The sequence below is a fragment of the Methanococcoides sp. genome (assembly GCF_030594565.1).
GTDB lineage: Archaea > Halobacteriota > Methanosarcinia > Methanosarcinales > Methanosarcinaceae > Methanococcoides > Methanococcoides seepicolus.
Genome location: NZ_JAUVEY010000002.1, coordinates 1 through 48,568 on the forward strand (window position 1 = coordinate 1; position 48,568 = coordinate 48,568).

At 44.6% G+C, this 48,568-nt stretch carries 49 protein-coding genes and 1 tRNA gene; 30 read left to right on the forward strand and 20 right to left on the reverse strand.

Features of this window, described 5'->3' with window-relative positions; genetic code table 11:
- Positions 1–1,301: DEAD/DEAH box helicase (locus QAS77_RS00270; RefSeq protein ID WP_305063731.1), on the reverse strand; the 1,301-nt coding region annotated here is incomplete at its 3' end.
- Positions 1,302–1,895: 594 nt separating this feature from the next.
- On the opposite strand from QAS77_RS00270, the gene QAS77_RS00275 reads away from it, so the two are divergent.
- The 3 genes from QAS77_RS00275 to QAS77_RS00285 all read left to right on the forward strand — a co-directional run bounded on the left by QAS77_RS00275 (position 1,896) and on the right by QAS77_RS00285 (position 6,013).
- Entirely contained in the window at positions 1,896–2,870 is a 975-nt protein-coding gene (locus tag QAS77_RS00275; RefSeq protein WP_305063732.1) for a radical SAM protein, read from the forward strand.
- Positions 2,871–3,053: 183 nt separating this feature from the next.
- Positions 3,054–4,970 (forward strand): sodium:solute symporter family protein, encoded by a 1,917-nt coding sequence (locus QAS77_RS00280; RefSeq protein WP_305063733.1) that lies wholly within the window; start codon positions 3,054–3,056, stop codon positions 4,968–4,970.
- Between the two features lie 104 nt (positions 4,971–5,074).
- Positions 5,075–6,013, forward strand: coding sequence for a DUF5803 family protein (locus QAS77_RS00285; RefSeq protein ID WP_305063734.1), 939 nt, complete (start codon positions 5,075–5,077; stop codon positions 6,011–6,013).
- A gap of 3 nt (positions 6,014–6,016) precedes the next feature.
- Here the strand turns inward: QAS77_RS00285 and QAS77_RS00290 are convergent, their stop codons facing one another.
- From QAS77_RS00290 to QAS77_RS00300, 3 genes are all read right to left on the reverse strand, one after another.
- Positions 6,017–6,763 (reverse strand): MBL fold metallo-hydrolase, encoded by a 747-nt coding sequence (locus QAS77_RS00290; protein WP_250867076.1) that lies wholly within the window; start codon positions 6,761–6,763, stop codon positions 6,017–6,019.
- Positions 6,764–6,769: 6 nt separating this feature from the next.
- Positions 6,770–8,062: an ATP-binding protein gene (locus QAS77_RS00295; RefSeq protein WP_305063735.1), complete on the reverse strand. Its 1,293-nt coding sequence runs from the start codon at positions 8,060–8,062 to the stop codon at positions 6,770–6,772.
- A gap of 129 nt (positions 8,063–8,191) precedes the next feature.
- Positions 8,192–8,839, reverse strand: coding sequence for a DUF5817 domain-containing protein (locus tag QAS77_RS00300; protein ID WP_305063736.1), 648 nt, complete (start codon positions 8,837–8,839; stop codon positions 8,192–8,194).
- A 3-nt stretch (positions 8,840–8,842) separates the two neighbouring features.
- On the opposite strand from QAS77_RS00300, the gene rimI reads away from it, so the two are divergent.
- Positions 8,843–9,262: a ribosomal protein S18-alanine N-acetyltransferase gene (gene rimI / locus QAS77_RS00305; RefSeq protein WP_250867079.1), complete on the forward strand. Its 420-nt coding sequence runs from the start codon at positions 8,843–8,845 to the stop codon at positions 9,260–9,262.
- On the opposite strand, the gene QAS77_RS00310 is transcribed toward rimI, so the two are convergent.
- Positions 9,263–9,922 carry an undecaprenyl diphosphate synthase family protein gene (locus QAS77_RS00310; RefSeq protein WP_270096723.1) on the reverse strand — a complete coding sequence of 220 codons (660 nt, stop codon included), beginning with the start codon at positions 9,920–9,922 and terminating at the stop codon, positions 9,263–9,265. It lies immediately after the preceding gene.
- Between the two features lie 41 nt (positions 9,923–9,963).
- Positions 9,964–11,151 (reverse strand): redox-regulated ATPase YchF, encoded by a 1,188-nt coding sequence (locus QAS77_RS00315; protein WP_250867081.1) that lies wholly within the window; start codon positions 11,149–11,151, stop codon positions 9,964–9,966.
- 142 nt (positions 11,152–11,293) lie between these two features.
- Between QAS77_RS00315 and QAS77_RS00320 the strand changes: the two genes are divergently transcribed.
- The 8 genes from QAS77_RS00320 to QAS77_RS00355 all read left to right on the forward strand — a co-directional run bounded on the left by QAS77_RS00320 (position 11,294) and on the right by QAS77_RS00355 (position 18,010).
- Positions 11,294–11,365: transfer RNA gene (locus tag QAS77_RS00320), tRNA-Arg, on the forward strand.
- Between the two features lie 421 nt (positions 11,366–11,786).
- The gene (gene thsA, locus QAS77_RS00325; protein ID WP_305063762.1) at positions 11,787–13,403 is read left to right on the forward strand and encodes a thermosome subunit alpha; all 1,617 of its coding nucleotides are present in this window, start codon (positions 11,787–11,789) and stop codon (positions 13,401–13,403) included.
- Between the two features lie 139 nt (positions 13,404–13,542).
- Complete coding sequence (locus QAS77_RS00330; RefSeq protein ID WP_305063737.1) at positions 13,543–14,100, forward strand: biotin transporter BioY; 558 nt, start codon at positions 13,543–13,545, stop codon at positions 14,098–14,100.
- Positions 14,101–14,117: 17 nt separating this feature from the next.
- A complete protein-coding gene (locus QAS77_RS00335; RefSeq protein ID WP_250867084.1) occupies positions 14,118–14,927 on the forward strand; it encodes an ATP-binding cassette domain-containing protein in 810 nt (269 codons plus the stop codon).
- Positions 14,912–15,730, forward strand: a complete 819-nt coding sequence (locus QAS77_RS00340; protein WP_305063738.1) for an ATP-binding cassette domain-containing protein — start codon at positions 14,912–14,914, stop codon at positions 15,728–15,730. Before QAS77_RS00335 ends, QAS77_RS00340 begins: the two co-directional genes overlap by 16 nt.
- A 4-nt stretch (positions 15,731–15,734) precedes the next feature.
- Positions 15,735–16,502: an energy-coupling factor transporter transmembrane component T family protein gene (locus tag QAS77_RS00345; RefSeq protein ID WP_250867086.1), complete on the forward strand. Its 768-nt coding sequence runs from the start codon at positions 15,735–15,737 to the stop codon at positions 16,500–16,502.
- An 18-nt stretch (positions 16,503–16,520) separates the two neighbouring features.
- Entirely contained in the window at positions 16,521–16,877 is a 357-nt protein-coding gene (locus QAS77_RS00350; protein WP_250867087.1) for an ArsR/SmtB family transcription factor, read from the forward strand.
- A complete protein-coding gene (locus QAS77_RS00355) occupies positions 16,874–18,010 on the forward strand; it encodes an SO_0444 family Cu/Zn efflux transporter (RefSeq protein WP_305063739.1) in 1,137 nt (378 codons plus the stop codon). Before QAS77_RS00350 ends, QAS77_RS00355 begins: the two co-directional genes overlap by 4 nt.
- Before the next feature lie 6 nt (positions 18,011–18,016).
- Here QAS77_RS00355 and QAS77_RS00360 read toward each other — a convergent pair whose 3' ends face one another.
- Complete coding sequence (locus QAS77_RS00360; protein ID WP_250867089.1) at positions 18,017–18,238, reverse strand: hypothetical protein; 222 nt, start codon at positions 18,236–18,238, stop codon at positions 18,017–18,019.
- Positions 18,239–18,582: 344 nt separating this feature from the next.
- Between QAS77_RS00360 and QAS77_RS00365 the strand changes: the two genes are divergently transcribed.
- Positions 18,583–20,514, forward strand: coding sequence for a hydantoinase/oxoprolinase family protein (locus tag QAS77_RS00365; RefSeq protein WP_305063740.1), 1,932 nt, complete (start codon positions 18,583–18,585; stop codon positions 20,512–20,514).
- Between the two features lie 383 nt (positions 20,515–20,897).
- On the opposite strand, the gene QAS77_RS00370 is transcribed toward QAS77_RS00365, so the two are convergent.
- Positions 20,898–21,086, reverse strand: a complete 189-nt coding sequence (locus tag QAS77_RS00370) for a hypothetical protein (RefSeq protein WP_250866899.1) — start codon at positions 21,084–21,086, stop codon at positions 20,898–20,900.
- Between the two features lie 186 nt (positions 21,087–21,272).
- On the opposite strand from QAS77_RS00370, the gene QAS77_RS00375 reads away from it, so the two are divergent.
- Positions 21,273–22,412: a class II fructose-bisphosphate aldolase gene (locus tag QAS77_RS00375; protein ID WP_250866898.1), complete on the forward strand. Its 1,140-nt coding sequence runs from the start codon at positions 21,273–21,275 to the stop codon at positions 22,410–22,412.
- Positions 22,413–22,486: 74 nt separating this feature from the next.
- On the opposite strand, the gene QAS77_RS00380 is transcribed toward QAS77_RS00375, so the two are convergent.
- Positions 22,487–22,963 carry a Yip1 family protein gene (locus QAS77_RS00380; protein ID WP_305063741.1) on the reverse strand — a complete coding sequence of 159 codons (477 nt, stop codon included), beginning with the start codon at positions 22,961–22,963 and terminating at the stop codon, positions 22,487–22,489.
- 211 nt (positions 22,964–23,174) lie between these two features.
- The gene (locus QAS77_RS00385) at positions 23,175–23,498 is read right to left on the reverse strand and encodes a DUF167 domain-containing protein (RefSeq protein WP_250866896.1); all 324 of its coding nucleotides are present in this window, start codon (positions 23,496–23,498) and stop codon (positions 23,175–23,177) included.
- Between the two features lie 362 nt (positions 23,499–23,860).
- Between QAS77_RS00385 and QAS77_RS00390 the strand changes: the two genes are divergently transcribed.
- The 5 genes from QAS77_RS00390 to QAS77_RS00410 all read left to right on the forward strand — a co-directional run bounded on the left by QAS77_RS00390 (position 23,861) and on the right by QAS77_RS00410 (position 28,875).
- Positions 23,861–24,109 carry a hypothetical protein gene (locus tag QAS77_RS00390; RefSeq protein WP_305063742.1) on the forward strand — a complete coding sequence of 83 codons (249 nt, stop codon included), beginning with the start codon at positions 23,861–23,863 and terminating at the stop codon, positions 24,107–24,109.
- 309 nt (positions 24,110–24,418) lie between these two features.
- Entirely contained in the window at positions 24,419–25,669 is a 1,251-nt protein-coding gene (locus QAS77_RS00395; protein WP_305063743.1) for a Glu/Leu/Phe/Val family dehydrogenase, read from the forward strand.
- Between the two features lie 183 nt (positions 25,670–25,852).
- Positions 25,853–26,581, forward strand: a complete 729-nt coding sequence (locus QAS77_RS00400) for an NAD(P)-binding domain-containing protein (protein ID WP_305063744.1) — start codon at positions 25,853–25,855, stop codon at positions 26,579–26,581.
- 302 nt (positions 26,582–26,883) lie between these two features.
- Positions 26,884–28,212: a type I glutamate--ammonia ligase gene (gene glnA / locus QAS77_RS00405; protein WP_305063745.1), complete on the forward strand. Its 1,329-nt coding sequence runs from the start codon at positions 26,884–26,886 to the stop codon at positions 28,210–28,212.
- A 99-nt stretch (positions 28,213–28,311) separates the two neighbouring features.
- The gene (locus QAS77_RS00410) at positions 28,312–28,875 is read left to right on the forward strand and encodes a hypothetical protein (protein WP_305063746.1); all 564 of its coding nucleotides are present in this window, start codon (positions 28,312–28,314) and stop codon (positions 28,873–28,875) included.
- Here the strand turns inward: QAS77_RS00410 and QAS77_RS00415 are convergent, their stop codons facing one another.
- The 4 genes from QAS77_RS00415 to QAS77_RS00430 all read right to left on the reverse strand — a co-directional run bounded on the left by QAS77_RS00415 (position 28,876) and on the right by QAS77_RS00430 (position 32,901).
- Positions 28,876–29,154: a DUF1894 domain-containing protein gene (locus QAS77_RS00415; RefSeq protein WP_250866889.1), complete on the reverse strand. Its 279-nt coding sequence runs from the start codon at positions 29,152–29,154 to the stop codon at positions 28,876–28,878.
- Positions 29,155–29,157: 3 nt separating this feature from the next.
- The gene (purM, locus tag QAS77_RS00420; protein ID WP_250866888.1) at positions 29,158–30,159 is read right to left on the reverse strand and encodes a phosphoribosylformylglycinamidine cyclo-ligase; all 1,002 of its coding nucleotides are present in this window, start codon (positions 30,157–30,159) and stop codon (positions 29,158–29,160) included.
- Between the two features lie 14 nt (positions 30,160–30,173).
- Entirely contained in the window at positions 30,174–31,571 is a 1,398-nt protein-coding gene (locus QAS77_RS00425; protein ID WP_305063747.1) for an aspartate kinase, read from the reverse strand.
- Positions 31,572–31,698: 127 nt separating this feature from the next.
- Positions 31,699–32,901, reverse strand: coding sequence for a hypothetical protein (locus QAS77_RS00430; RefSeq protein WP_305063748.1), 1,203 nt, complete (start codon positions 32,899–32,901; stop codon positions 31,699–31,701).
- Between the two features lie 120 nt (positions 32,902–33,021).
- Here QAS77_RS00430 and QAS77_RS00435 point away from each other — a divergent pair, with 120 nt between their 5' ends.
- The 3 genes from QAS77_RS00435 to QAS77_RS00445 all read left to right on the forward strand — a co-directional run bounded on the left by QAS77_RS00435 (position 33,022) and on the right by QAS77_RS00445 (position 35,734).
- Positions 33,022–34,227 carry a cofactor-independent phosphoglycerate mutase gene (locus QAS77_RS00435; RefSeq protein WP_305063749.1) on the forward strand — a complete coding sequence of 402 codons (1,206 nt, stop codon included), beginning with the start codon at positions 33,022–33,024 and terminating at the stop codon, positions 34,225–34,227.
- Positions 34,228–34,335: 108 nt separating this feature from the next.
- Entirely contained in the window at positions 34,336–34,797 is a 462-nt protein-coding gene (locus tag QAS77_RS00440) for an Hsp20/alpha crystallin family protein (RefSeq protein WP_305063750.1), read from the forward strand.
- A gap of 175 nt (positions 34,798–34,972) precedes the next feature.
- A complete protein-coding gene (locus tag QAS77_RS00445) occupies positions 34,973–35,734 on the forward strand; it encodes a coenzyme F420-0:L-glutamate ligase (protein WP_442920349.1) in 762 nt (253 codons plus the stop codon).
- Here QAS77_RS00445 and QAS77_RS00450 read toward each other — a convergent pair.
- Positions 35,725–36,180, reverse strand: a complete 456-nt coding sequence (locus QAS77_RS00450; protein ID WP_250866883.1) for a deoxycytidylate deaminase — start codon at positions 36,178–36,180, stop codon at positions 35,725–35,727. The genes QAS77_RS00445 and QAS77_RS00450 overlap by 10 nt on opposite strands.
- Before the next feature lie 106 nt (positions 36,181–36,286).
- Here QAS77_RS00450 and QAS77_RS00455 point away from each other — a divergent pair, with 106 nt between their 5' ends.
- From QAS77_RS00455 to QAS77_RS00480, 6 genes are all read left to right on the forward strand, one after another.
- A complete protein-coding gene (locus QAS77_RS00455; protein ID WP_305063751.1) occupies positions 36,287–37,189 on the forward strand; it encodes a protein translocase subunit SecF in 903 nt (300 codons plus the stop codon).
- Positions 37,186–38,880, forward strand: a complete 1,695-nt coding sequence (locus QAS77_RS00460) for a preprotein translocase subunit SecD (RefSeq protein WP_305063752.1) — start codon at positions 37,186–37,188, stop codon at positions 38,878–38,880. Before QAS77_RS00455 ends, QAS77_RS00460 begins: the two co-directional genes overlap by 4 nt.
- Positions 38,881–38,901: 21 nt before the next feature.
- Positions 38,902–39,927 carry an AAA family ATPase gene (locus QAS77_RS00465; RefSeq protein WP_305063753.1) on the forward strand — a complete coding sequence of 342 codons (1,026 nt, stop codon included), beginning with the start codon at positions 38,902–38,904 and terminating at the stop codon, positions 39,925–39,927.
- Between the two features lie 14 nt (positions 39,928–39,941).
- Positions 39,942–41,588 carry a tRNA uridine(34) 5-carboxymethylaminomethyl modification radical SAM/GNAT enzyme Elp3 gene (locus tag QAS77_RS00470; protein ID WP_305063754.1) on the forward strand — a complete coding sequence of 549 codons (1,647 nt, stop codon included), beginning with the start codon at positions 39,942–39,944 and terminating at the stop codon, positions 41,586–41,588.
- A 152-nt stretch (positions 41,589–41,740) separates the two neighbouring features.
- Positions 41,741–42,088: a helix-turn-helix domain-containing protein gene (locus QAS77_RS00475; protein WP_305063755.1), complete on the forward strand. Its 348-nt coding sequence runs from the start codon at positions 41,741–41,743 to the stop codon at positions 42,086–42,088.
- 161 nt (positions 42,089–42,249) lie between these two features.
- Positions 42,250–42,999, forward strand: a complete 750-nt coding sequence (locus tag QAS77_RS00480; RefSeq protein ID WP_305063756.1) for a MinD/ParA family ATP-binding protein — start codon at positions 42,250–42,252, stop codon at positions 42,997–42,999.
- A gap of 45 nt (positions 43,000–43,044) precedes the next feature.
- Here the strand turns inward: QAS77_RS00480 and QAS77_RS00485 are convergent, their stop codons facing one another.
- Positions 43,045–43,845, reverse strand: coding sequence for a hypothetical protein (locus QAS77_RS00485; protein ID WP_305063757.1), 801 nt, complete (start codon positions 43,843–43,845; stop codon positions 43,045–43,047).
- Between the two features lie 127 nt (positions 43,846–43,972).
- On the opposite strand from QAS77_RS00485, the gene QAS77_RS00490 reads away from it, so the two are divergent.
- On the forward strand, positions 43,973–45,163 hold the full coding sequence (locus tag QAS77_RS00490) for a bifunctional 5,6,7,8-tetrahydromethanopterin hydro-lyase/3-hexulose-6-phosphate synthase (RefSeq protein ID WP_250866875.1): 1,191 nt from the start codon (positions 43,973–43,975) through the stop codon (positions 45,161–45,163).
- 42 nt (positions 45,164–45,205) lie between these two features.
- Positions 45,206–45,871 (forward strand): triose-phosphate isomerase, encoded by a 666-nt coding sequence (gene tpiA / locus QAS77_RS00495; protein ID WP_305063758.1) that lies wholly within the window; start codon positions 45,206–45,208, stop codon positions 45,869–45,871.
- Positions 45,872–45,930: 59 nt separating this feature from the next.
- Here the strand turns inward: tpiA and QAS77_RS00500 are convergent, their stop codons facing one another.
- The 4 genes from QAS77_RS00500 to QAS77_RS00515 form a co-directional block, all read right to left on the reverse strand.
- Positions 45,931–46,248, reverse strand: coding sequence for a hypothetical protein (locus QAS77_RS00500; RefSeq protein ID WP_305063759.1), 318 nt, complete (start codon positions 46,246–46,248; stop codon positions 45,931–45,933).
- 70 nt (positions 46,249–46,318) lie between these two features.
- Positions 46,319–47,632, reverse strand: a complete 1,314-nt coding sequence (locus QAS77_RS00505) for a prephenate dehydrogenase (RefSeq protein WP_305063760.1) — start codon at positions 47,630–47,632, stop codon at positions 46,319–46,321.
- A complete protein-coding gene (locus QAS77_RS00510) occupies positions 47,629–48,438 on the reverse strand; it encodes a shikimate dehydrogenase (RefSeq protein ID WP_305063761.1) in 810 nt (269 codons plus the stop codon). Before QAS77_RS00510 ends, QAS77_RS00505 begins: the two co-directional genes overlap by 4 nt.
- Positions 48,435–48,568 (reverse strand): type I 3-dehydroquinate dehydratase (locus QAS77_RS00515; protein WP_305063764.1); only part of this gene is annotated, 134 nt, incomplete at its 5' end. The genes QAS77_RS00510 and QAS77_RS00515, both read right to left, overlap by 4 nt.

The window sequence follows — 48,568 nt, forward strand, 5'->3', positions numbered from 1 at the left end:
CCGCCACTGCTACGACCTCCGCTGCTGCCGCCGCTGCTGCTACGTCGGTCACCGCCGCCACTGCCACTGCTACGGCCTCCACCGCCATAGCCGCCACTGCTACGACCGCCACCTCTTCCGCGGTCTTCTCTTCTGCCTCGGGTCTCGCGATGGTCCCTTGAGCCCTTGTCATCATCTTTTATGAGTACCCTTTCGAATTTCGGTAAGTCTTCCCGCTCGATCTTGAAATTGCGGTGCATTTTAGAGAGCCTTGTAAAGCCGCCCTTATCCACATCTGCGACCACATTGATGACCTTTCCTTCTCTTCCAGCCCTTGCTGTTCTTCCTATCCTGTGAACATATTCACTGGGGTCATCAGGAATGTCGAAATTGTAAACATGGGACACATGAGGGATATCCAGTCCTCTGGCAGCGACATCTGTACACACAAGTGCATGTGCATTGCTGGAATGGAACTTGCTCAGTGTGCTCTTTCTCTTTGCCTGTGTATGTCCGCCATGGATGGCTATTGCATCAATGTCATTCTTTCTCAGGTTCTTCTGTACGAAATCAACATTGCTTCTCGTATTACAGAAAACCATCACAAGTCCTGATTTTTCAGTCTTCAGGAGATGTACAAGAAGTGAGAACTTCATCTTCTTAGGAACGTCAATATATACCTGTTTCAGTTTATCTGAATCCACGTATGCCTTCGCAAATACCTTTGAAGGGTTATTCATGTATTTGCTTGATAAATACTGGATGTCTTTGGAAACAGTTGCTGAGAACATCATTGTCTGTCTGTCAGAAGGACATTCGTCGATGATCATTTCAACATCATCAATGAATCCCATGTCAAGCATTCTGTCCGCTTCATCAAGGACAAGAATCTCAACATCTCCGAGGTCGATAGTTCCTCTTTCAATATGGTCTAATAATCTTCCTGGGGTTGCAACAACAACATCCGCTCTTTCCAGTTGACGGATCTGTGGATTGATAGCTACACCGCCGTATATTGGTGCTACTCTCAATTGTTTATGTCTGGAAAATTCCTTCAATGAGTTCTGAACCTGCTCAGCCAACTCTCTTGTTGGTGTAAGGACCAGTGCTCTGATTCCATTTCCTTTTTCTATCTTCTGGATGATTCCACATCCAAAAGCGAGCGTCTTACCTGATCCGGTAGCAGCTCCACCTATTATGTCTTTTCCTTCAAGGATTAGAGGGATGGCCATTTCCTGAATTTCAGTAGGGGCTTCAAATTTCTTGTCCTCTATCGATCTTAAGATCGCATCCTCGATACCTAATTTTTTGAATGATTCCATGATGATTACCTGTTAATTAACGCTTAAAAAAAGACTGAATGCCTTTATTTTACTATTTCCCATCACAAACCATTTCAAAAAATTATTGGGATGTTGATAATAATGGGCTATATTCTGACGTTTTTAAGTAGACTTCTCATACATCTTTCTACTTATAAACATTGTCCTAAAATTCGAATATTCTGATCATTAATACGAAGATTTTCCCGGAATGCTAAAAATGAACGTATTGCCCTTCTCATCTTCAAACTCTATCAAGTCATTGAGCTATGTATCTCAACAAAAACCCTATCAAGACCAGTGTTTCTTCTAATGTTATATTGCTTGTATATCGGTCCTGTTCTTCATTGAGTTCACTAAAAACATTAGTCTGGACCATATAAGGAAAGCCGATGGACGTATTGAGGGATGCTCTATGTTCCTGGCTCATGTTTGCAAGTGAAATACTTTTTATTATGCTGCTTGACCCAATATGCGATCTCTCCTTAATACTTTCTCCATCTAATTTTCTTTACAAAATTGTTGATCTGTATGTGCTAAGTTTTATCAACTCCTTTGCAAGATATAGAGCACCAAAATTGAGCACTGATCATCATGTCCAAGTTTTCACCAATTATAGCTGCACGCGCCGTCTGGCAGATGAGGGTTCGCAAACGACCCTTTGTTCTTTCGCATGCGATCAATTCCAGATGTAACATGAGTTGTAAATTCTGCGAGTATTGGAAGGACCCCGGGCAAGAGATGAGCCTTGATTCTATATTCAAAATGCTTGAAGATGCCCGGTCGTTTGGTATCGGTGTCTATAATGCATGGACTGTAGAACCTCTTCTTCGTGATGACCTTCCTCAGATACTCAGGTTTGCCAAAGAGCTTGGCATGATAACTTCTCTTATTACTAACGGCAAACTTCTCGAGAAAAGGATTGACGATCTTAAAGACCTTGATTATCTCTCGGTATCCGTGGATGGCACCAAAAGTTACAAAGAGATCAGAGGGGTCGATCTTGATGTTCTCCTTAACACTATAATGAATGTGAAGGATAAACTTAAGAATCCGCTTCTTATGAACTGTGTAATAAGCGGGAAGAATCTCGATGATATTGAAGAGCTTGTACAACTTGCACAGGACATTGGGGTAAAGATATCCTTTGAGCCGATGTATGAGTTCAAAGGGATCGATGATGATGTCTGGTCATCGATGGGTATTCGTGACATGGATAAATATCGGCGCACTATCGATCGTGTCATCGAGATGAAAAGACAGGGTTATCCAATAATCAATTCCATAAGTTATCTTTCAATGATAAAGGACCTCAAAAAAGGATTCAATTGTCATGTCAATAATTTCATTCTTGATGTGACCCTCGATGGTTCCATTGAGAATTGTCGGGTCCACAGGGAACCTCTGGGAAATATCAATGAAGGAATTGCAAATGTTTGGAAACGTTCACGTTCACAGCAGCACGAAGTGACCAAAAATTGTGAGGGATGTTTCTTCTTCGGTTATGTTGAGAACAGTATGATGTATGACATGAACCTTGAGGTAATGCGTCACTATGAATGGATGTAAATGTCCTTTCAGTGACCGTATCTGCCAAATTTGACAAAGTAATCTCTTCTTCTTCTTTTAGAAAGGACTTATATATTAAATAAGGTATGTTCCTTGTATCCTGTATGGGGTATTAAAAATATATTAATGGTTCAAGGTACTGCATTCATGCGGGCTGAAATTTAATTATCAGAGGTTTCAATTATGGATGGATATCAATTGTTTATGGCAATGCTTGCAGTTTACATATGTGGACTCATAGGCATTGGTTGGTACTTTACAAAAAGGCAGAAAACAGTAACTGATTTCTGGCTGGCAGGACGTAAGATCGGCACAATAGGAATAGGATTTTCCTCTGCCGCATCATGGCTGACCGCTGGTGGAATATTAGCAGTTATTGGTTTCTTCATGCTACTTGGAATGGGCTCCATTTGGGGTTTTGTAGCTCCTAACATTCTGGCATTGCTTATAATCGCCATTTTTGTCAAGAAGTTCAAGAATCTACCTGCTATCACACAGGCAGAACTTCTTGAACAGAGGTACAGTTCTGCAATACGTGCTCCTGTGGGTATTATTATCACTATCGTAATGATCCTTTTCGCAGTTGCCGATATCAAAGGATTCGCTCTTGTGTTGCAGATATTCTATGGTCTGGACCCGATATATGCGGCACTCATCGTTGCTCTTGCAGTTTCAGCTTATGTGACCCTCGGTGGTCTCAGTGCGGTAGTATGGACCGATGTTGTGCAGTTCGTTTTCCTTTCCATCTTCGCTCTTGCAATGGCGTTCCTGGCGATCGGGACAGCAACTTCCGGTTCAGCGGATATCTCTTCCGCATCAGACCTGATCTCAACTGTGCCCACAGACTGGTGGAATCCGTTCATCATAGGCATTCCGATGGTGCTGATCTTCGTTTTCGCTATCATCCCCGGATGGATAACAGAACAGGACCCATGGCAGAAAGTATGGGCAGCTAAAGATTCGACATCTGCAAGGAATGGCCTTGTACTTGGTTCTTTTCTTGTCACAGTAGTATTCACTGCATGTGCGTTCATTGCCATTGGGCTGAACTCGCTGTATCCTGAGATATCTGCGATGGGTTTCCCGATGGGAATGGCACAGGCCGAACCTGCACTTCTGACATTCATTGTCGAAACATTCTCTCCTGCTGTGATCGGGCTTAGTGCAATTGGTCTTGCAGCAGCATCAATGTCCTGTGCGGATACTTTTGCAACCTCGGGTGCATCATGTGTTTCACGGGATATCTACCAGAGATTTATCAAACCGGATGCTACAATGAAGCAGATGCTCACCATTAACAGACTGAGCGTTCTTTTCATCGTTGCAGCAGCAACAGTTTCCTCGTTCTTCATAAACAGTATCATCGATGCAATTCACATTGCAACTTTCATCGCAAGTGCATCCTACTTCTTCCCTCTCATGGGTGGACTTTACTGGAAGCGTGCGACAAAAGAAGGTGCATTAGCAGGGCTTGTTATCGGTGCTGTGGCACAGATATCATTTACTGTGTATGACCTTTTAATGACCGCACCTATGGCACCCCCATATCTTGAGACAGTACATCCAATTCTCATGAGTCATGGTGTGATCGTAGGAATGGGATTGAGTGGAATTGCTTTCTTCGGCGTATCCCTTCTGACAAAGCCATCGAATGTCATCAATCTTGCTCCGTTCTTTAAGGATGCAGCAGAAGAATTGGCAAGCCACGATGCACAGAAGGTCGATGATCAATCCTCGGAATATAAGAATTTCCTCAAGACCCTCGATGAACAGATCACCGGGGAACGTGCACACCTGCATTTGAGGCTTGAAGCTTCAGCCACAGTGAACTGGAGCAAGTTCGTAGGACAGCTAAAACAGGCTTATCCTGTATGGGTAACTCCTACCGGACTTGATTCTGTCTACAGGCTCATCCAAGCTGACATGCTTGCCTGTGTTTCTATCACACGTGGTGAGAATGAAAAGGAGATCTGGTTCGCATCAGAACCACCAGTCGATTCTGTTGAAATGCAGAAGAAAGAGGTCTTTATTGCATTCAAAGAAGTATCAAAAGCTCTCGAAGATGTTGGTATTCTCCTGAGCATACCGAACGAAGACTAAGCATATTTAGGTCACACTCCCTTTCTGGGAGTGCCTCTTTTTTTCAACAACCTTTTTTAGTAATGGTGTCCATTATTTTTTGAACAACTTTTGCGATGTGTATCATGAAAAGATTAGCAATAACATTGGTATTGGTCTTTATTCTTGCAATAATGTCATCAGGTTGCATCAATGAGCTTGCTCCTGTGACTGATAATAGTAATGCAACGGTAGAAGCTTCTGATTATGAACTGGAGGTCTTTCATAGTCCTTCCGATAAAAGTGAAGATCTGAATACGACCACTTTTTACCTTTCAAGGAATGGAAGTACGAACGTTGTTTATATGGTGGCAGAAACCTCGGTGATAGAAATCGTTCCAATGGAGGATGTTTTCAATACTGGAGGCGATATTCTTTCCAACGTTGTGATCCTTGCGGACAGGTCCGAAAATGTTTCTGCTTCAGCCGAGACCTTTGAGATGTTTGCATCATCTTCTCCGAAGGACCTTCCTGTTTTCAACTATACTCTTGAGGATGAGGTAATTCGGGGACAGAAACACTTTGTCATGGAATTCGATGAGAACATTACCGGGATCGTTGCTTTTGCTCTCAATAATCCAAAAGGGCAGGATTTCATGTATGTTCCCACTCATGATTCAACGGTAAGATTTGTGCTACCCGAAGGTTACACTACCGGCAATCCCTTCGTTGGAAAGGTAATTCCCGGCACAGATGATCGATACATCGATGAACAAGGTCGTGAAGTTCTGGTCTGGTATGACCTTCATGCAAAGTCCGGTACTTTTACAAATATGGCAAGGGAATATCTTAAGGTCGAGATCTCTGAAGAAGACCTTCCCTACAGGACCGTGATGATAAAGTTCTATTCGGAATCTGCGCCAAGGTTGCTTTTGATAGGTACGAGCATCCTATTCGGTGGGGTGTTGCTGGTACTTGGAAATTACCTCTCCGCAAGAAGGAAACTCCGTAAAGAAAGGAAATCCATTGAAGATGCTTTCATTGAGAAGAAGGCAGGGGATGGGAAGGGCGGAAATAAAAAGTAATGATCAAAGGATAAGTTCCATTCCGTCATATCCCAGTGGATATGTTTTAACGGCTTCATCGTGAGGTTTGAAGTAATGGCTTAAATGGGTCATTACAACCTTTTTTGCGTTGATCCTTTCAGCCATTCCCATGGCTTCCTTTGCATCCATGTGTTTCTTTACATGGAATCCTACATCATGGGGTATAATGGCATCCACTATGAAAATATCAGGGTTCTGTATAATCTCAATGCTTTTTTCAGGGATGTTCTCATCAGTATCCCCGCTGATGACCACTTTTTTGTCACCTTCACATATCATCACGCCCACCGCTTTCTTTGCAGGGGGGTGGTTCACCTCGAAAAGTGTGAACTCCATTCCTATCAGTTCAAAGGACGTATTCAGCGGTATGTCATGCCGTTTTGGTCTGAGGAATGAGACATAATCAAGAATATAGTCCAGCGTTTCTGTTACTCCATATACATCCACATTGTACTGGACACGATGGAATTCTCCGAATCCGGTATAATGGTCATAGTGGCCATGTGTCCATATGACGCCATCGACATGCTTGAGCCCTTTTCGCAACATCTGCTCCCGCATGTCCGGACTGGTGTCGATCAGGACTTTACCTTCATCTGATTCCACGAGTATGGAAAACCGCAGACGGTTGCTCTTGGTTCCCTTTATTGCATCGATACATGCGGGACAATCACAACCTATGACCGGTGTTCCGGGAGCATCTCCTGTGCCCAGAAGTGTTATCTTCATGAAATATCAGACGCCTCCTTCATTTACCACGTATTCATCGGACTTGATGTTGGCACGTTTGTTGAACTTGAGGACAGCATTGAACAGATCATCCTGTGAGATGACCGTTCTCTCTCCCACAAGAGCATTGAGTACACTTTCCCTAATGACCATTCTCAGGTCAGAACCGGAGTACCCTTCTGTGAGTGGTGCTATCTCAGCATTGTCGAAGTCCCCTTCTATGTCCTTGGTCACGATATCCAGGATAGCTTTTCTCATATTTTCGTTTGGTAATGGGAAGTTCATTATCTCATCGAATCTTCTCCATGCCGCAGAATCCAGCATTCTGGGGTGGTTGGTCGCTGCCATCAGGAGGACTCCGTCATTGGTCAGACTGATGCTATCTATGGCCTTAAGAAGGGTGTTGACAGCTCTCTTCAATGCCGCATGTTCATCGGATGCCCTTGTCTTTGCAACGAAATCGAACTCGTCGATGAAAAGTATGCATGGGCTCAATCGCTTTGCAAGTGCAAACACTCTATCGATGTTCTTTGCGGTCTCGCCAAGGTATTGATCGGTTATCATGGACAGCCTCACCTCGACAAAAGGTATTGAAAGGCGTTCGGACATTGCTTTTGCCACGGATGTCTTTCCAGTGCCTGGTGGACCTACCATCAGGATCTTTCCGATGTCATACAATCCTATCTTTTTAAGATGCTCGCGGTATTGTATGGCCTTGACTATCTTTTCGATCTCTTCCTTCTGATCTTCTGTAAGGACCATATATCTCATCGGCTGGGCAATATCCTCCGGGGCGATTATTTGCACCAGCTTAAGCATATCTTCGCCGCCTTCTTCCTCAGATATTTCGCTTATAAGGGACTCTATCCATTCCCTGTCGACTTCTTTTGGTCCGGTTGAAGCTAGTGCCTTTTTATAATTGGCAGTCTCGGAGCTCTTTTTCTCTTCGTAGTAATATGCCAGAACCGGGTTCGCATCTATTCTTTCGCCTGCTGACTCCTGTTTATGGAACCAGTCTGCTCCCACATCAAAGGAAGTGAACTTCATTTTTGATGTGAGCTCATCGATGTCGATAAAAGGCAATGACAGAACCTGTCCTTTAAGCTCTTTGATGGCAAAAAGCCCCTCAATGTCCTTGCGGGTTACAGTGATAGGCTTTGGCACTCCTTTGTGCGTGCGGCTCCAGTAGTTCTTCCTTATGCTCTTCGGAAGATCATTCACATCCATTTCCGGATATTTGTTGTAGATCTCTGCTGTAAGTAGCAGTTCTATAATGTCAAGTGTGGTCGTATCGGACATATTCTAACCTTGTAATTGTGAAAGGACTTTTGCATTCGCCCTGTGGGCAGTCCATTGAACTATACTATTATGTGGTTATTTTAGATATATCTTATGTGTTCTGAATGAAAAAGATGTATAAAATTCAATTCATTGGACAATTTTAACATGCCCTTTTTTTGGGAAGTATATCTGTGCTGAACTTCTCATCTTTTCAAGGGTATCCTTGAATTTTGCTTCATCAACGTCCATTTCTAAAGCAATGGAGGAAAACTCGGACACTTTCATTCCTTCTGGTCTGCTTTCAAGGATGGACATCATGTCCTTTTCCGCATTATTCTTTTTTCTGCGAACATTATCGATTGGAGTCTTGATCTTGGATAATGTGTTCGGTTTGAATGTTTTATCCATATTTTTGGATCTTGATTCATCATCTCTGGGTGGCGATAATGAACTAAGTTCCTTTCCAAATGTGGGACATTTGAGGTCGTTCATCGTTGTGCTTTGCTTTTCCCCGATAAGCTGTGCCTGTATCTTTGTGCGCACAGCTCTTGCTTCTTCAATGTCTTCACCCGTATGGAACACCCGTAGTTTCCTTATCTGTAGGGTAGTTCCGCAAAGTTGACATTTTGTGGTCTTTGCACTTTTATCTTCTATGAGCTGTGCAGACCTGCGACATTTAGGGCAGGCTATCACAGAATAAACTGGCATCACTGACTGGTTGTCCTGTCTTCTATAAGTATAGAACCCTTTAGGATATTTCCAGATATTTATAATCCATGACGCCCATACTGGCATTATATGATAAGAACCGCCACAAGGTCGGATCTGCCGGCAGTCGTAGATATAGAGAACCTGTCCTTTGCTGAGCCCTGGGACATGCGTACATTCAGGTCTTATGTTCATCATCCCGGTTTTATTGTGTTCGAGGAAGACGGTTCGATCTGCGGGTATGCGATCCTTGTCGTAATAGCGGATGATGCTCATCTGGCAAGTATTGCGATACATACGGAGTACAGGCGGATAAATATCGGTTCTTGTCTTTTAGATAGCTGCATGCTGCTTGCAAAGGTGAACTCTTTTCCTCTTGTACGGCTGGAAGTGAGGGAGAAGAACAAAACTGCACAGGATTTCTATCTTGCCAATGGGTTCGAGGCGGTAGCGACCATTCCTGACTATTATCCTGACGATAATGCGATTGTTATGGAAAGGAGAACTTGATCATTTGCCAAAGCGGCGCTGTCTTTTTTGGTAATCCCTTATGATCCTAAGTATGTCCATTCTTCTGAGGCCGTGCCAGTTCACATCGGTAAAATAGAGTTCAGAATAAGCGGATTGCCATAGAAGAAAATTCGAAAGGTGCTTTCCGCCTGCACGAATTATAATGTCGGGCTCTTCGCGTACTGTCAAATGGGATTCGATGGTATTTTCATCGATGTCCGCAGGTCTCAATCTCTCATCTTTCACATCATGAAGGATGGAAGTGATCGCCTTTGTTATCTCGTTCTTTCCGCCAAATCCGACAGAGAAATGTACCCGGTGGGTGTCACCCACTTTATTTTCGATAAGCTCTCCTTTTTCATTGTATATGTCGAATCCAACATTTTCAGGCAAAGGGGCCATTATCTCTTTCAATTCATCCAAAAGCAGCGATACTATCTTTGTTTTTGCTTCTTCTTTAACATCAAGGACATCCACGTAAATACTTATTATTTTGATCTCAAGGGCAAAACACCATTTCAGGAATGCACCCAGTTTCTCTTTTCCGCTATCATCAAGCAGATCGGATTCTGAAAGTATCATTGTGATATGTTCTGGTATTTGCCCTTGCATCCCGTTGATCTGGTTCAACAAGTATCGTTCGTAGAGTGCCCTTATCATGTAACGCCAGCTTTATCCTTATTATTGAATGGAACTTGTACTTATTTTGCAGTTGAGACTATCTTTACAACATCGCCGTTTTTCAGCTCATGCTTTTCTCCGAGTCTCATCTTTGTTTTTCCGTCAACAGCATAGAGGAACCGGTCTCCGATATCAGTGTGGACACGGTATGCCAGGTCGTGTGGGGTAGAACCTTTCTTCATGAGGAAAGCGTCAGGGAGCATTCTGTCGTTCTTGTCTGCCCATTTTCCTTCATCTTCCACCGGATATACCACTATCAGTTCAAGAAGGTCAAAAACGGCTCTGTTGATGCACTCCTGTATGCCGGCTCCACCGGTTCCTAGGGTGGTGATCATCTCTTTCAGGCTTTGAAGTCCTTTTTTCTGTGCTTCGTTGACCTTGTCGGAGATTATCTCGAAATCCATGTCTCCTGGGTTATAACTTATTATGCCGTTCTTTGCAGCTGATCTCAATGCAAGTTCTGCTGCAGCACTTGTGGGTACTACCATGATGTCAAGTTCTTCGAGAGCTTTTATGTTCTCCTCAGGCGCGACATCTATCTTGTTGGCTGCTATCATCGTAGGTTTGGTGATGGCACGTATGGTCTCACAAAGCTTTGCCATATCTTCATCTGTCCACTGGGTGCATTCTTCAGGCATTTTGCAAGCAAGCAGGGCCTGGCGTGCTTGGGATTCATTGACACCTGCACCCAGGAGCTGGTCTGAAACGGCCTGTTCCATCTTCATGCCTTCGGCCCTTATCTTTCGTGAAAGCTTGTCCCAGTTCTTTTTCAGGATACCTGTCATCCACATTGCTATCTCGCGGTTCAGGAAGTTAACATCCTCCAGTGGATCGTGCTCTCCTATGTCCACAGGGTTTCCTTCGATATCTGTGCCTCCGGATGCGTCTATTACGTGTATTATGGCCTGTGCCTGTCTAAGCTCGTCAAGGAACGTATTACCAAGGCCGCGTCCCATGTGTGCATCGGGTACAAGTCCTGCGACGTCTATGATCTCAATAGGTACGTACCTTATACCGTCCTGACAGTTGCCACAGCGTTTGTCCCGTTCTGTGCATGGGCAGACTGCCCTTACATAAGTTACTCCTTTGTTCGCATTGATTGTGGTGAACGGATAATTCGCTATCTCGACATCTGCAAGGGTAGCAGCTTTGAAAAAAGTTGATTTACCTGCATTTGGTTTTCCTGCAAGGCCTATGGTCATTGACATGCTTTACCAATCATCCTTGAAGCATTTAACGTTTGTTAATGGGGGCCAGGCAATGGAAATGCTTTATGAAGTTGCTTCTATGAAGTTGCTTCTATGAGTAATGTTTATATTGCAGGAAGTTATTAGGAAGTCTGTCTAACTTGTCTCGGTAGGGTAGAGGATATCCTTGGGGCTTGCGGAGCCTTAGACCCGAGTTCGATTCTCGGTCGGGACGTACCAGATCTATTTGGAAGTCAAAGACTTTCACTCTGCTTGGAGTATTTTAATTAACTTCAAGCGGGGTCTTGTTTTATATCAATTTAATCATGAAGCTTGTAAATTACAAGTTCATAAACGTGCTGATCTTCATAACTGCAGTTTGTTTACGCAGGATCTGTTTTTTGTCATTGTTATTATTGCCTGTCCGGTAAAGCACATGCAATGGTGGCTTGTGATTATCGACATCACAGTGTAATGTGGGTTTGGGTCGCTTCACTTATTTTCAGTTTATCACATACTTTCCTACATTCTAATACTGGTTATACTTATATAGAAGTTCATTCATTTAGAACGAACAGATTGAGCACATAATGTGTAATATCTCAAATATTCAAATAATTGATTTTCTTTATCAATGCTATTAAGGAGGTCTAAATATCACACCAAATCTGAGAATTCAGGGCAGGGATGCACAAAGTAACAATATCCTTGCAGGAAAGGCAGTTGCAAGTGCAGTCCGCACAACACTTGGTCCTAAGGGAATGGACAAGATGCTTGTGGACTCCATGGGTGACATTGTTATCACAAACGATGGTGCTACCATCTTGAAGGAAATGGATATCCAGCACCCTGCAGCTAAGATGATCGTGGAAGTATCCAAGACACAGGATGCTGAGGTCGGGGACGGAACAACTACTGTTGCAGTTCTTTCTGGAGAATTGCTTTCAAAGGCAGAAGAACTTATCATGAAGGGAGTCCACCCAACCATCATATCCGAAGGTTACAGACATGCTGCAGAGAAATGCCGTGAGATCCTGGAAACTATCACTATTGCTATTTCTCCAGACGATGAAGCGGCTCTGATAAAGATCGCTGGAACAGCTATCACCGGAAAGGGCGCTGAGTCATACAAAGAGACGCTCTCAGCTCTTACGGTCAAAGCAGTTCGTTCAATAGTCGAAGAGGAAGAGGATGGCTTTAAGGTCAATGTCCTTGAGAACATCAAGATCGAGAAGCGCGCAGGCGGAAGCATTGATGATTCCGAGCTTGTAGATGGTCTTGTAATTGACAAGGAACGCTCACACCCAAATATGCCTGAGAAGGTAGAGAACGCAAAGATCCTTCTGTTAAGCTGCCCTGTCGAGTTCAGAAAGACCGAGATGGACTCTGAGATCAAGATCACATCCCCGGGCCAGATGCAGTTGTTCCTGGACCAGGAAGAGAAAATGATGAAGGAGATGGCTGAGAAGGTCATCGCAAGCGGCGCAAATGTGGTATTCTGCCAGAAAGGTATCGATGATATGGCACAGTACTACATCGAGAAAGCAGGTATCTATGCTGTCAGAAGGGTAAAGAAGAGCGATCTTAAGAGACTCAGCAAGGTAACCGGTGGAACAATTATCCAGGACCTTGATCAGATCACTACTGCAGATGTAGGCACAGCAGGTCTGGTGGAGGAGAAAGAAGTAAAGGGCGGCAAGATGACCTATGTTACAGGTTGCCAGAACTCCAAGGCTGTTACAGTACTTCTCCACGGCGGTACCGAACACGTTGTCGATTCACTTGATCGTGCATTGAACGATGCTTTGCATGTTGTCGGTGTTGTCATCGAAGATGGCAAGATCGTGGTCGGTGGCGGTTCATCTGAGATCGAACTTTCACTCAGACTCAGTGAGTATGCATCCACTCTCAAGGGAAGGGAGCAGCTTGCTGTCAGCAAGTTTGCAGAAGCTCTTGAAGTGATTCCTGAGGCACTCGCAGAGAATGCAGGTCTTGACCCAATTGACATGATGGTGGAACTACGTTCCCAGCATGAGAAGGGTAACAAGAACGCAGGTCTTAATGTTTACACTGGCGAGGTAGTCGACATGTGGGAAAACGATGTGATCGAGCCACTCCGAATAAAGACCCAGGCTATAAACGCTGCAATGGAAGCAACTGTCATGATCCTCAGGATCGATGATGTCGTAGCTTCAACTGGCAGCGCGAACCAGGGTATGGGTCCTGGCGGTCTGCCTGACATGCCTGACCTTGATATGGACGCTGCATACTGAGTCCATTTCAAAACCTTACTACGTGCCGGTCTTGCCGGCACATTCTATCTTTTTTCACTGCTTTTTACTAAATATCTGTTTTACTGAAAGTTTGGGATAATCGTAAGCTATTTATCAAATGTTAACCACTCAACGAACCATGGTTAACAGCAATAAACATAAAGGGCCTGATATGGTAAGTTCAAATACGGATATCAGAAAAATGGTATATGCCTCGTTATTTGCAGCACTGACCTCTATCGGTGCCTACATCACTGTCCCTCTTGGTCCTATCCCGTTCACTCTTCAGATGGTATTCGTCCTGATGGCAGGCGCAATGCTTGGCAGTAAATGGGGTGGGCTAAGTATGGTAGTTTATGTTCTTCTCGGTATTGCCGGCTTGCCCGTATTCTCCAACGGCGGTTCCGGTCTCGGTGTCATCCTTGGTCCTACTGGGGGATACCTCATAGGTTTCATCGCAGCGGCATTCATCATTGGTTATCTCTTTGAGATGAACGGCTGCAATAATTTATTGAAGAACGGTATCTTTGTAACTATCGGTTCCGTTGTCATCTTCTGTTTCGGCCTGGCTCATCTGATGATAGTTGCAGATATGTCATTCATGCAGGCGGTAACTGTGGGTTTCCTCCCATTCATTCTGCCCGGCATTGTAAAGATCGCAGTTGCAACGGGCATTGCGACAAAATACAAAATATGATCTGAAAAGGTACTCTAATGATAGAGCTAAAGGGTGTAAGTTACATCTATCCGAATGGTAATAAAGTGCTTGATGACATCTATATTCGGATAGAAAATGGGTCATTCACAACCATTCTTGGCGATAATGGTAGTGGTAAATCCACTCTCATACGTCACATGAACGGGCTTTTGAAGCCTTCTCAGGGAGTCGTATCTGTATGTGGGATGGATACTGCATCTCCTGCAGATATCTGGAAGATACGACAAACGGTCGGGATGGTCTTTCAGGACCCTCACTCTCAGGCAGTGGGTGCAACAGTTGAAGAGGATGTTGCATTCGGCCCTGAGAACCTTGCACTGGAGAGCGATGAGATAAGACTGCGTGTTACAAATGCCATTGCAAATGTAGGGTTGGAATGTCTTGAAGACTCTCTTCTCATGTCCTTAAGTGGGGGACAATTACAGAAAACAGCGATTGCCGGGGTTCTGGCGATGGTCCCTGAGATACTGATATTCGATGAAGTGACTTCCATGCTGGATTCGGATTCACGTTCTCAGATCATTGACATTGTACGGCAGCTCAACAAAAGGGGAAAGACCGTGGTCTATGTAACGCATCATATGGAAGAAGCTTTGTTTGCTGATAGGGTCATCGTACTTGAAAATGGTTATATTGCAAGTGACGGCACACCTTGGGATGTATTTCGTGAGATATATGCATCAGGTAGAAAAGTTCCTCCACATCTGGAACTTGCCTTCAGATTACAGGACGCAGGTATGATCTCCCCTGACGTGTTCCCTATGGATGCTTTATCCTTGAAGGAGGAAATATGTCCATCGAGGTGAATGGGCTGCATTTCTCATATGGGAAAGGAAAAAAAAGGCTCACGATATTGAAGGATGTGACCTTTTCAGTGGGTAAAGGTGAGTTTGTCGGTATCATTGGTAACGTTGGTTGTGGCAAGACAACTCTCATCAAGCATCTCAATGGGCTGTTGGTCCCACTATCTGGAAATGTGACCGTGGACGGGCTTGCATCTTCAAAAAAAGAGGTATGCAGAAAGGTCGGTGTCCTGTTCCAACAGCCTTCAAAACAATTGTTCTGCAAGACCGTTTTTGAGGATATTGCTTACGGTCCCTCGAATTTTGGTATGAAAGGGGATGAATTGGAACATTGTGTACATGACGCAATTGAAAAAGTAGGTCTTAGTTCCGATATTCTTGGAAGTTCCCCTTTTAGTCTGAGCGGGGGAGAAATGAGACTTGTGGCTCTTGCCGGTGTTCTTTCATCATCACCTGACTATCTGGTCCTTGATGAACCTACATCAGGGCTGAGCACATTCTACAAGGAACGCCTGTTCAAAACACTTGAGCTGCTCAGACAAAATGGTGTGGGTATTGTGCTGGTCTCCCATCATCTTGAAGATGTTCTCGGTGTGGCTGATAAGATCGTATATCTGACTGAAGGTAAGATGGTCTTTGAGGGTACTCCTGAAGAATATCTAAGCTCACTGTCCCTCCCGGCTCCGGAGATTACCGTACTCATGAGGGAATTGAGCTCTTCCGGCCTGGCTGTAAAGAAAACGGTCTTTTCCGTGGAAGATGCTTTCAATGAGATCGTTGGAGCATTGTCGGAAAAAAGGGGCTGATCAGGTGGAAGGTTTCTTATTCTCCTATGTTGCAGGCAAGTCGATCCTTCACGGACTTGATCCGCGTGTCAAGATATTTTCGGTAATGTGTCTAAGTATTCTCATATTCAAATCATCTGCCCTTGTTGATCTCCTCGTATTTGCATTGCTTTTTGTAGGGCTTACGATCCTCGCAGGTTCCGGCTTATCGGGTATAATGTCAGTTCGGCCGTTGTTACCTATCTTTGTCTTTATTTTCCTGATCCATTCCTTCTTCACCGAAGGTGCGGCTTTGTTCAATTCTCAATTCTCACCAACCTATGAGGGGCTCTTGAAAGGTTCGTTGGTCACCGTAAGGTTCGTCCTCTTAATTCTCTATGGCTCTTTGTTGACCTCGACCACAAGACCGGCGGTGATAACTGCCGGGATTGAAAGAATACTTCGTCCGCTTCCTTTGAGGCGGGTGGGTGTGACCTCTTTCGAGATAGCGACTATGATGTCTCTAGCCCTTTATTTTGTGCCTCATCTGCTGTGGTATGCGGGGCAGATAAAGGATTCCCAGCTGTCGCGTGGTTCAAAGTACAGGCGTAATCCCATCTCTGGGACCCTTTCGCTTGCAATACCGGTATTGAAAGGTTCCATGAGAATGGCCGATGATGTGGCGATGGCAATGGAAAGCAGGTGCTATCAGGGAAATTTTCGCACCTCTTTGTTCGAGCTGAAAATGACCGCACGTGATGTTTTGGTCTGTTCGGTCGTTCTGGGTGTGACGGCATTAGTATTATATGCATGAGCATATGTTCATACGTTCATGCAAAGCGATGCTTCCTGTGAGCGTGTTGATAAAGATGCCATTGATGCGATAGTCTCTCATCTTCCAGATGAGGATGCGATACTGAGGATATCCAATATATTCCATGCTTTACAATCGGAACCCCGATTAACAACAATGTACCTTCTCCTTGAGAAGGACATGTGTGTATGTGAACTGGAGCATGCCCTGGGGATGACTCAATCTGCCATCTCTCACAATCTTCGCACTCTTCGCCAGCTTGACCTTGTCAGGGTCAGGAAAGACGGGCGTTTTGCAGTTTATTCAGTTGCTGATGAGCACGTAAGAGCACTGCTCGAACTATCCCGCAGTCACGCTGTGGGGTGTGTTCAATGACCTACCTGGAAACCATTCTGGAGATTCTCATTGGTATCGGCTTAAGTTCCTGGAACGTCCTTGCAGAAGCAGCACCTTATCTTTTACTGGGATTTGGAGTTGCAGGGATCTTGCATGTCTTTGTACCGGATGAAAAGATAATGCAATATCTGGGCCATTCCGCCGGGAAGTTCCGTTCAGTACTGAATGCTTCACTGATCGGTGTGCCTCTGCCGTTATGTTCCTGTGGGGTGGTCCCTGCAGCACTGTCCTTGAAAAAAAGAGGTGCAACAAATGGGGCAACCTTGTCTTTTTTGATATCCACTCCCCAGACAGGTGTGGATTCCATAGCCATCACATACGCCCTTCTCGACCCCATAATGACAATATTCCGGCCGATCGCGACTTTCATTACTGCATTGGTGGCAGGGATCGCCGAAGACCTTCTACGCTCCCCTAAGCATGTTTCAGGCAAAGATGTTGAAAAAAGACCGACAACGAACATATTGGAAATGGCTTCATTACCGACACCTTCCTCCGCTCTTTCCTCCTCCTGTGGTTGTAACTCATGTGGGTCTACGGGAACTGAAAATACTGATACCTTTTCCGGAAGGGTCATCTCCGGTATCAGGTATGCATACGTGGAACTGCTTGGTGATATAAGCTACTGGCTTATCATTGGTATTGTTCTTGCAGGTATCATCACATATCTGGTACCTGAGGAGCTCGTTGGTTCCCATCTTGGGGGTGGTATGGTCTCGATGCTCCTTGCAATTGTTGTAGGTATTCCCCTTTACATCTGTGCGACCGCTTCGACCCCTCTTGCAGCGGTTCTTATTGCAAAGGGCATGAGTCCCGGAGCAGCGTTCGTTTTCCTGCTTGCAGGGCCTGCAACGAATGCAGCTACTATTACAATGGTCCTGAAGTATCTGGGCAGGAGATCGACAGGTGTTTATCTGGCTTCAATTGCAGTTTGTGCAGTTGTGGGTGGTCTGCTTCTTGATATGGTCTATTCATATCTGGACATTGATGCTTTGTCCATAGTCGGAAGCGCGAGCGATGTCATGCCCGAAGAAGTGAAGACCGGGTTTGCACTGTTGTTACTTCCGTTGATGGCATATGGGATATATGACCACAAAAAGTGTGGCGATTGATGTTCGTCACTCTTTTTTACAGCGATGATCGGATGGCATCATGCTAATACGCTCTTTGAAATCATTTCTCATCGTATCTTCTATCGGCTGTTCCTTATGTATGGGTGGACCCTTCTCAGGTATTTCTGTGCCCTCGAACGCAGGAATTGTTACTATATTCCCGACGCTATCAGATTCCTTTAACTCGTGATTTTCCCACGAAAAGTCCTCATTTTTCATATTTTCCACTCGATTATCCCACTCTTATCGATTTATCGTCAGAATCCTCTATGTAAGCCGATGTATTTATATAAATCGACTACGAGCTCAATATATTTATGAAAATATGTTCAAGACAATCTTGGACCTTGGTCCTTAAAAGCCTAATATAAGAGTTAAAAAATGGCATAAGGTTTATATCTAAAAACAGATTATCTCTTTTTAACGTCTCTTTATTCGGTTTTTCAAAGTTAACAGTGATATGCAAATACGATACGCTTAAGTACTGTTATTTTTTTCTTTATCAATAGTTTTGGTTATATTAGCCGAAGTGAACAAAAACTTTCATTTATAACATAAAGGAGTCATTTTGAATGAAATACAGTCTCGGTATCGATGCAGGCGGTACTTATACAGATGCAGTCCTTCTTAGGGATTCTGATGAAGTCATAATCTCTTCGAACAAAGCGCTTACGACATACCCTGATCCTCTAGGAGGTATCAGGAACGCAATTGATGGGATCGATGAACAATACCTGAAAGATATAAAAGTGGTGTCTGTTTCCACCACTTTGTCAACGAACAGTATTCTGGAAGGGACGGGCTTCCCGGTTGGCTTGATACTTGTGGGTAGTTATGAACTGAACCAGGACCTTCCAACCGAACACTATGTGCAGGTCGAGGGCGGTCATAATTACAATGGTATCCCCACTGCATCTCTTGATGAAGATGCTGTGCGGGAATTTGCGGAAAGGGTCAAGGGCAGGGTGGCTGCATTTGCAGTATCTTCGTATTTCAGTATAAGGAACCCTGAACATGAATTGAGGGTCAAGGAGATCATAAAAGAATCCACAGGTCTTCCTATTGTATGTGCTCATGAGCTTTCGCAGGAACTTGGTGCTTTCGAGAGGGCAGTGACCGCATTTCTGAACGCTCAGTTGATCCCTGTAACCGAGAAGTTCATGACCAGTGTGGAATCCGAGATAAGGAGCAGGGGCATGGATGCAAAGATATTCATGCTCAAATGTGATGGCTCGGTAATTGGTATCAGAAGTGCACTTGAAAAACCGATCGAGTCCATCTTTTCAGGCCCGGCAGGCAGTCTTGTAGGTGCTTCCTTTTTGACAGGGAATGATACCTGTGCCGTTATCGATGTGGGTGGCACCAGCACCGATATTTCGGTCATAATCAACGGGGTGCCCGAAATGAGTGAATCGGGAGCTGTTGTCGGTGGCTGGAAGACAATGGTGAAGGCTATCAAGATGGAGACCTCTGCAATGGGCGGGGACAGTGATGTCTGGGTAAAGGAAAATAGTGTCAATATGGGTCCTCGCAGGGTAATTCCTCTCTGCCGTGCAGCCGACCTCTATCCCGGTTTCCTGGACCAGCTTAGGGCAAATCCGATGCCTTCAAGGGGTTTGCTTGGGATCAACTTCCAGCCCACAAAATTTTACATAAGGACAGGCTATGACCCGATAGGCATAAGTCCAGAGGAAATGGATGTTTTCAGATCGGTCTCTGATGAGCCGACTTCCATGAGAGAGCTGCGTAGCAGGATGAACAAATATCCTTCCTCAAAGTATCTGGACTTGCTTTTGCAGAAACGTCTGATACAGACAATAGGTTTCACTCCCACTGATGCACTTCATGTTCTTGGGAACTATGCTGAACATAATGTAGAAGCATCTGAGATCGGTGCTAAATATCTTGGATCATTGTGTAAACGTGATGCGTTTGAGTTTGCATCATTTGTAAAGCAGGAATTTGCAAAGAACATGGCATCCGATCTTATGTCTTTCTTCCTTGAAGGAATTCCAAAGGCGGAGATCCGTAAGATATTCGACATCGAGTCCCCCACGAAATTCAAGGTGGATATTCCGGTCGTGCTCATAGGCGGTCCTGTAATTGCATACCTTGATGACCTGCAATCAATATTAGATGCAGAGATCATCGTGCCTGAATATTCCAATGTGGGGAATGCGACAGGGGCACTGGCAGCAAAAGGTATTCGCAGGGTGGATTTCCTTGTGAGGCCGGTATCAATGGCAGCACCTGACTGGGAGTTCTATGTATTCTCTGAAAAAGGACGTGTGAGCTTCTATGAATATGAAGAAGCACTCGAGTATGCTTCGGAGACCGGGAGGGAGTCCATTATACAGTATATGATGGATGCAGGTATGGACCCCGAGCATGTGAGTGTGGATATAGAGAAACAGGAGATAATCCCTGATGGATGGGCACATCCTCTTGAAACACGTATTCGTGTGATGGGTGTTAGTACAAGTCTGGTTGAAGAGAGATGCTAAAAGGCATTCCGAATGTTCGATATTCTCGAATGCTCCTTTCTTCTCTTCTTTTTCTCTGATATGAGCTGCTCTCCCTTTTTCTATCTCCTCTATGTACAAAGTGGAATTTTTTCACTCGCACAAACGTTGATGTAGTTTCAACTCTTTCTTTAAAATGGTAATGTCTTTAGCATAATATGGGGGCGTGATGCTAATGAAATTCTGTTGTTCGCAAGAATGTATGGACAAGATCACCTGTACCTCGGTTGGACTGGTGGCCCTGGCAGTTATCAGTGTACTGTTTATCTTGATATACGAGTTTGTAATATCAAAAATCCTTCTGACAATGTTCGGCCTCTGACCGTACGATATAATGGTAAAAAAAGTTAAAAGGAATGTAAGGTTTACTCTGCAGTCTCTTCTTCGTTCATCTTGTTCCTTTCATGGTTCAGTATTCTCCGAACCACCAGTTTCTTCTTCCCCAGCCCCATGTTCGGAACTTCCGGATATTTTTCGGTCGCATAGGTATACAGTTCATTTGCACCCATAGCTGTAAGATTATCTTCCAGCTTCAATAGTTCGGCCATTTCCATTTTCCTTCCTCCGTATTTCTTACTCTAATGGATTAGGAGTTAAATATTTAGAGTTTGTGGTTTTGTCCTTTTCTGAGCATTGATGTGCATTGATGTGCATTGTTTCATTTTGTCTATAGAAATGATTATAATTGAAAGGTACATCTAATAGCAAAAATACGTTAATGAACTTTTGAAGGTAATCCCATGACCAATAACAGTTTTGAACCGATACCAAGCTCATTTATGTTTAAGAGCCTGCTTGATAAGAACACGATAATTATGACTGCAAATCCTCGTATAGCCCTTGTGACAAAAGGCATCATGCGAGCAGCAAAAGAAATGGATGCGCCGCTTATTCTTGAGCTGGCAAGATCTGAGTGCAATCTGGAAGGTGGCTATGCAGGTCTGACTCCTGCTGCGATCTCCAAGATCACAAGAGATGCCGCAAAAGAGCTCGAGTTCGATATGTGGGCATTGCATGCGGATCATATCGGTATCAAGAAGGGTACTGATGAAGATATCGAGGCTACGAAAAAGCTTGTCGATGCACAGATCGCGGCTGGTTACACTTCCTTTGCCATTGACGCATCCCATCTGTTCAATTTCCAGGGTGGCAATCTGCGTGAAGAACTTGCGAACAATATCGATGCAACAACAAAAATCGGGTTATACATCAAAGAGGGTATGGGCGATAAGGATTATGGTCTTGAGGTCGAGGTCGGCGAGATCGGAAGGGAAGATGAGAATGGCAGAGTTCTGACCCAGCCGGAGGAGGCTGCAACTTTCATCAAGGCATTGAACGAGAACGGTGTTTATCCTCACTTCCTGGCAATTGCTAACGGTAGTGCTCATGGGAACACTTATGATGCTAACGGCAACCTCATCGAGCAGGTATCTGTAGATATCGAGCAGACCATTGCAGTAGCTCAGGCACTGAAGGACAACGATCTCGATGTAAGGATCGCACAGCATGGGATCACCGGTACTCCACGTGACCTTATCCACAATCATTTCCCGCATGGTGATATTGTAAAGGGCAATGTGGCAACCTTCTACCAGAACATAGTCTGGGATATTTTCAAGGTATATGAGCCGGAACTCTACAAGGATATCTGGGACTGGACAATTGCAAATTACAAGGAAAAGGCTCCGGAAAAGAACGACAATGAGCTATTTGGCAAGTTCAGCAAATTCTCTATCAAGGAGTTCTTCGACAGGATCTATTCAGTGAGCGAGGATACGCTGGAAGCAATTGATGCAATGTGTTACGCTGAAACCCTTCTTTTCATCAAGGCTTTCAATGGCGAGGGTACTGCTCAGATGGTCAGGGATCATATGGCATGATCCCCCTCTTATTTTTTTAAAATTGTTCAATACTTTTCTATTATTCGATAATTCTTAATTATCGGTTTTTTTACTTACAGCCCAATAAGGCTTTTTATGCTGAATAATATTGATATCCCGATTGGGATCATAACTGTTATTGTTGCGTTCTTTACGGTCATGTTCCTTGCGTGGACCAGGCCATATCTCCAGATGTTCGCACTCCAGAGGTTGATGATAATTCCTATTATGGTGACCATTTGCATTGTCGGGTCTGCAAGAAGGGTCTCTTTTATAAGTGCAGGGTCTTGTGCGGCCATATCTGCCATTGAAATAACGCTTGACATTACATAAATAGTTAGTAAGCTGCTAAGAATGGTTGGTATAAATCCGTATGCAACGAATTCAAGTGTTCTTTTAAAATCCCCTTGTCCACCAAAAACAGATGATAACAGGTAGAATATTATTGTGTATATTACCCACGCGATCAGTGTACCAGCAACTGCTCCTATGGCTCCGAGTACAATGCCAACGCTCCCAAAAACAGCAAGTTCTTCTGGCATAATACGCATATCTGTTGGGCTGTGATAATGGCACTTATGGCAGCTAATGCTCCGATAAATAACATTATCAGAATGGGAGTTTTAAATTCAATTTCGGTATTTATCTCCTCTTCAAAAAAACTATTGGGATCTTTAAGAATTTGTGTTAGTGTCATTGTCATGTATCTACAGACAATCCTATATATCTCCAATGGTTTCTTTTTATCGACTAGCGTCTTTACTATTTCATCAACACACTATCAAGTGCCAAAACAGCCTGGGTTTGGGCAATTCCATTTATTATCACTGTCTTCTTTGAGCTTTTTGCACCGGATACGATTGCAATATCCCTTGAACTGATGTTAAAAAAGTCTGCCACGATCTCTATAAGCTGTCCGTTGGCCTTCCCTTTCTGTGCTGCGGACGTAAGTTTGATTTCGATACGTTCCCGCCACTGGTTATAACCTGCAGGAAAACAGGCTTTCTTTGACCCGGGGGTAACTTCCAGGTCGATGGCGATACCATCCTTTGTTTCTTTGATAGCTTTTTCAAAAGATGTGCCCATAGTAAGAACTCTTCGATAGGTGTGTTTAGAAAATGTCGATAATGCTGTAACCTGGCCCACTAACTCCGAAAGTTCATCCTATTGGGATTCCCGCTGTCCCTTCCGGTTTCCCTCGTGTCAGGCTTATATTGCATTATCGTATGTGCCGCATTGAGGTTGTCTATACAATCACAGAAAGGCTCTGCCATATTCTCATGCAAGGACCTTACAATGCGCCAGAGTACAGTACATGGTAGGATGATATAAAGATAACGTTTTGTCTGTGTCTAATTTTCATGTGTTGTTCTTTTGTTATCGTACTCTGGTCGTATGGTATTACGCAAAATGGTTTGCAAAAAGGCTTCAAATAGCTGTTATATTATGTGTTAGCTTTCATTTCCTTTCTGGAACTACTTCTTTTTTCTGATACACGCAGTAATCTTGAAGCTCTGGATTCGGTGCTTTCCATTCCCCCTGACCGGCTGTGTCTGGGGGTTGGGGGTGTCAGGATAGTAGATCCCGGTTCTGTGGGGCATCGAAGGGATGGGCGTGTCGGTGCAAGTTGTGGAGTTGTGGAGTTCTGGACACTCGGTTTTCCACTGTGGGATTCTTTGATGTTGGCTATGATGTAAGGCCGGTAATTGGAAGGTCGGGGAAAGGATGCCCTGTTCAGATGAATTGGTGGTAATTCTAAGACGTGACTATTAAAATAAAGCGCTATAGGACGTTTTCCTCTATTTATATTATTTTTTCATATGTTCGCAGGAACGCAATTTACTTATACTAGATAGCGGTAATAAGTATCCTTGTCAAGCCACGGGATGTAATGGTTACAGTCTTGGTGGCAAAAATGACTATATATTAATAAAAAAGATTATGGTTGCATAAGTTTTTTTATATGTGCCTATTACAATTTAAAAAACTAAACGTGAGGTAAAATAATGGCAGAACAAAACCCATTTGAGAATGCAAGAAAGCAGTTACAGAAGTGCGCAGATATCCTTGAGCTCGATGAGGGCATCCATGATATCCTGAAGAACCCAATGAGGGAAATGCATGTATCCCTTCCTGTCCGCATGGACGATGGAAGCATCAAGGTCTTCCAGGGATTCAGGGTACAGTACAATGATGCAAAAGGTCCAACAAAAGGTGGTATCCGCTTCCACCCAGACGAGACCGTTGACACTGTCAAGGCACTTGCAGCATGGATGACATGGAAATGTGCAGTTATGGACATCCCCCTCGGTGGAGGTAAGGGTGGAGTTATCTGCAACCCTAAGGAAATGTCCCAGGGTGAACTTGAGCGCCTTTCAAGGAAGTTCATTTCAAGCATCTCAATGATCGTCGGTCCTGACAAGGACATACCTGCTCCTGATGTCTACACCAATCCACAGATGATGGCATGGATGATGGACGAGTTCTCCAAGTTCGCAGGCAAGAACCAGGCTGGTGTCATCACCGGTAAGCCACTCAGCATTGGTGGTTCCCTCGGTCGTGGCGACGCTACAGCACGTGGTGGTCTTTACGCAGTCCGTGAAGCAGCAGTAGAGATCGGCCTTGACCTTAAGGACGCAACTGTCGCAATTCAGGGATACGGTAATGCAGGTTATTTCGCTGGAACTCTCTGTGAAGAGCTCTTCGGATGCAAGGTCGTTGCTGTAAGTGACAGCCGCGGCGGAGCCGTCAACATGAACGGTATCAGCGCAGAAGCAGCACAGGAGCACAAGAAGGCAACCGGTTCAGTTGTTGGTCTCGCAGGCACAGAGCCTATCTCCAACGAAGATATCCTTGAGCTTGATGTCGATATACTTATCCCAGCAGCTCTTGAGCACGTCATCACACACGAGAATGCAGATAAGATCAAAGCAAAGATCGTTGCAGAACTTGCAAATGGTCCAACCACTCCGGAAGCAGATGAGATGCTTTTCCAGAAAGGCGTACACCTCATTCCTGACTTCCTCTGTAATGGTGGCGGTGTGACAGTATCTTACTTCGAGATGGTGCAGAACTTCTACATGTACCGCTGGAGCATAGAGAGGGTCCACAACAGACTTGACGCAAAGATGACCAACGCATACCACGCTGTTCTCGAAGCTTCCAAGCAATACAATGTCAACATGAGAACTGCAGCATATGTCGTAGCTGTCAACCGTGTAGTTGAAGCAATGTCAGACCGCGGATGGTTATACTAAGCATTGTAGACATTTTCGAAAAATAACTCTTGGTTTGAAGGGAGGGGGTAATCTTCTCCCTTTTTAGACCTGTGATGTCCTACAACATTTGTATTATATTCAATAATTCTAAATGTTCGTCATTGGATATCGCATTCTACTTATCAAAAAAGATATAACTAACTTGGGAGATTAGAGGTCATTATGAAGATCGCAATCCTTGGTGGAACTGGCAATATTGGTAGAGGCTTTGCCCTGCGCTGGGGTCAGATGCATGATGTGGTGATAGGTTCCAGAAATTCTGAGAAAGCTATTACAGTCGCAGAAGAATATACTCGTATCCTGAATGAAAGGGGTTTTGATTCCAAGATCGAAGGTATGGACAACAGATCCGCAGCAGCAGTTGCAGATGTAATAATCATTGCAATTCGTTATGACCAGGTTCCTTCTGTGATCGAGCTCATAACACCTGTCCTCAAGGACCAGGTTGTGGTTTCAGTTGTAGTTCCTATGGGAAAGGACCGCTGTTACATACAGCCGGATCCAACCGTTAATGGAAATATTACAATCGATGCTTCCAAGTCCGAGTATAATGCTGATTACTTCTGTTACACAACTCCCGCAGCCGGCAGTGCTGCAGCAGAGATCGAAGCACTTTTACCATCTGATATTGAAGTTGTATCCGCATTCCACAATGTTCCTGCAAAGAAACTTGCAGACCTTGATATTGAACTTGATTATGATATTGCGGTATGTGGTAACTGCATGCATTCGAAGAAAATAGTGTTCGGACTTGTAAATGATATCTCTAACATGCGACCTTTAGATATCGGTCCACTTGAGACTTCCGGAATGGTCGAATCTCTGACACCATTGGTGATCAATATCGCCATACGCAACAAGATGCATGATGTTGGCATTAGATTTGTTTAAATAAAAAAGATATTGTTTTGGCATGAATATTGATCACCAATGATTATATATCTCATCCCTTACAATATCGAATATCCTCTGATAAAGGGCAACTGAAGGGTTCCAACCGTCAAAACTTGATCTTGGATTCATAAAAACGAAAATATTTCGTCCCCTCAAAGAGAATCCTCAGTTCCCCTTTTTCTTATCTCTTCTACTCTTCTAACAAAAGAATATATATAGAAAGGCAAGTTTTAGAGCATAATATCTTATTATACTCTATATCAAAACAGCACAAAACGATCCATGATGTGGGTGATGCAATGAATATCAATACTAAAGAAGATGTTCTCAAAGCAATTGAGAGTAACAATGTTAAGTTCATAAGGTTACAGTTCACGGACATTCAGGGTGTCGTGAAAGACGTGGAAATTCCTGTAACACAGATCGAAAAGGCTCTTAGTGTAGGGATATCCTTCGATGGTTCTTCTATTGAAGGGTTTGTTCGTATCAATGAGTCTGATATGGTTCTAAAACCGGATGTTTCTTCCTTTGCCATCCTTCCATGGAACCAGAAGAAGGGTGTCGTTGCAAGGATGATCTGTGATATCCATCTTCCTGACGGAACTCCTTTTGTAGGGGATCCACGCTACGCACTCAAAAAGGTCATCAAAGAGGCGGAAGAAATGGGATTCTCACTTAATGTGGGCCCTGAACTCGAGTTCTTCCTTTTCGAGAAACAGGATGGAAAAGCAACAACTATTCCTCACGACTTTGGCAGGTATTTCGAGTTTGCACCGGCAGACCTTGCAGAGGATATCCGTCGTGATATCGTATTGACGCTCATGGACCTTGGATTTGATATCGAAGCTTCACACCACGAAGTTGCATTTGGTCAGCATGAAATCGATTTCAAGTATGGCGATGCCCTTACAACCGCTGACAACGTAACGACCTTCAAGTATGTTACCCGTACCATCGCGAAGCTCAACGGATTGCACGCAACTTTCATGCCAAAACCGATCTTTGGTGAGAACGGCTCCGGTATGCATGTGAACCTCTCCCTTTCAAAGAATGGCGAGAATATATTCTATGATGCTGATGGTGATATGCAGATAAGTGATGAAGCACGCTACTTTATCGGTGGTCTTCTCAAACACGTAAAAGCTATAACCGCAATTTCCAATCCACTTGTAAACTCCTACAAGCGCCTTGTTCCTGGATATGAAGCTCCGGTCTACATCGCATGGTCTGGTGCCAACAGAAGCTCTCTTATCCGTATCCCTGCGGCAAGGGGCAAGGGTACTCGTGTAGAGCTTAGAAGCCCTGACCCATCATGCAACCCTTACATCACTTTCGCTGCCGTTCTTGCAGCAGGTCTTGATGGTATAAGGAACAAGATCGATCCAGGGGATAACAGAGAAGAGAACATCTTTGAGCTCAGTGATAAAGGTCTCAAGGACTTTGGTATCGAAACCCTTCCATCAACACTTAATGATTCTGCAAAGTATCTGGCAGAAGATGAGCTCTTAATAGAAGCACTCGGTACTCATGTGATCAATAGTGTCTTGAGTCTCGCAAAGGCTGAATGGGATTCCTATCGTATTCAGGTACATCCTTGGGAGATCGAAAGATATCTCAATACAGTGTGAGAGTTCATACTCTCACTTATCCTTTTTTTTCTTCGCTTGTTTATTTGTTTTAGTTCAAAGTTCCATAAATGTTAAATCGATTCATGATAAGTTCTTCTCATGACAGATGTGATGCTACTTTGGGACGATCCTTTACTTTTTGAGAAGCTCTTTACAGAGAACGGTCTTAAATGTCAGCGTGTTCTTTCGACTTCTGTCGGAACGCCTTTTCTTCCTCCCTGTAAGTGTGTGGTCATACCTACAGGATTTGCAAATCCTGCATACACTAAGATATGTCCGGGTATAGAGAATAATGCTAGGTCCTTTGAGAGATTTGTTCGCTCCGGGGGTATTCTTGTGGTGTTCGGTGCACTTATGCCTGAATATGGGCACGATTGGTTGCCCATGAAACTTACCTATATAGAAAAGCACGGGGAGGTCGGACTGGTGCAGGTGTCGTCCCACGAGGTGTCCTGTATTGCAGATGTTCAGGAAAGCGTGGAATGTGATGGCTATTATTCAGAGACTGATGGGAATGTCATAATAGAGAACAGTGAAGGAAATGCGGTCCTGGTAATAAAGGAAATAGGGGATGGGCTGGTGATAGCCACGACCATCCATGAGTTCCCTTCGTCAGCATTCCTAAAATATATCAGTGAAAAAGCAAAACGATCGAAGATATGATCATTTCTGGCTATCGCGTAGCTGTTCGATATCTTCCTTTGCGTCAGGATATCTAAGGATGTATAGGCCACTGCATGGTTTTATGAACTGGAATATCAGGTCGTCTCCCTTTATCCCTATGGGTATGGAGTTTCCTCCGCGGAGCATGATCCCATGTAATTTGTAACCGCCTTTGACGTGATAGACCTCATCGCATTCTTTCTTGATGAAGTCTTCACATTCCTGGGGTGTGGCTCCTTTGAGGAGGATCTCATAGGGAATATCGTTTATACAGGCCATATTTCACACTATCTCAAGATCGCGTACACGAATGCCGCTTTCAACTATCTTTCCGACTATCTTTCCACCTGTCATCTCTGCAGCCTTTTCAGCATCTGCTTCAGGTAGAATAATGAGGAATCCCATTCCCATGTTGAATGTGCGGTACATCTCAAGTTCATCCACATTGCCTTCTTCCTGCAGGAACTTGAATATGTTTCCTGGCTCTATGGGGGCAGTGAAGTCAAAACCAAGGTCTGTGACCCTTTTAAGTTTCAAAAGTCCGCTTCCTGTAATGTGCGCGAGTCCGTGAACGTCACATTCTTTTATCACATCAAGGACTTCCATGTAAATGCGGGTCGGGATGAGAAGCTCGTCCCCTATTGTGGTCTCTGTATCGTAAGGGAAATCTTCATGATAGGAATGTCCTGATTCCTTGATTATATTTCTCACAAGGGTGTAACCGTTACTGTGAACCCCATCGCTAGGAATTCCCACCAGTACATCTCCAAGCTGAACTTTCTCGCCGGTGATCACTTCATCTTTCTTGACCATTCCAAGACATGTGCCAGCAAGGTCGAACCCGTTCACAATCTCCGGCAGGGTTGCAGTTTCGCCGCCTACGATGCTCATTCTTGAGATCTCTGCACCCCTGACAAGTCCTTCACCTATCTGGCTTGCAAAGTCATCAGAGTGTTTCTCAAGGGCGAGATAATCGACAAAACTTATAGGTTCTGCACCGATGGCAAGAAGGTCGTTGACGTTCATTGCGATGCAATCGATGCCTACAGTGTTCCAGCGCTTCATCTCATTTGCTATGAGCACCTTTGAACCGACACCATCGGTTGCCATTGCAAGCGCATATTCGCCGAAATCGATAAGTCCTGCGTAGTGACCGATGCTTGTAAGGGGGGCACCGAGACCTTCGCGTTTGTAGGTCATTCCATTTGTAAGTGCCTTGATTGTCGATTCCTCTTTCTCGATGTCGACACCAGAATCTGCATATGTAAGATGTTTCTCGTTCATTTAATTCCCTCTTTTTAGTTGCATCCGTTCTTTTTTCCGAGACCGAACTCACGATGCAGAACTTTCACCGCTTCTTCTGCATCTTCTTCCTTTACTACAAATGAAATGTTGTGCTGGGATGAACCCTGGCTTATCATAATTACGTTGATCTTTCCTTTCCCGAGAGCACCAAAGATCTTCCCTGCAACTCCTGGGCTGCCGTCCATCCCGGCACCTACCACAGCGACCACACAGACATCTTCATCGTATGCGACCTCTCCGACAACACCTTCATTGAATGCATGCTCCAGAGCTTTGACGGCCCTTTTAAGATGGGACTGTTCAATGATCAGTGACATGTTCGCTTCAGATGAGCTCTGGCTGATCATGATGATGTTAACTCCGGCATTAGCAAGGGTGGTAAAGATCTTTGCAGCAGTACCAATGGCACCTACCATGCCTGCACCACATATGTTGATGGCTGCTACCTTTCTTATCAGTGTCACTGCTTTTGCTACCTCTTCACTGCAATTCTGGTCTGCAACGATGAGGGTTCCGGGGAACTGTGTGTCAAACGTGTTCTTTACACGTACCGGTATGCCATGGATGATAGCAGGCTCTATGGCCCTTGGATGAAGTACCTTGGCACCGAAATATGATAGTTCCATTGCTTCGATGTATGATATCTGTGATATCGTGGATGCTTCCGGTACTATTTTCGGGTCAGTGGTCATGATTCCGTGAACCTCTTTCCATAACCATATCTCATCTGCCTGGATCGCAGCACCGACCAGGGATGCAGTAAAATCGGAACCTCCGCGTCCGAGGGTGGTTATGATGCCATTCTCGTCCTCTGCAATGAAACCTGTGACCACCGGAATTGAATTCTCCAGAAGGGGCTCGATAGTTTCCTTTATCTGTGCATAGCTTTTTTCCAGAGGTCTGGCGTTTCCGTAGTCATCTGTAGTGCTGATGCCTGCCTCTCCGCCGGTAAATGGTTTTGAATCTGTGCCCAGGGAACGTATCGAACCGCTGATTATAGGGACTGCCAGACGTTCTCCGTAGGATGAGATATAATCTATGGAACGCGGGGTCAGTTCTCCAAGGTAACAGATGCCTATAAGGGCCTTTTCAAGTTCATCGATGCGGATGTCGATGGTCTCAATAACCTCATCCGCGATCCTTTCATTATCGATGGCATCACTGATCGCATCATAGTGCTTCTTTGCAAGATCTGTCATGAACTCCTTTACCTGGGAGACCTTGCCTTTTTGTGATGCTTCCGCTGCGTTTGTAAGAAGCCCATCAGTAACACCGCCGAGTGCTGAAGTGATAGCTACGACCTGGTTGCCTGCCTCTTTATAGCTTATCAAAAGTTGTGCAACATGGCGTATCTTCTTTCCATCTGCAATGGATGTTCCGCCGAATTTCATTACATATCTCATAGATGATCACATTTGTAAATTGAGCTTGATTTGAATGTGGCTATAAGGACAGCAGTGTAATATAAAGATTATGAACGACAGTATCATGGCATTGTTTCCAATGTGAAAAAGGGAATCAGCTGAATTCCCTTTTTAAGAAGAATGCGGTAAGCGCGATCAGTATTGCAACAACGACATAGCTGAAACCGCTTGATCCTTTTACATCATCGGCAGAATCTGAAATGACCTCTGATACAGCATCAGTTATATTCTCGCTGTCTTCTATTACTTCATTGAGTTTAGTCGTGTTCTCTACGTCTAAGCTCGTCTCTTTTATTGTCTCTGTTATGGAGTTACTTTTCTCTATAGTGAATGAGCTATCCTCTGAAGATACGGAGCCATCTTCAGAAACAATGGTTATGGTTACCTCATGTGTTCCTGTATCCATTTCTTCTGCGACCGCTGGGTATTTTCCTTCATCTACTTCTTTGCGGGTATCTATCAGCTCATCATCCACATATACCTTTATTTCGGATACATCATTGTCAAGTTCATAGTGGATTATGGCGAGTTTTTCTTTTTGGATCACATCTATCGTTATTTCCACATTATTTTCTATTATGACATCCTCTCTTTGTGAAACCTCTTTCAGGAAAACGATAGTTTCGCTGCTATCAAAGAACTCGTATATGTTCGCAATTACAATTGTTGTTATCTCTCCGTCAACTGTCTTGTAATGGCTGAATATCTCACCTTTTTCCATGTCGTTCATCTCTTTGACGAGGTGACCGTTCTTTTCCAGTGTTATGGTGATGGTCTCTTCCTCGTCGTCATAGTTGGATGCTTTTAGTGAGAATCCTTCTTCCAGATCTAGTTCTTCTCCTACATTGGCCGACCTTGAATCGTCATATATCAAAAGATCATTGAGATTCTCTTCAGGGTTGCGGAACTGTTCTATCCTTATCTTTGCAGAGGCAGGGTCTTTGGAAACGATATCCTTTGGCGTGACTCGGAACACAAGGTAGTCCTTGTCCTCTTCGTCCGCATCTTCTGCTTCAACGGTCAATATGTATTCGAAAGGGTCATCTTCTTGTCCGGTCCCTTCTCCATCTTTGACAACTTTTCCATCATGCAATACTTCTACCCAGATATCTCCCTCGTTCTCGTTGATGTCAACGATATGCAGGGTGTATCCTTGGTCAAATGTAAGTTTGGTGCCAATATCTATCACACTTTCAGAATAGTGTATTATTGGTTCGGTCGGGTCAAGTGCTGTTGCAGGGGTTATTGCAAACAGCATGGCAAAAAATCCTATGATTACAAAATGTATATATTTCATTAAACCTCACCATTCACGAAGATATTTTAACATTGCTAAAAAAGGGAACATTGGGTTTATATCTTTATCGACACATTCATTTGGTCGTTTTGGCTTTTATTATGAAAAAGAGGTGTATAATTGAAATATATTATTCTCATTGGTGATGGGATGGCCGATCATCCGCTGGAAGAGTTGGGTGGCAGGACGGTCCTACAGAAAGCAAACACTCCGAACATGGACCAGATGACAAAGAACGGTCTTGCGGGTCTTGCGATAAATGTTCCTGAGGGCTATCCTCCGGGAAGCGATGTTGCTAACATGTCTGTTATGGGTTATGATCCAGCTTTGTATTATTCGGGACGTGCTCCCCTTGAAGCTGCAAGCATGGGTATTCCATTGGAGGCGAGCGATGTGGCTTTCAGGTGTAATCTTATCACTGTCAAGGATGGCCTTATTGCAGACCACAGTGCCGGTCATATCACAAGTGAGGAAGCAAAGGAGCTTATCGAAGCTGTGGATGATGAGCTTGGAAGTGAGGAATTGAAATTCTATCCGGGTATCAGCTACCGTCATCTCCTTGTTGCATCCAATGGCCTTGGGGCAAATGCGGATTGTACTCCTCCTCATGATGTTATCGATGGGAAAAAGGACGATCATATGCCGAAAGGGGAAGGCAGTGATATACTTGGAAAGCTTATCGAGGACTCCATCCCGATACTGGAAGGGCATTCCGTAAATGAGAAAAGGGTCTCAGAGGGTAAGAATCCTGGAAATTGCGTGTGGTTCTGGGGGCAGGGTTATGCACCGAGCTTCCGTACGTTCGAGGAGCTTTACGGACTTACAGGGTCGGTCATTTCAGCGGTGGACCTTATCATGGGACTTGGGATATATGCGGGTCTCGATGTAATTGAAGTTCCCGGAGCTACCGGATATCTTGATACCAATTATGTGGGTAAAGCGGAATTTGCCATGGCATCGTTGAAAGATAAGGACTTTGTCGTGGTCCATGTTGAAGCTCCGGATGAGGCAGGGCATATGGGCAATCTTGAAGCTAAGTTGCAGGCGGTCGAAGATTTCGATGAGAAGGTCGTGGGTACGGTCCTTCGTGCTGCAAAAGAAAGTGATGAGGATTACACTATAGTTGTTCTTCCTGACCATCCGACCCCCATAGCTCTCAGGACGCACACTTCGGAACCGGTTCCTTTCGTGATGTATTCCACACTTGAGAATGAGGTCGACGATGTGGAGAGTTTCGATGAGGATGCTATGAAAAAAGGTTCTCTTGGAATTGTGCGGGGTTGTGACCTCGTTCAGCTCATGATGGAGCGGGCAAAGCAGGCATAAATCGCCTCTTGCTCCATCCTTTCAACACATCATTTTTTTACACCGTCATCCTTTTATTCTCGCCTGTGCTATTTTTTATTGCATAAATATTATGGGAGTGGTATATATATGAAATTCGGTTTAGCACGTAGGGGTCCCTCTGATGTTTCACGCTGGGATCCGTTTGATGAGATCAGGCAGACACAGGAACACCTCAATCAGTTATTCAGAGAAGTTTCTCCTTTCGGGGGATGGTTCGAAGGTAAAACAAGGGCACCTCTGATGGACATCAAGGAAGAAGATAATGACGTTATCGTTACGACCGATCTTCCGGGAATCGATAAAAAGGATGTTGAGATAAGTGTGAGGGATGATGTTCTTGAGATCCATGCAGAGTGCAAGAAGGAAAGTGAGTCTGAAAAGGAAGGTTACGTCCAAAAAGAGCGCACATATAGTAGCTTCTCAAGATCTGCTGTTCTTCCATCCGTGGTCTCGGATGAAGGCGCAAAAGCAAAGTTGGAAAATGGTGTATTGACCATAACGCTTCCAAAGACAAAAGCTGAAGAAAAAACGAAGATCATGATCGAGTGATCGATCTTCCTCTCTTTTTTACCCACCGATGATAGTTTGCGGCATCAGTCAGAGTTTATCGTCATATTTTGCTCGGTCGGGGTAACTCTCATCATCGCCGCAATAGCGTTTATGTGGATAGTATTATTTACCATGTTATTATTATTTTCGATACAATCTTGATCGAGGTAACATTTTGAAGATGGAACTTTTTACTGTGGATGATCTGCCGCTTATCAAAGAAGGCGACAATATTGCGGCTATGATATGTGAGCGAACACAACTTGAGTCGCATGATGTGGTCGTCATTGCATCTACTATCGTTGCAAAATCAGAGGCAGCAACTGTTCTTAAGGGTGCGATAATTCCCTCCGAACGTGCTGTTGCAATGGCGAAGAAGTGTGGTACCGATCCTGCGCTTGTACAGGTGGTACTTGACAACAGTGTCGAACAGATCGTTGAATTCCCGGTTCTGCTTGTTGAGAACCTTAACGGTCATGTAAGTATAAACGCTGGTATTGATGATTCCAATGTGGGGGATAAGTATTTCCTGGAGATGCCGCATGATCCGGATGGGTCTGCAAAGGCCATTGGAATGCATGTTGCTGAGCTATGCGGCAAGGATGTCAGCGTAATTATCACTGATACGAATGGCCGGTCCTTTAAGATCGGGCAAACTGGTGTTGCGGTCGGTGTCTATGGTGTCCACCCTATCAAGGACTGGAGGGGTGAGAAGGACCTTTTCGGGAAAGTGCTTGAGATAACCGAGGAAGCGGTGGCTGATGAGGTTGCTTCGGCTGCGAACCTGTTGATGGGTGAGGCTGCAGGTGGAACTCCTGTGGTCATTGTACGGGGGCTTGACCTTTACAGTAGTGATGATGTATCTGTAAAAGAAATGTATCGCCGGGAAGGCGAGGATATTATTAGAAAAGGGTTGAAGTGTCTTCGTCATTCCTGAGATGGAATGTACACCATCTCAACACCTGCTGCGTCGAAGAATTCCTGAGTGTCGGTGTCAGGGTATGAAGTGCTGTATACTACCTTGGTTATATTGGAATTGATTATCATCTTTGCACAAAGGATGCATGGCTGGTGGGTACAGTACACTGTTGCGCCTCCTATGCCTACTCCGTGAAGGGCTGCCTGTATGATGGCGTTCTGTTCCGCATGTACTGCCCTACATTTCTCATGGCGGGTTCCTGATGCGATATTGTTCTGCTGTCTTATGCAGCCGATCTCAAGACAATGTTCCATATTGCTTGGTGCGCCGTTGTAGCCGGTCGAAAGAATTCTCTTGTTCCTTACGATGACGGCACCGACCTTGTTCCTCAGGCAGGTGGAACGTTTTGAGACAACTGATGCTATCTCCAGGAAATATTCATCTATGGAAGGTCTTTCAGTCATGTGTTAAATGAAAATAGCAAGTAGTATATATAAGTTGTAGTGTATGATTCTGAGAATAGTATCGATTATTATATTGTGACATATTTTTGATAATGGAGCATTAAGAATGGCAGCCATTTTAACAGAGTATCTTGACTCTTTTGTACGGAGTTGCGATGATAAGAAATTGATCGCGATCCCACTTGCAGTGTTGGTGCTTTCCCTTTTAGTTTCGGGATTCGTATTTGCAACGACCGGAGCACCGGTGAAGCTTGGGATGGAATTTGAAGGCGGAACGATGATCGCTTTTGAGACGCAGGAATCTGCAGAAGTCCTTGAGCTTGCATATTCAGCTCATTCCCTTGTCGATGCCCGTAAGACCGGAGACCGTGCTATTCTACAGTTCGGCCCGATGGATGGCGAATCTCAGTCTGAGCTTGAAAAGGCAATAACTTCCAAGTATAGCAGTGTGGAGATAAAACAGATAGGTGCATTGTACGGTAAGGAATTGCAGACACAGGCTTTGATAGCTCTTTGTCTTTCGTTCATAGGTATGGCCCTTGTTGTGTTCCTTATTTTCAGAACGGCGGTACCATCACTTGCTGTGGTGCTCTCCGCATTCTCAGATATTGCCATAGCTATTGGTTTTATGAACCTTGTAGGGATCGAGCTGTCCCTTGGAACCGTTGCAGCACTGTTGATGCTGATCGGTTATTCGGTAGACAGTGATATATTGCTGACCACTCGTGTCCTTAAGAGAAGGGGCAGTCCTGATGAGAACATCGGGCGTGCGATGCATACCGGTATCACCATGACCACTACAACGCTTGCTGCGTTGGTAGTGATGTATATTGTTTCCACTTTCTCTTATCTGGTGACCTCTTCTGTTTCACAGATAAATCTGCTTTCCGACATTGCGATAGTCCTTATATTTGGACTGGCTGCCGATCTGATGAATACGTGGCTACTTAACACTGGTATTCTGAGGTGGCATGTTCGCCGCAGTACTCCAAGGAGGAGAAGGGCATGAGAGAAGAGGAAGTTCCGAAAGGATTGAAGAATGATATACGTGTCTGGTTATTGATCGCGGCTGTAGTTCTCTCTGTTGTGATGATAGGTCCGGGCTACTCTGCTGAGGAGGGTCTGAACACTGATCTTAATTATGGTCTTGATCTTGAAGGCGGTTCATGGATACAGATCAAGTTGCAGGGTGCCGTTACTCAACTGGATGCCGACATCTCAATGCTGGTGACCGAAATAGTGGAGTCTGCGATTGATGCTCCTATAGAGATCATAAGTGTTACAGGGGATGAAGGGGAGGGATATTCCAATGATGGCAATACTGTCACTTTCACGACCAGTACATATGTCTCTGGCCTCCAGATGGACCTTTTGGGTCTTGGGGGATCCGATATCTCATATTCTGATGATACAAGCAGTATCGTGCTTTCCACTAACAAACAAACCCTTATCATGCAATATCTTTCCAAGGCTCTCAATACTGAGGTTGTTCCTCTTTTTGTTGGGGATGGTGTTGAGTACGAGATCCGTACAGCTGTCTCTCTGGAAGAATTGCAGACATTGATGGTTCCGGTTGGGGGCAATGTTCTTACGGGAAGTGACGGGGATGTGATATTCAGGGAAGGTGTCAGGACAGAGACCCGGGACATGACGCGTGATATCCTTAGTGAAAAGCTGAATTCCCTTGGTCTTAAGGATATACCTGTGCGTACGGTTGGCGAGGAGTATATACTGATCGATTTTGCAGGTACTGATCTTACTACGGCAAAGGAGATCGTAGAGAAGCCAGGCAAGTTCGAGATACGCATGCAAACCACTGGAAATGAAAGTGTGCATGTACTTTATGGTGATTCTATAGAAAAGGTGGGTATTGTCACTCAGGTGGATGGTCACTGGAACACTCCTTTCACTCTCGATGAGGACGGTGCTTTTGCTTTGCAGAAGATTGCCATTGAGACCGGGGCTATCGCTGATCCTAATTCCCATCTGCTCTACATGTATCTGGATGACAATGAGGTATATGGTGCTCCATTGAGCTATTCCGCGGCTTCAGCACTGAACGAACACCCTATCTATTCCTGGCAGGCTTCTACGGGTGCCGATGAGGATGGTAAAACTCAGGCAGATCAGCTTCAGATACATTTGCGTGCAGGTGCGTTGCCTGTTAATGTCGTGCTTATGGGCTCCGGTCAGGTGGATGCAGCATTAGGTGATCAGTTCAAGAGGCAGGTGGCTTTAGCAGGGCTTTTCGCATTGTTGGCAGTGGCTGCAGTGGTGTTCAGGAGATACCATCAAAAGGAGATCTTGTTGCCTATGGTGGGAACATCTCTCTGTGAGGTCATAATAATACTCGGTTTTGCCGGTGCTATCAACTGGCAGCTTGACCTTCCGGCAATAGCTGGTATTATTGCGGCTATCGGTACGGGTATCGACCATCTTGTGATCATCACGGATGAAGTTCTGTATGAAGGCAAGCTTCCATCCACCAAGGTCTATATGGAAAGGATCTCCAAGGCATTTGCTATTATATTTGCAGCTGCAGCGACAACGACAATTGCCATGTCACCTCTGGTGGTCATGGGATTCGGTGCTCTCAGGGGATTTGCTATCACTACAATAGTTGGTGTGCTTATCGGTGTGCTTATTGCAAGGCCTGTATATGGCAAAGTGATCAAAGTGGTCCTTGACAAAGCAGAGTGATGGTTGTTTGGAGGTTGTTCAATGAAGGATCTATGGACTGTAAAATACCGGCCTCAGAAGCTTGAGGATATTGTGGGGAACGGGGAGTCTGTGAATTCTCTCGTCCGGCTTGTGGATTCGGGCAACCTCCCGCATCTTGTTTTTCATGGGCCGGTGAATTCCGGCAAGTCTTCCACAGCGTTCGCTTTGGCATACGAGCTCTATGGGGAATACTATGAGAACAATTTCACTTACTTCAATGGTTCTGATTTCTTTGATCAGGGGAAACGCTATCTTGTGAGGGATAAGCGTTTTGTTCACATTATAGGTACCGATGACCCCAAAAAGATATATTCCAGTGTTATTTCCATATTCAAGGAAGTCATAAATGAATTTGCAGGCATGGGCTCATTAGATGCAGATTATAAGATAATATTCATCGACAATGTTGAATCTCTGGAAACGAGTGCCCAACACGCTTTAAGGCGCATGATGGAAAAATATACCAGGACCTGCAGGTTCATATTATCCACCACGCAACCTTCAAAACTGATAGCTCCTTTGCGTTCCAGAGGGCTGGAGCTGTTCTTTACTTATGTGCCGGACGATGCACTCCGGGCATTTGTGATCTCGGTGGCAGAGAAGGAAGGTATCTCTATATCGGATGATGGGTACGATGCTCTGCTTTATTATGCAGGGGGTAATGTTTCCAAAGCCCTTCTTACACTTCAGTTCGCGGTCATGAACCATCCTGGAAAAACCATCACAGGGGATATCCTTTATGAGGAAGCGTTAGTGGATGTGTCCAAAAATGTGACCGAGCTTCATAATGCTGCTATTGAGCATGATATACTGAATGCACGAAAACTGATAGATACGCTTCTTATCGAAGAAGGTTTTACAGGGGGCGAGGTGTTGCAGCAGTTACATTCTGTGGTAGTGGGCTCCGGTAGGGGCGAGGATGGGGTCGCAAGGGCTATCTGCAGGATCGCGGACACGGATGCCATGGTCATCGACAGTGCGAATCCACGGATCCATCTGGAGAAGTTGGTCCTGGAACTTTATTGAATCTGGTTTTGAATATGACATCGGAAGTTAATGATAATTTCAGGGTCGCATGCCGAAAGTTGCTGGACATGGTGCTTGACGGTGAGATCTCTGACGAGAAGCAATTGACCAAAGCGAAGAAGGTTGTCAGCAAGGAGTTCAGGTTGTCCACTCTTCCTAAACATCCTGATATTATCAGGGTGGGGACGGATGAAGAGCAGAAGCTCGTTCGTGATCTTCTCCGCCGAAAGCCTGTTCGGACTATCTCGGGAGTGGCGGTCATAGCGGCAATGACCTCTCCCTGTGAATGTCCTCATGGGATCTGTATACCCTGTCCTGGGGGCCCGAAATCCTCTTTTAATTCTCCTCAAAGCTATATGGGCAGGGAACCTGCCACAATGAGGGCGATGCAATATGAGTACGATCCTTATCGCATTGTTTCTGGCCGCCTTTCCCAGTTAAAGCATATAGGTCATGATGTGGACAAGGCAGAGCTTATTGTCATGGGTGGTACGTTCTCTTCACGTGCTATCGATTATCAGGAATGGTACACTAAGAGATGCCTTGAGGCCATGAACGATTTTTCCGGTACTCAGTGGCGTGAAGATGTAAAAGTTATCGGGGATACTGTTCCTTATGTGACGGTCGAAGATGTCCAGAAGGCGAACGAGACCGCTATGGTCCGTAATACTGGTATAACCTTTGAGACAAGACCGGATTGGACAAATACTGATCATGTGGACCGGATGCTTAAGCTGGGTGCTACCAAGGTCGAGATCGGTGTGCAAAGTGTATATGATTTCGTGCTTGAGAGGATGCGGAGGGGGCATAGTGTTCAGGACTCGGTGGATTCGAACCGGGTGCTACGTGATAGTGCACTGAAGGTAGGTTTCCATATGATGCCTCATCTTCCGGGGATGGACTCTGCAAGGGACCTTCGGGGATTCAAAAAGCTGTTCTCTGATAGTAATTTCATGCCGGACTATCTAAAGGTATATCCTACACTGGTGACGGAAGGTACTGAACTCTATGATATGTGGGCGAGAGGGGAATATGAGGCTCTTGATGATGAGGATGCCATCGAGCTTCTGGCGGATATCAAGGCAATTCTGCCTAAGTGGGTCCGTATGCAGCGTATACAGAGGGATATCCCGTCCCCGCAGATATTCGCAGGTGTGAAAAAAAGCAATGTCAGACAGCTTGCGAAGGAACGTCTTGAGTCAAGGGGTGTTAAGTGTAAGTGTATCCGTTGCAGGGAAGTCGGTCATAATGTCCTCAAAGGGAATGAACCTGATGTTGATAGTATAGAGCTTACCATCGATACCTATGATTCCTGTGGCGGAAAGGAACATTTCCTTTCGTTCGAGGATATAAGTACTGATATTCTGATAGGTTTCTTACGTCTTCGGTTCCCGAATACACCTCACAGGGAGGAATTGCAGGATGCTGCACTGGTAAGGGAGCTTCATGTGTATGGTTCTATGGTCCCGGTGGGCAAAGGTGCTGAGGGTATGGACTGGCAGCATAAGGGCTATGGTGCTGAACTGTTGGGGAACGCAGAACTTCTGGCAAAAGAGGCAGGTTACTCAAAGATCTCTATTATCAGTGGCATTGGTGTAAGGCAGTATTATCGCAAGTTTGGATATTATCGCGATGGTGTATATATGTCAAAAATGATATGAAGAATTGCTAATATCTTTCATTTATTTTGTTTTTTTTTAATCTGTTGTATTACTGTAAGCCTTCAATACATTTATATTAAAGGATGTCGTGATTGGTATAATTGTTCCTTTATTCTATATATGCTATCCAATAATAATATTGGCGGGATCATATGACCGATAATTCATCAACTGAAGAAATGATCAGGCTCCTTCGTGAGATCAGTGGCAAACTGGATCGTATCCTTATCCAGGGATCATCTGATAACGAACCGGATGATGGTATCTTAGATGTTCTGGATGTTATGACATTGCTCACTTTGCCAGACCATTTACGTACGACTGCAACAGCCCTTTTTGAGCTGGGTTCGGCTACAGCGGACGAGCTTGCGGAGAAAACCAATAAAGAGAGAGCGGTTGAAAGCAATTATTTGAACCAATTGGTACGAATGGGTCATGTTGCAAAGAGCAGGAATGGTAGGAAAGTATATTTTAGTATTGGCGAAGGGCTGGGTAAGTAAACAAGTTAAGCAATCTGATTATTGAGTTGAAATGTGGTATATATAAGATCATTTTAAGTAAAGTAAACTTTATTACTAGTCAATTATTACTTTGAATTATTTTATATACAAGTTTAATCATTTATCTAATTGAAACTTTACAATATTGAAGGGATAGGGATATGGCATTGACAATTGCAGTACATTCTTATAAAGGCGGTTCCGGAAAAACCTCGTTTGCAATTAATCTTGCATCTGCATATGCATCTGTTGGAAAGAGCGTGTGCCTTTTGGATGTTGATCTAAAGGCGCCTAGTTCATTCAATTATCTGCTTCCTGAAGCTAAACACTGGGTCAATGATATCTTTGAAGGGCGATACGGTGTAATGGATGTGATCAAGGATGTCAGCAAGGAAATGGGTACCAAGGGTGCGTTCTATGTTGGGTATTCTAATCCTGATATTCTTGCTGTGCGTGAAGTTTCAAGCAAGGATCGAAAATGGCAGTCAAAAGCATTGAAACTCTTGATGGCTGCTAAGAAGGACCTTTCGAATGCAGGTATCGATGTTGTTATTCTGGATACTGGTGCTGGTGTGGATTTTACTTCTGTCAATGCAATTGCGGTTGCAGATCATGTTATCTCGGTGGGTAGACCCGGGGCTTCCAGGCAGAGATCGATGGAGCAGGTCATTGGGGGTGTCTATGTGCCTTTGGATAAGGATTGTTATATTATTGAGAATATGTGTCATAGTGACAATCCCACTGACCTTTCAGGTAAAAAGTTCGATCTTCCGGTTCTGGTATCTATCCCCTGTATGTGTGATGTTGCTGTCCGGTGTGATAATGAGGTCTTGGTACTTACGGAACCGGATCATATGTTCTCACAGAAAATCTTCAGCGTCATGGAATCTCTTGACAAGATAACTTCCTGATCATCAACAAAGATCACAAATATGGTTTCTCTATTTTAAAAAAGATCATTTACTGTTCTCTTTATCGATGATATCTTTTACATCATCAACATAACTGAACAGCTCATCCATTTTTTTTTCTTCGACCTTGTCCTGAAATGTCTCAGATTCCATTAGTGTGGTCTGAAGTGCAATAATTAAAAGATATACTATCGCAGCAGCCGCAAATGCAAGTGTTATCCTCTCGATTGGATATATGGTCACCACGGATGCGAACATCTGTGGGGGAAGGTCAAAGAGAATTGCCGCTGTTATGCTGCCAGCAAGGTGGTCTGCAAGGATGGCAATTAGGGTCGTAAATAGGAGAAATGCGAATGTGTATATATTTCCTGTCCGGCTACGATATTTATGGTGAAATAGGATAAAGCCGCCAAGAACTAAAATGTGGAACCATGGCCAGTATAATAATTCCCTTCCTATTGGGGTAATGTACCACCCAAGGATAAGTATGCTGAACAATACCATTGCAGCTTTCTCCTTTTTGGTAATGCACAGTCCTGTCACAACGGAAGCCATTGCTACGAAGAACGGTGTGAGAAGATGGAACATATCAGGGCTTTGATGTCTTATGATCACATGTCCCATTATGCCTGCAAAAGATGCGATGGCACCCCAGAAAGGTCCCAGGAGACATCCGTTCAGTGCGCCAAATGATACCACTGAACTGATTCTGGCACCTTCTATGCCGATGAGGTTCTCAAAATCAGGTAGCCAACTTGCGAAATATGTGGCTACTATTGCGGATAACAGGTACATCAATGTAAGGTTCCTTTTTTTAATAAGGTGGTTATATATATCTATTATCACATTATTCCATTTGTTCTACAAATATATATAATGAATTAGGGATACCTTTTTTATATTTTATGCCTTGCTGCAAATTTTGCATCAGAACTAATATATATAGTCATAGCAATTTAGCGGATTGATAACTATGATGTTGATTGGAGAAGCACTAATTGGCGAGGCACCAGAGCTCGCACACGTTGATCTTATGATCGGGGATAAGGAGGGGCCGGTCGGACAGGCATTCGCAACAGGAATGACCCAGCTTTCAGCAGGTCACACTCCTGTTCTTTCTGTCATCCGCCCGAACTTACCTACAAAGCCATCCACTCTTATCGTTCCAAAAGTGACCGTTAAGGGAATGGACCAGGCTTCACAGATATTCGGTCCTGCACAGGCCGCTGTTTCAAAGGCAGTTGCTGATGCAGTGGAAGAAGGACTCATCCCTAAGGAAAAGGCAGAAGACCTTGTCATTATTGCAAGCGTTTTCATTCACCCGCAGGCAGTGGACTATAACCGTATCTACAGGTACAATTACGGAGCTACGAAATTGGCACTTAAACGCGCACTTGACGGTTTCCCTGACATTGACACAGTTCTTCATGAGAAGGACAGGGCTGCACACGCTGTCATGGGATTCAAGATCTCAAAACTTTGGGATGCTCCATACTTGCAGGTCGCACTTGACAATCCAAACCTTCCTGTTATCCTAAATATCATCAAGCAGCTTCCAAAGAGCGACCACTTGATACTGGAAGCAGGTACACCTCTTATCAAACGCTATGGTGTGGATGTCATTACCAAAATACGTGAGGTCAGACCTGACGCGTTCATCGTTGCAGATCTTAAGACCCTCGACACAGGTAACCTTGAGGCACGTATGGTGGCTGATGCAACCGCTGATGCTATTGTAGTATCCGCTCTTGCACCTATCGCAACACTCAACAAGGTAATTGAAGAGGCACACAAGACCGGTATCTATGCTGTCATGGATACATTGAACACTCCTGATCCAGTAGCTGTCCTTGAACAATTGGACGTACTTCCTGATGTAGTTGAACTACACCGTGCAATTGACATCGAGGAGACCGCTCACGCATGGGGCAGTATCGAAGGTATCAAGGCACTTGCAGTGAAGCGTTCTTCCAAGATCCTTGTGGCAGTCGCTGGTGGTGTACGTGTTGACACTATCCCTGATGCACTTGGAGCAGGTGCTGATATCCTTGTCGTTGGCAGGGCTATCACCAATTCAAAGGATGTCAGGCAGGCAGCTGACCAGTTCATTGAAGGCTTGAACAAGCCTGAGATCGACCAGTTCAGAATAATGACCGATTTCTAAGCGTGCGATCTTTCGCACGTTCTTTTTTTTAGGGGTGGTAGTTTGAAACCTTTGATCGTATTGAACCTAAAGACATATCTCGAAGGTACCGGTGAAGGTGCCGTAAGGATAGCTCGTGCCTGTAAAGAGGTTGGTGGAGCAAGCGGGATCGCTATCGCTATCGCACCTCAGTTCTGTGATATCTACAGGGTCGCATCCCAGGTCGATGTTCCCGTATATTCCCAGCATCTCGATGGTGTCGGAGCAGGTAGTTTTACCGGACATGCTTTTGCAAAGTGCATAAAGGATGCCGGAGCTGTGGGTACGCTTATCAATCACTCGGAGTGCAGACTGAAACTTGCTGACATCGAAGCTTCTGTGACAGCAGCAAAAGGCGAAGGTCTTCGCACTATAATCTGTACTAACAATATTGCAACAACAGCGGCAGCAGCGGCATTAGGCCCCGACTATGTTGCAGTTGAGCCTCCGGAACTTATAGGCTCTGGAATTCCTGTATCAAAGGCAGACCCAGAGGTTGTAACAGGTTCTGTGGCAGCAGTTGAGAGGATCGATACAGCAGTGAAGGTGCTTTGTGGTGCAGGTATCTCCAAAGGGGAGGACCTTAAAGCTGCAATAGAACTTGGTTCAGTTGGTGTGCTTCTCGCATCAGGCATTGTAAAGGCCAAAGATCCAAAAGCTGCGCTTGAAGATCTTGTCAGTCTTATCTAAAAAAGAATTTGTGATGCCGGAAGGCATCAATATACTATTTTTATCTTATTCCCTTTTTTTTAAAGGAAATACACTGCGATTGCCAACAATAGTGTGGAGAATCCCACTTTTATTCCCATTGTGAGTTCCATATGGAGATTTCGGGCAACCATATTGGATATCCCTATGGGCGGTGGTGATATCAGCAGTGCTGCACCGAACAGGCAAAATCCTGGAATGTAGTTATTTTCTACAATGATAAGATAAAGTCCCTGTATTCCCAGGTATATCCCAAAGATGGAAATGAAGAACAATCCCATTTTGTAGAATCGGAGATACTTCTCGATGCCTCCGGGGAGCACATTGGCAGCTTTAAGCCCTTTGTTATTAGTTTTCAAATAATCACCGTAGGTAGTGTTCTATTTATGTGGCTATTTGTTCTGTCCTCATAGCATATATAGGAGAGGTTCATCCTCGTATCTCGCAACCAAGTCCACAGAGGAGTTTTTCAACATCGACCTGCATCTTTGTTGTGTTGCTCTCTTCAAGTATGGTGATTCGGAACGTAACACTTAATCTGTTATCGGAAATGCCCGAATAGGTATCAATTATCTCGGTCGAAACTATCCTTTCATCATTATCGATGACCTTCTCAAATACCGATGCATCGGCCTCTGCAGGTATCAATACCGAAATATCCCTTTTTGGATGGGGGAGATTTTCCACTTTCCAACCCTTAAGTTCCTTCTCGGTGTACAGCCTGACATTCTCTGTCTTTAGGTATACGTCCTTTCCACCTTTGGAGATTATCACTGCTCTTGGTGTCACTTTCTTGATAGTTCCCACATGTGTGACGCCTGAGTAATTATGATAAAGGCCTCTTTCGACTCCCACAGATGCGATCATCTCCTCGAATTCGGATATTTTTGCATTGATGAGCTTGTCCGATCGGTGAAGTGCGGATGGTGTGTCCTTAAAATGAGCAGCAGCCTCTGTCATCTTGTTGCAGAATGCTTCAATGTCCTGTTCCCTGACTATCTCAGAGAGGATGTTACACTCACTTATGAATGTCTCATGGACCTTTAACACCTGTTCGTTCTGCATCTGTATGTGCGCGTACAGGTAGGGATTCTGCCCAAGTATCCTGCCAACGAAATCGACCATTATCTCATAGACAGGGCTCATGAAACGCCGTGACATGCTAACATCAAAATCAAGGCTTTTGAATGTGTTCCCTATTGTTATGTATGCAAAATGTGTCAGACCCTGAACAACAGAGACGAACTTATCGTGTTCCTCGGGCTTGATAATCTCTATATGTGCACCATTTTCCTCGAAGAGGTTTCGCATTATGGGGAACCACTTCTCAGATCGCCCTTTGGTGGGGCTCATTATCACTATCTGTCCCTGTAATGTCGGAATGGATGGTCCGAACATGGGGTGTGTGCCGAGGATCTCAACGCCTTCAGGTGCTGTTTCTCTCATTGCCCTGACAGGTTCGGCCTTTATGGAGGTCAGGTCCATCAGCAAGCTTCCCGCTTTCATTTTCGGAGCTGTCTCCCTGATAACATCTGCAGTAATGTCTATTGGTACTGTGATGACCACCACATCTGAGGTTCTGATTGCATCGTCAAGGTCTGATGCAAATTCAACTCCCATCTGTTTTGCTATCTCGGTCTTTCCGCTGCTACCCCAGACCACAACTTCGTAACCGTGATCAGTAAAGAACTTCGTGAACCACTTCCCCATTTCTCCTGTGCCGCCGATGATGAGCATTTTCATATGTCCAATGCCTCCATGACAGTTCTCTTCATGATCTCTGTGGGTGGTTCTCTTCCAGTCCAGATACGGAAGGCTTCAGCTCCCTGATATACGAGCATCATAATGCCTGTGATAGGTCTTGCGTCTGCGGTCTCTGCTTCCTGCAACAGTTTCGTCATAAGCGGATTGTAAACGATATCAAAAACTGCAAGGTCTGAATGCATCTGCTCCGCGCTCACAAGGGTTCCATTGGAATTGCCCAGTCCTACGGTGGTGGTATTGATAAGAATATCAATCTCATCAAGGCCCTTGTCAACGATATCAAGCCCGTATCCTCTTGCATCCCCGATCTCTGCAGCGAGCTGCATGGCACGTTCAGGGGTTCGGTTGGCAATGTTCACCATTGCTCCTGCTTCTGCAAATGTGAATGCGATGGCTCTTGCAGCACCGCCTGCTCCGAGGATCAGGACATTCTTGTCCTTAATCTCGACACCTTCATCCTCGATAGTTCGTTTTGCACCAATGCCGTCAGTGTTGTAGCCTTTAATGCCGTCCTTGAAGTCAATGGTGTTTATCGCACCTATCTTTGCAGCAAGGGGATCTGCATCAACGAAACTGAGGGCGGTCTCTTTGAGGGGCACTGTGAGGTTCAATCCTCCGAATCCCATGGCCTTTGCACCCTGCAGTGCATCTTCAAGGTTGTTCTTCTCAACTCTGAATGCATGGTAGGTGCAGTCCATGTCCAGGGCTTCGAATGCTGAATTGTGCATGATAGGTGATAGTGAATGTTCTATGGGATTCCCAAGGACTGCAAATACCTTCTTCATTCCACCATCTCCATTGCTTTTTTCAGGTCTTCCACTTTCAATTGCCCTGGTGCCACTGCATCGGATACGCTTGCATAGGTAAGCTTTGAGCCATATAGGGGGGCAATGATGCGAGTGTGTTTTCCCATCT

Bases quoted from the DNA above. Each gene is read 5' to 3' on its own strand.
- QAS77_RS00285 (WP_305063734.1), top strand. From the start codon at position 5,075: ATGAAAAGATTAGCAATAACATTGGTATTGGTCTTTATTCTTGCAATA.
- QAS77_RS00310 (WP_270096723.1), bottom strand. From the start codon at position 9,922: ATGATAAGGGCACTCTACGAACGATACTTGTTGAACCAGATCAACGGG.
- QAS77_RS00350 (WP_250867087.1), top strand. From the start codon at position 16,521: ATGCAAAGCGATGCTTCCTGTGAGCGTGTTGATAAAGATGCCATTGAT.
- QAS77_RS00475 (WP_305063755.1), top strand. From the start codon at position 41,741: ATGACCGATAATTCATCAACTGAAGAAATGATCAGGCTCCTTCGTGAG.
- QAS77_RS00335 (WP_250867084.1), top strand. From the start codon at position 14,118: ATGATAGAGCTAAAGGGTGTAAGTTACATCTATCCGAATGGTAATAAA.
- QAS77_RS00400 (WP_305063744.1), top strand. From the start codon at position 25,853: ATGAAGATCGCAATCCTTGGTGGAACTGGCAATATTGGTAGAGGCTTT.
- QAS77_RS00395 (WP_305063743.1), top strand. From the start codon at position 24,419: ATGGCAGAACAAAACCCATTTGAGAATGCAAGAAAGCAGTTACAGAAG.
- QAS77_RS00330 (WP_305063737.1), top strand. From the start codon at position 13,543: ATGGTTAACAGCAATAAACATAAAGGGCCTGATATGGTAAGTTCAAAT.
- QAS77_RS00440 (WP_305063750.1), top strand. From the start codon at position 34,336: ATGAAATTCGGTTTAGCACGTAGGGGTCCCTCTGATGTTTCACGCTGG.
- QAS77_RS00315 (WP_250867081.1), bottom strand. From the start codon at position 11,151: ATGTCAATGACCATAGGCCTTGCAGGAAAACCAAATGCAGGTAAATCA.
- QAS77_RS00385 (WP_250866896.1), bottom strand. From the start codon at position 23,498: ATGGGCACATCTTTTGAAAAAGCTATCAAAGAAACAAAGGATGGTATC.
- QAS77_RS00460 (WP_305063752.1), top strand. From the start codon at position 37,186: ATGAGAGAAGAGGAAGTTCCGAAAGGATTGAAGAATGATATACGTGTC.
- QAS77_RS00510 (WP_305063761.1), bottom strand. From the start codon at position 48,438: ATGAAGAAGGTATTTGCAGTCCTTGGGAATCCCATAGAACATTCACTA.
- QAS77_RS00340 (WP_305063738.1), top strand. From the start codon at position 14,912: ATGTCCATCGAGGTGAATGGGCTGCATTTCTCATATGGGAAAGGAAAA.
- QAS77_RS00275 (WP_305063732.1), top strand. From the start codon at position 1,896: ATGTCCAAGTTTTCACCAATTATAGCTGCACGCGCCGTCTGGCAGATG.
- QAS77_RS00430 (WP_305063748.1), bottom strand. From the start codon at position 32,901: ATGAAATATATACATTTTGTAATCATAGGATTTTTTGCCATGCTGTTT.
- QAS77_RS00415 (WP_250866889.1), bottom strand. From the start codon at position 29,154: ATGGCCTGTATAAACGATATTCCCTATGAGATCCTCCTCAAAGGAGCC.
- QAS77_RS00455 (WP_305063751.1), top strand. From the start codon at position 36,287: ATGGCAGCCATTTTAACAGAGTATCTTGACTCTTTTGTACGGAGTTGC.
- QAS77_RS00375 (WP_250866898.1), top strand. From the start codon at position 21,273: ATGACCAATAACAGTTTTGAACCGATACCAAGCTCATTTATGTTTAAG.
- QAS77_RS00300 (WP_305063736.1), bottom strand. From the start codon at position 8,839: ATGCCAGTATGGGCGTCATGGATTATAAATATCTGGAAATATCCTAAA.
- QAS77_RS00470 (WP_305063754.1), top strand. From the start codon at position 39,942: ATGACATCGGAAGTTAATGATAATTTCAGGGTCGCATGCCGAAAGTTG.
- QAS77_RS00370 (WP_250866899.1), bottom strand. From the start codon at position 21,086: ATGGAAATGGCCGAACTATTGAAGCTGGAAGATAATCTTACAGCTATG.
- QAS77_RS00295 (WP_305063735.1), bottom strand. From the start codon at position 8,062: ATGTCCGATACGACCACACTTGACATTATAGAACTGCTACTTACAGCA.
- glnA (WP_305063745.1), top strand. From the start codon at position 26,884: ATGAATATCAATACTAAAGAAGATGTTCTCAAAGCAATTGAGAGTAAC.
- QAS77_RS00480 (WP_305063756.1), top strand. From the start codon at position 42,250: ATGGCATTGACAATTGCAGTACATTCTTATAAAGGCGGTTCCGGAAAA.
- QAS77_RS00410 (WP_305063746.1), top strand. From the start codon at position 28,312: ATGACAGATGTGATGCTACTTTGGGACGATCCTTTACTTTTTGAGAAG.
- rimI (WP_250867079.1), top strand. From the start codon at position 8,843: ATGATAAGAACCGCCACAAGGTCGGATCTGCCGGCAGTCGTAGATATA.
- purM (WP_250866888.1), bottom strand. From the start codon at position 30,159: ATGAACGAGAAACATCTTACATATGCAGATTCTGGTGTCGACATCGAG.
- QAS77_RS00490 (WP_250866875.1), top strand. From the start codon at position 43,973: ATGATGTTGATTGGAGAAGCACTAATTGGCGAGGCACCAGAGCTCGCA.
- QAS77_RS00425 (WP_305063747.1), bottom strand. From the start codon at position 31,571: ATGAAATTCGGCGGAACATCCATTGCAGATGGAAAGAAGATACGCCAT.
- QAS77_RS00290 (WP_250867076.1), bottom strand. From the start codon at position 6,763: ATGAAGATAACACTTCTGGGCACAGGAGATGCTCCCGGAACACCGGTC.
- QAS77_RS00465 (WP_305063753.1), top strand. From the start codon at position 38,902: ATGAAGGATCTATGGACTGTAAAATACCGGCCTCAGAAGCTTGAGGAT.
- QAS77_RS00280 (WP_305063733.1), top strand. From the start codon at position 3,054: ATGGATGGATATCAATTGTTTATGGCAATGCTTGCAGTTTACATATGT.
- QAS77_RS00355 (WP_305063739.1), top strand. From the start codon at position 16,874: ATGACCTACCTGGAAACCATTCTGGAGATTCTCATTGGTATCGGCTTA.
- QAS77_RS00505 (WP_305063760.1), bottom strand. From the start codon at position 47,632: ATGAAAATGCTCATCATCGGCGGCACAGGAGAAATGGGGAAGTGGTTC.
- QAS77_RS00450 (WP_250866883.1), bottom strand. From the start codon at position 36,180: ATGACTGAAAGACCTTCCATAGATGAATATTTCCTGGAGATAGCATCA.
- QAS77_RS00365 (WP_305063740.1), top strand. From the start codon at position 18,583: ATGAAATACAGTCTCGGTATCGATGCAGGCGGTACTTATACAGATGCA.
- QAS77_RS00380 (WP_305063741.1), bottom strand. From the start codon at position 22,963: ATGCGTATTATGCCAGAAGAACTTGCTGTTTTTGGGAGCGTTGGCATT.